This is a genomic window from Lentzea sp. NPDC051838, assembly GCF_040681245.1.
Classification (GTDB): Bacteria; Actinomycetota; Actinomycetes; order Mycobacteriales; family Pseudonocardiaceae; genus Lentzea.
On the sequence record NZ_JBFAYI010000008.1, the window covers coordinates 225366 to 282348 of the forward strand.

General features: G+C 68.0%; 52 protein-coding genes (2 of these 52 only partly in view). 35 read left to right on the forward strand and 17 right to left on the reverse strand.

Annotated elements, in window-relative coordinates; genetic code table 11:
- A protein-coding gene (locus AB0M24_RS20920; protein WP_363769956.1) for a DUF6493 family protein crosses the window boundary here: on the forward strand, window positions 1-1805 show its 3' portion. It extends 646 nt beyond the left edge of the window; only the last 1805 of its 2451 coding nucleotides appear in the window; its start codon lies off the left edge, out of view; its stop codon occupies window positions 1803-1805.
- 4 nt (window positions 1806-1809) lie between these two features.
- On the forward strand, window positions 1810-2121 hold the full coding sequence (locus AB0M24_RS20925) for a hypothetical protein (protein ID WP_363769958.1): 312 nt from the start codon (window positions 1810-1812) through the stop codon (window positions 2119-2121).
- Here AB0M24_RS20925 and sph read toward each other — a convergent pair.
- Entirely contained in the window at window positions 2114-3037 is a 924-nt protein-coding gene (gene sph, locus AB0M24_RS20930) for a sphingomyelin phosphodiesterase (protein ID WP_363769961.1), read from the reverse strand. The genes AB0M24_RS20925 and sph overlap by 8 nt on opposite strands.
- Window positions 3038-3188: 151 nt before the next feature.
- Between sph and AB0M24_RS20935 the strand changes: the two genes are divergently transcribed.
- Entirely contained in the window at window positions 3189-3557 is a 369-nt protein-coding gene (locus tag AB0M24_RS20935) for a hypothetical protein (protein WP_363769964.1), read from the forward strand.
- A gap of 1 nt (window position 3558) precedes the next feature.
- On the forward strand, window positions 3559-6087 hold the full coding sequence (locus AB0M24_RS20940) for an Hsp70 family protein (protein WP_363769966.1): 2529 nt from the start codon (window positions 3559-3561) through the stop codon (window positions 6085-6087).
- Here AB0M24_RS20940 and AB0M24_RS20945 read toward each other — a convergent pair.
- A complete protein-coding gene (locus tag AB0M24_RS20945; RefSeq protein WP_363769969.1) occupies window positions 6070-6756 on the reverse strand; it encodes an FCD domain-containing protein in 687 nt (228 codons plus the stop codon). The two genes, AB0M24_RS20940 and AB0M24_RS20945, sit on opposite strands and share 18 nt — an antisense overlap.
- Before the next feature lie 77 nt (window positions 6757-6833).
- Here AB0M24_RS20945 and AB0M24_RS20950 point away from each other — a divergent pair, with 77 nt between their 5' ends.
- Genes AB0M24_RS20950 through AB0M24_RS20965 form a run of 4 tightly spaced genes read left to right on the forward strand, consistent with a single transcriptional unit; the run spans window position 6834 to window position 11672 of the window.
- Window positions 6834-8096 carry an ABC transporter substrate-binding protein gene (locus AB0M24_RS20950; protein WP_363769972.1) on the forward strand — a complete coding sequence of 421 codons (1263 nt, stop codon included), beginning with the start codon at window positions 6834-6836 and terminating at the stop codon, window positions 8094-8096.
- Window positions 8060-8923: a sugar ABC transporter permease gene (locus tag AB0M24_RS20955; protein WP_363769975.1), complete on the forward strand. Its 864-nt coding sequence runs from the start codon at window positions 8060-8062 to the stop codon at window positions 8921-8923. Before AB0M24_RS20950 ends, AB0M24_RS20955 begins: the two co-directional genes overlap by 37 nt.
- Window positions 8923-9732 carry a carbohydrate ABC transporter permease gene (locus tag AB0M24_RS20960; protein WP_363769978.1) on the forward strand — a complete coding sequence of 270 codons (810 nt, stop codon included), beginning with the start codon at window positions 8923-8925 and terminating at the stop codon, window positions 9730-9732. Before AB0M24_RS20955 ends, AB0M24_RS20960 begins: the two co-directional genes overlap by 1 nt.
- The gene (locus tag AB0M24_RS20965) at window positions 9729-11672 is read left to right on the forward strand and encodes an alpha-galactosidase (RefSeq protein ID WP_363769980.1); all 1944 of its coding nucleotides are present in this window, start codon (window positions 9729-9731) and stop codon (window positions 11670-11672) included. Before AB0M24_RS20960 ends, AB0M24_RS20965 begins: the two co-directional genes overlap by 4 nt.
- Here the strand turns inward: AB0M24_RS20965 and AB0M24_RS20970 are convergent.
- The gene (locus tag AB0M24_RS20970) at window positions 11659-12249 is read right to left on the reverse strand and encodes a bifunctional 4-hydroxy-2-oxoglutarate aldolase/2-dehydro-3-deoxy-phosphogluconate aldolase (RefSeq protein WP_363769983.1); all 591 of its coding nucleotides are present in this window, start codon (window positions 12247-12249) and stop codon (window positions 11659-11661) included. The two genes, AB0M24_RS20965 and AB0M24_RS20970, sit on opposite strands and share 14 nt — an antisense overlap.
- A 49-nt stretch (window positions 12250-12298) precedes the next feature.
- Between AB0M24_RS20970 and AB0M24_RS20975 the strand changes: the two genes are divergently transcribed.
- The 4 genes from AB0M24_RS20975 to AB0M24_RS20990 all read left to right on the forward strand — a co-directional run bounded on the left by AB0M24_RS20975 (window position 12299) and on the right by AB0M24_RS20990 (window position 17299).
- Window positions 12299-14317 carry a hypothetical protein gene (locus AB0M24_RS20975; protein WP_363769985.1) on the forward strand — a complete coding sequence of 673 codons (2019 nt, stop codon included), beginning with the start codon at window positions 12299-12301 and terminating at the stop codon, window positions 14315-14317.
- A gap of 8 nt (window positions 14318-14325) precedes the next feature.
- Window positions 14326-15006, forward strand: coding sequence for an SDR family oxidoreductase (locus AB0M24_RS20980; protein WP_363769988.1), 681 nt, complete (start codon window positions 14326-14328; stop codon window positions 15004-15006).
- Window positions 15003-16145: a galactonate dehydratase gene (dgoD, locus tag AB0M24_RS20985; protein WP_363769991.1), complete on the forward strand. Its 1143-nt coding sequence runs from the start codon at window positions 15003-15005 to the stop codon at window positions 16143-16145. Before AB0M24_RS20980 ends, dgoD begins: the two co-directional genes overlap by 4 nt.
- A 74-nt stretch (window positions 16146-16219) precedes the next feature.
- Window positions 16220-17299 (forward strand): NAD(P)/FAD-dependent oxidoreductase, encoded by a 1080-nt coding sequence (locus AB0M24_RS20990; RefSeq protein WP_363769994.1) that lies wholly within the window; start codon window positions 16220-16222, stop codon window positions 17297-17299.
- Here AB0M24_RS20990 and AB0M24_RS20995 read toward each other — a convergent pair.
- On the reverse strand, window positions 17296-18177 hold the full coding sequence (locus AB0M24_RS20995; protein WP_363769997.1) for an NAD(P)/FAD-dependent oxidoreductase: 882 nt from the start codon (window positions 18175-18177) through the stop codon (window positions 17296-17298). The genes AB0M24_RS20990 and AB0M24_RS20995 overlap by 4 nt on opposite strands.
- A gap of 48 nt (window positions 18178-18225) precedes the next feature.
- Here AB0M24_RS20995 and AB0M24_RS21000 point away from each other — a divergent pair, with 48 nt between their 5' ends.
- The 4 genes from AB0M24_RS21000 to AB0M24_RS21015 all read left to right on the forward strand — a co-directional run bounded on the left by AB0M24_RS21000 (window position 18226) and on the right by AB0M24_RS21015 (window position 20871).
- The gene (locus tag AB0M24_RS21000) at window positions 18226-18795 is read left to right on the forward strand and encodes an XRE family transcriptional regulator (protein ID WP_363770000.1); all 570 of its coding nucleotides are present in this window, start codon (window positions 18226-18228) and stop codon (window positions 18793-18795) included.
- 91 nt (window positions 18796-18886) lie between these two features.
- Window positions 18887-19597, forward strand: a complete 711-nt coding sequence (locus AB0M24_RS21005; RefSeq protein WP_363770003.1) for a class I SAM-dependent methyltransferase — start codon at window positions 18887-18889, stop codon at window positions 19595-19597.
- Window positions 19594-20475 carry a DUF1684 domain-containing protein gene (locus AB0M24_RS21010; RefSeq protein ID WP_363770006.1) on the forward strand — a complete coding sequence of 294 codons (882 nt, stop codon included), beginning with the start codon at window positions 19594-19596 and terminating at the stop codon, window positions 20473-20475. The genes AB0M24_RS21005 and AB0M24_RS21010 overlap by 4 nt, the downstream gene beginning before the upstream one ends.
- A 30-nt stretch (window positions 20476-20505) precedes the next feature.
- Window positions 20506-20871, forward strand: a complete 366-nt coding sequence (locus AB0M24_RS21015; RefSeq protein ID WP_363770009.1) for a hypothetical protein — start codon at window positions 20506-20508, stop codon at window positions 20869-20871.
- Here the strand turns inward: AB0M24_RS21015 and AB0M24_RS21020 are convergent.
- Window positions 20858-21157: a hypothetical protein gene (locus AB0M24_RS21020; protein WP_363770012.1), complete on the reverse strand. Its 300-nt coding sequence runs from the start codon at window positions 21155-21157 to the stop codon at window positions 20858-20860. The two genes, AB0M24_RS21015 and AB0M24_RS21020, sit on opposite strands and share 14 nt — an antisense overlap.
- Window positions 21158-21549: 392 nt before the next feature.
- On the opposite strand from AB0M24_RS21020, the gene AB0M24_RS21025 reads away from it, so the two are divergent.
- Entirely contained in the window at window positions 21550-27384 is a 5835-nt protein-coding gene (locus AB0M24_RS21025; protein ID WP_363770014.1) for a TIR domain-containing protein, read from the forward strand.
- 12 nt (window positions 27385-27396) lie between these two features.
- On the opposite strand, the gene AB0M24_RS21030 is transcribed toward AB0M24_RS21025, so the two are convergent.
- Complete coding sequence (locus tag AB0M24_RS21030) at window positions 27397-28467, reverse strand: ROK family transcriptional regulator (protein WP_363770017.1); 1071 nt, start codon at window positions 28465-28467, stop codon at window positions 27397-27399.
- Window positions 28468-28555: 88 nt separating this feature from the next.
- On the opposite strand from AB0M24_RS21030, the gene AB0M24_RS21035 reads away from it, so the two are divergent.
- Window positions 28556-29731 carry a YbiU family protein gene (locus tag AB0M24_RS21035; RefSeq protein ID WP_363770020.1) on the forward strand — a complete coding sequence of 392 codons (1176 nt, stop codon included), beginning with the start codon at window positions 28556-28558 and terminating at the stop codon, window positions 29729-29731.
- A 169-nt stretch (window positions 29732-29900) separates the two neighbouring features.
- Here the strand turns inward: AB0M24_RS21035 and AB0M24_RS21040 are convergent, their stop codons facing one another.
- The 6 genes from AB0M24_RS21040 to AB0M24_RS21065 are packed head-to-tail and all read right to left on the reverse strand — an operon-like array spanning window position 29901 to window position 35342.
- Window positions 29901-31148: a HAMP domain-containing sensor histidine kinase gene (locus tag AB0M24_RS21040; protein ID WP_363770023.1), complete on the reverse strand. Its 1248-nt coding sequence runs from the start codon at window positions 31146-31148 to the stop codon at window positions 29901-29903.
- On the reverse strand, window positions 31145-31822 hold the full coding sequence (locus tag AB0M24_RS21045; RefSeq protein WP_363770026.1) for a response regulator transcription factor: 678 nt from the start codon (window positions 31820-31822) through the stop codon (window positions 31145-31147). The genes AB0M24_RS21040 and AB0M24_RS21045 overlap by 4 nt, the downstream gene beginning before the upstream one ends.
- A 14-nt stretch (window positions 31823-31836) precedes the next feature.
- The gene (locus tag AB0M24_RS21050) at window positions 31837-32319 is read right to left on the reverse strand and encodes a hypothetical protein (protein ID WP_363770029.1); all 483 of its coding nucleotides are present in this window, start codon (window positions 32317-32319) and stop codon (window positions 31837-31839) included.
- 10 nt (window positions 32320-32329) lie between these two features.
- Window positions 32330-33523: an ABC transporter permease gene (locus AB0M24_RS21055; protein ID WP_363770032.1), complete on the reverse strand. Its 1194-nt coding sequence runs from the start codon at window positions 33521-33523 to the stop codon at window positions 32330-32332.
- Complete coding sequence (locus AB0M24_RS21060; protein ID WP_363770035.1) at window positions 33520-34200, reverse strand: ABC transporter ATP-binding protein; 681 nt, start codon at window positions 34198-34200, stop codon at window positions 33520-33522. Before AB0M24_RS21060 ends, AB0M24_RS21055 begins: the two co-directional genes overlap by 4 nt.
- Window positions 34197-35342, reverse strand: a complete 1146-nt coding sequence (locus tag AB0M24_RS21065; protein WP_363770038.1) for an HlyD family efflux transporter periplasmic adaptor subunit — start codon at window positions 35340-35342, stop codon at window positions 34197-34199. The genes AB0M24_RS21060 and AB0M24_RS21065 overlap by 4 nt, the downstream gene beginning before the upstream one ends.
- Before the next feature lie 116 nt (window positions 35343-35458).
- On the opposite strand from AB0M24_RS21065, the gene AB0M24_RS21070 reads away from it, so the two are divergent.
- From AB0M24_RS21070 to AB0M24_RS21085, 4 genes are all read left to right on the forward strand, one after another.
- A complete protein-coding gene (locus AB0M24_RS21070; RefSeq protein WP_363770041.1) occupies window positions 35459-36307 on the forward strand; it encodes a helix-turn-helix transcriptional regulator in 849 nt (282 codons plus the stop codon).
- Window positions 36282-36455 (forward strand): DUF397 domain-containing protein, encoded by a 174-nt coding sequence (locus AB0M24_RS21075; protein WP_363770044.1) that lies wholly within the window; start codon window positions 36282-36284, stop codon window positions 36453-36455. Before AB0M24_RS21070 ends, AB0M24_RS21075 begins: the two co-directional genes overlap by 26 nt.
- A gap of 61 nt (window positions 36456-36516) precedes the next feature.
- A complete protein-coding gene (locus AB0M24_RS21080) occupies window positions 36517-38091 on the forward strand; it encodes a hypothetical protein (RefSeq protein WP_363770047.1) in 1575 nt (524 codons plus the stop codon).
- Between the two features lie 74 nt (window positions 38092-38165).
- The gene (locus AB0M24_RS21085) at window positions 38166-40049 is read left to right on the forward strand and encodes a hypothetical protein (RefSeq protein WP_363770050.1); all 1884 of its coding nucleotides are present in this window, start codon (window positions 38166-38168) and stop codon (window positions 40047-40049) included.
- On the opposite strand, the gene AB0M24_RS21090 is transcribed toward AB0M24_RS21085, so the two are convergent.
- Window positions 40040-41044 carry a gamma-glutamylcyclotransferase gene (locus AB0M24_RS21090; RefSeq protein WP_363770053.1) on the reverse strand — a complete coding sequence of 335 codons (1005 nt, stop codon included), beginning with the start codon at window positions 41042-41044 and terminating at the stop codon, window positions 40040-40042. The two genes, AB0M24_RS21085 and AB0M24_RS21090, sit on opposite strands and share 10 nt — an antisense overlap.
- Before the next feature lie 109 nt (window positions 41045-41153).
- Between AB0M24_RS21090 and AB0M24_RS21095 the strand changes: the two genes are divergently transcribed.
- The 3 genes from AB0M24_RS21095 to AB0M24_RS21105 all read left to right on the forward strand — a co-directional run bounded on the left by AB0M24_RS21095 (window position 41154) and on the right by AB0M24_RS21105 (window position 42974).
- Window positions 41154-41420: a hypothetical protein gene (locus tag AB0M24_RS21095; protein WP_363770056.1), complete on the forward strand. Its 267-nt coding sequence runs from the start codon at window positions 41154-41156 to the stop codon at window positions 41418-41420.
- Between the two features lie 313 nt (window positions 41421-41733).
- On the forward strand, window positions 41734-42000 hold the full coding sequence (locus AB0M24_RS21100) for a sigma factor-like helix-turn-helix DNA-binding protein (RefSeq protein ID WP_363770059.1): 267 nt from the start codon (window positions 41734-41736) through the stop codon (window positions 41998-42000).
- The gene (locus AB0M24_RS21105) at window positions 41997-42974 is read left to right on the forward strand and encodes a FliA/WhiG family RNA polymerase sigma factor (protein WP_363770062.1); all 978 of its coding nucleotides are present in this window, start codon (window positions 41997-41999) and stop codon (window positions 42972-42974) included. Before AB0M24_RS21100 ends, AB0M24_RS21105 begins: the two co-directional genes overlap by 4 nt.
- Window positions 42975-42987: 13 nt before the next feature.
- Here AB0M24_RS21105 and AB0M24_RS21110 read toward each other — a convergent pair whose 3' ends face one another.
- The 3 genes from AB0M24_RS21110 to AB0M24_RS21120 are packed head-to-tail and all read right to left on the reverse strand — an operon-like array spanning window position 42988 to window position 45275.
- Window positions 42988-44571, reverse strand: a complete 1584-nt coding sequence (locus AB0M24_RS21110; protein WP_363770065.1) for a Na+/H+ antiporter — start codon at window positions 44569-44571, stop codon at window positions 42988-42990.
- Window positions 44572-44589: 18 nt separating this feature from the next.
- Window positions 44590-44898 (reverse strand): thioredoxin, encoded by a 309-nt coding sequence (trxA, locus tag AB0M24_RS21115; RefSeq protein WP_363770068.1) that lies wholly within the window; start codon window positions 44896-44898, stop codon window positions 44590-44592.
- Window positions 44889-45275: a MerR family transcriptional regulator gene (locus tag AB0M24_RS21120; RefSeq protein WP_363770071.1), complete on the reverse strand. Its 387-nt coding sequence runs from the start codon at window positions 45273-45275 to the stop codon at window positions 44889-44891. The genes trxA and AB0M24_RS21120 overlap by 10 nt, the downstream gene beginning before the upstream one ends.
- A gap of 145 nt (window positions 45276-45420) precedes the next feature.
- Between AB0M24_RS21120 and AB0M24_RS21125 the strand changes: the two genes are divergently transcribed.
- From AB0M24_RS21125 to AB0M24_RS21155, 7 genes are all read left to right on the forward strand, one after another.
- Entirely contained in the window at window positions 45421-46263 is an 843-nt protein-coding gene (locus AB0M24_RS21125; protein WP_363770074.1) for an LLM class flavin-dependent oxidoreductase, read from the forward strand.
- 11 nt (window positions 46264-46274) lie between these two features.
- A complete protein-coding gene (locus AB0M24_RS21130) occupies window positions 46275-47546 on the forward strand; it encodes an LLM class flavin-dependent oxidoreductase (RefSeq protein ID WP_363770077.1) in 1272 nt (423 codons plus the stop codon).
- 245 nt (window positions 47547-47791) lie between these two features.
- Window positions 47792-48670 carry an amino acid ABC transporter permease gene (locus AB0M24_RS21135; protein ID WP_363770079.1) on the forward strand — a complete coding sequence of 293 codons (879 nt, stop codon included), beginning with the start codon at window positions 47792-47794 and terminating at the stop codon, window positions 48668-48670.
- The gene (locus tag AB0M24_RS21140; protein ID WP_363770082.1) at window positions 48667-49389 is read left to right on the forward strand and encodes an amino acid ABC transporter ATP-binding protein; all 723 of its coding nucleotides are present in this window, start codon (window positions 48667-48669) and stop codon (window positions 49387-49389) included. Before AB0M24_RS21135 ends, AB0M24_RS21140 begins: the two co-directional genes overlap by 4 nt.
- A 12-nt stretch (window positions 49390-49401) precedes the next feature.
- A complete protein-coding gene (locus tag AB0M24_RS21145; protein WP_363770085.1) occupies window positions 49402-50325 on the forward strand; it encodes an ABC transporter substrate-binding protein in 924 nt (307 codons plus the stop codon).
- A gap of 14 nt (window positions 50326-50339) precedes the next feature.
- Complete coding sequence (locus AB0M24_RS21150; protein WP_363770088.1) at window positions 50340-50792, forward strand: winged helix-turn-helix domain-containing protein; 453 nt, start codon at window positions 50340-50342, stop codon at window positions 50790-50792.
- Between the two features lie 72 nt (window positions 50793-50864).
- On the forward strand, window positions 50865-53828 hold the full coding sequence (locus AB0M24_RS21155) for a BTAD domain-containing putative transcriptional regulator (protein WP_363770260.1): 2964 nt from the start codon (window positions 50865-50867) through the stop codon (window positions 53826-53828).
- Here the strand turns inward: AB0M24_RS21155 and AB0M24_RS21160 are convergent.
- Window positions 53815-54252, reverse strand: coding sequence for a hypothetical protein (locus AB0M24_RS21160; protein WP_363770091.1), 438 nt, complete (start codon window positions 54250-54252; stop codon window positions 53815-53817). The two genes, AB0M24_RS21155 and AB0M24_RS21160, sit on opposite strands and share 14 nt — an antisense overlap.
- Window positions 54253-54405: 153 nt before the next feature.
- On the opposite strand from AB0M24_RS21160, the gene AB0M24_RS21165 reads away from it, so the two are divergent.
- The 3 genes from AB0M24_RS21165 to AB0M24_RS21175 form a co-directional block, all read left to right on the forward strand.
- Window positions 54406-55269, forward strand: a complete 864-nt coding sequence (locus AB0M24_RS21165) for a DUF4394 domain-containing protein (RefSeq protein ID WP_363770094.1) — start codon at window positions 54406-54408, stop codon at window positions 55267-55269.
- Between the two features lie 100 nt (window positions 55270-55369).
- On the forward strand, window positions 55370-56230 hold the full coding sequence (locus tag AB0M24_RS21170) for a DUF4394 domain-containing protein (RefSeq protein ID WP_363770096.1): 861 nt from the start codon (window positions 55370-55372) through the stop codon (window positions 56228-56230).
- Between the two features lies 1 nt (window position 56231).
- On the forward strand, window positions 56232-56983 hold the 5' portion of the coding sequence (locus tag AB0M24_RS21175; RefSeq protein WP_363770099.1) for a methyltransferase. 250 nt of this gene lie beyond the right edge of the window; only the first 752 of its 1002 coding nucleotides appear in the window; its start codon is at window positions 56232-56234; its stop codon lies off the right edge, out of view.

Here is a 56983-nt window from a genome sequence, read left to right on the forward strand (position 1 = left end):
ACGCCGACGTGCAGCCCACCATGGACGAGATGGCCGAGCACGCCCGCGACTACGTGGCGATGCTGCCCGACTCGCGCTCACCCGTCGCCACGCTCGCCCAGGCACAGCTGAAACGGCTGGACGAAGCCGAGAAGCTCGACTTCGAGCTGCTGTGCGAGGCTAGCCGCTGGGTGTTCGGCCGCACCGAGAAGAAGCTCATCCGCGCCCAGCTCACCTGGCTCGCCCACCACGCCAAGGCGCACCCCGGCGAGGTCGCGCTGACCGTCGCGGAACTGTTCGCGCACGAGTCCGACGACCTGCGCGGCCAGGCGGTCAAGCTCATCGCCAAGCACCTGCCGAAGGTCCGTGACACCACCGAACTGCTGGCCCGCGCCGAACAGCTCCCGCCGGACCTCGCGGCACAGCTCGGTGTCACCGCCACGGCCGAGGAAACCGTTGCGCTGGCCGAGTTCGCGCTCACGCCGTTCCCCGAACCGATCGCCACGATCGACGAGCTGACCCGCGAGGTCGTGTCGCTCACCGGCCGCAACGCGGGCCACCTCGACGGGGTCACCGCCGAGCGGATCATCGAGGCCGTGGTCCGGTTCGCCTGGCAGGACAGGGAAGCGCTCTCCAATGCGTTCGGGCCGATCTGCGCCAAGTCTGCGTGGATCCAGGACCAGCGCGCCTACGAGATCTACCCCGACCAGGCCTGCCGCCATCCCCGTTCCGAGCTCGCGTCGATCATCGCCGCCGCGTCCGCACCGCCGGCGGAACCCGGCTCGTTCGCTCCGGACACGAGGTGGCTCAACCAGCTCAGCCGGTCGCGGATGGGCTCGGTGGGGGAGCAGCTCACCCTGCGGCTGCACGAGATCGCGAACGGCCTGCAGAGCTCACCCCGTCCTTGCGTGATCTCGACCCCGACCTCGACGTCCGGTCTGCTGGACCCCGCCACGCTGCGCGAACGGCTCGCCAAGGCCGAGGCGGAAGGCTGGGAGCCGTGGCCACGCGACCTCAAGCAGGCCTACCACCGCCTGCCCCGCGAGGCCGACGCGGACCAGTTCGCGTCGCTGCCCGGCAACCCTGGCCACTTCCTGCGCGAGTGGCTCACCAGCCGTACCGATCCCGAGATCACGGTCGAGACCCGCACCTACTCCTACCCGGGCTACCCGAACGCCGACGACACCGGCCTGTACGCGATCATCACGCCAGGACTCGAGCAACCGCACCGAAACCTGACCGTGTACGACGACTCGGACCCGATCCTCGAGTGGTGGCCGTCGACCATGCCCGCCGACCGGGAGATCGTCGCCGCCCACTTCATGCCGCATCTCCGCTACCGCACGGCGTCCAAGGGCAACGACGGCCCACTGCTGCCGTTGCTCGCTGAAGCAGACGGCCCGGCGGGCCCGGCTCTGCACCTCGCCGTCACCTACGGCCTGGGCGCCGAACTGACCGTGAACCGCGCCTACGCCGTCGACGCCCTGCTGATCCTCGCGGCCCGCGACCAGCTGGACGGTACGACGCTGGGAGACCTGATCGGACGGGCGCTCGCACTCGGCGACCTCGCGCTGAACCGGGTCGTCCCCGGCCTGCGCGACACGGCTCGATCCGGTGCGCCCCACCAGATCTGGGACGCCCTGCGGGCCGCGTTGCCGAAGCTGTGGAAGCACAACCGCGTGGCGGACCTGATCGAGCTCGCCGTCGAACTGGCTCAGCAGCTGAAGCCGGGTGGCGACGTCGACGGTCTCGCCGAGGTCGCCGCCCGCAAGGGTTCCAGCAAGACCGTCACGCAGGCGAAGCGGCTGGTGAGCGCACTAGGCTGACGGCATGGACCTGGGAGAGATCATCGCCGAACGGCGGATCGAGGGCGTGGCGCCGGACGGATCCCACTTCGAGGTGGTGATCAGGTTCGGCGCTCCTCGTCCAGATCCGTTGAGCCACAACGGGGACTGGGAATGTCCACATCAGATCGACGGGCTCGGCGACGGCGCGGTGGGAGCCGCGTACGGCGTGGACTCGCTGCAGGCGTTGCTGCTGAGCGTCCACGCCGTGCGGATCAAGCTGGCCGAGTCGGGCAGCACTCTCGACTGGCTGGGCATGCCCGAGCTCGGCCTCACCGTGGCCCCGGTCCTCAGCTAGCGAACACGGGGTAGTGGTCGGACAGATCGGTGTAGGTGTACTTGCGCCCCCACGAACTGACCGACCACTCAGGACTCTTCACCCGACGAGTCTCGTTGCGCAGCACCGGTCCCTGGATCGTCAGCACGTAGTCGAGGTGCTCGGACGCGTACTCGGGCCCGTACTGGTCGCGGCAGACGGAGTTGTCCGCGCAGTCCCACGAGAACGGATGCCCGACCACCTCAGGCGTCGCCGCCCCCAGCTCGGACACCATCGCGGGGAACTCGGCACTGGCCTTGACGACGTTCATGTCGCCCGCCACGTACACCGGCTCGGACGTGGGAACGTTGCGAGCGGCCAGGAACGCCTTGATCTCCGCCCGCTGCTTGGCCCGGTACCCACCGGGAGCCGACGTGCAGGTCGAGTCCTCCGCCTGCATGTGGGTGCCGATCACGTGGACAGGGCCGGTCGGCGCCTCGATCCGCACGTACGCGAACCCCTTGTTGGAGAACCAGTCCGCGCCGCACCCGTCGCGGTAGACGTACTGGACGCGGGTGGTGATCGGCCACCGGCTCAGCACCGCGACCCCGCCGTCCTCGGGCGTGGACGAGCTGTAGGCGCCCAGCGTCTGGTCCCACCCGGCGGTGCTGCGCCCGAGGACCGGCGTCTGGTGCGGGTAGGTGTCGCGCAGGTTCGCGAGCAGCCGGTCCGAGGCGGCGTTGTCGAACGCCTCGTTCAGCACCACGACGTCCTGCCCGTTCAGCACGCCGGTGCTGTCGATCAGGTCGGCGCGCGTCAGCTGCCCCCAGTTCGGGTACAGGTTCCGCGACAGCATGAACACGTTGTAGGTGGCGATCTTGGGCGCGGCGTCGGCGACTGCGACAGGGGTGGCGGAGATCGTCAGCGCGACGGCGGCGGCGAGCGTGATCAGGCGCATGAGGCCCGATGGTGAAGGACGTGAGAAATCTTCACAACCGGGAACTGGTGTCGTATCGATCAAGCGTTGATGAACTTCGGCCCGTAACACCTCGTGTCGGTGGGGCGACTGACTTCTTGCCTTGACCGTCGATTGCCCCTGGGGGAACGCCGTGCCGCGCGAGATCGAGTTCGTCGTCGTGGATCCGGACGGCGATGCCCTCGCCGCGAGCGAGGCGAGCGACGGCCTGCTGGAGGAGCTGGACCGCCTCGACTTCGACCGCTTGGACCGCGCCACGACCGCACCGGACCCGGACACCCGTTCCGGCACCGCGATGGTCGTGGGCACGCTGGTCGGAATCGTGTCGTCGCCCGCGGTGGTGCGCGGCGCGGTCGAGGTCGTCAAGAGCTGGCTGCAGCGGCGCGAACGAGGCTCGGTGAAGATCACCTGCGGCGACGACACCCTGGAGGTGAACGCGGTGTCGAAGGCTCAGCAGGAAGCGCTCGTCGCGGCGTTCCTGGAACGGCACGCCTCGGAGTGACATGGCTCGCCGCTGCCTGATCATCGCGAACCAGCACTACGAGGACTCCGCCTTCGCGGAACTTCCCGGTGCGGCCCAGGACGCCGTGGCGCTGTCCGAGGTGCTGGCCCGCCCGGACGTCGGCGACTTCGAGGTGACCGTCCTGCAGGACGCGAGCGAGCGCCAGTTCCGGCGCGCGATCGACGCGTTCTTCCGCGAGGCCTCCCGCGACGACCTGCTGTGGCTGCACATCTCCTGTCACGGCATGAAGAACCGCGAGAACAGGCTGTTCCTCGTCGGCTCCGACACCGAGAGCGGCTACCTCGACTCGACCGGTGTCGACTGCACGTTCGTGAGCGACCAGGTGGAGCGCTGCCGGTCGAACCAGATCGTCGTGTTCCTGGACTGCTGCTACAGCGGCGCCTACAGCCGAGGCCTGCGCACCCGCGCCACCACCGAGTCGGTCGACATCGCCGAGGCGTTCGGCGGCCGGGGCAGGGTGGTGATCACCGCCTCCAACGCCCTGCAGTTCAGCCACGAGTCGGTGATCAGCAGCCGCGACACCTCCGAGCCGTCGATCTTCACACAGGCCGTGGTGAACGGCCTGAGCACCGGCGACGCGGATCTCGACCTCGACGGCAGCATCAGCGCCGACGAGCTGTACGAGTACATCTACACCGAGGTCCGGGGCCGCCTGCCCAGCCAGACGCCCACCCGCAGCGTCTCGAGCGCCGAGGGCACGCTGGTGCTCGCGCGCAACGTCCGCAGCGGCTCCGGGCAGCTGCCGGCGGAGCTCGTGCGGGCGAGCCGCAGTCCGTTGAGCTGGCAGCGGATCGGGGTCGTACACGAGCTGGAGAACCGGCTCGGCAGCCGCTACGAGATCGTCCGCGCGGCCGCCACCGACCTGCTCGCCGAACTCACCCAGGACGCCGAACCCGCGGTTGCCGCGCAGGCACGGGCGATGTGGCTGCGACGAGGACTCGGCGAGCTTCCCGCCGGCGCGCAACCCGAACAAGAGGAGTGGACCTTCACCCGCCGTGCGGTCGGCATCGACTTCGGCACCACCAACTCCGCCGTCGCCGCGGTGGTCGCTGGCGAGTGCGAGATCGTGCTCAACGAGTTGGGCAACCGCACCACACCCAGCATTGCCGCTCTCACCGCCGACGGGGAGTGGCTGGTCGGCGAACGCGCGAAGAACCAGGCGGCGGCGAACCCCGGCCGCACCTTCTCGTCGATCAAACTCAAGCTCGGCTCCGGCTGGCACGTCGAGCTGGACGGCCGCCACTACACCGCTGAGGACATCACCGCGATCATCCTGCGCCACCTGAAGAAGAGCGCCGAACGCACGCTCGAGTCGAAGATCCGCGACGTCGTTCTCACCGTCCCCGCCTATTTCACGCTGGCGGAGCGCCGGGCACTGGTCGAAGCCGCGCACCAGGCGAACCTGAACGTGCGGCGCGTGCTGACGGAGCCGAACGCGGCGGCGCTCGCTTACGGCGTGGATGACGACATCGATATGAGCGAAGGCGCGTCCAACTTCATCCTGGTGCTGGACCTGGGTGGCGGGACGTTCGACGTGTCGCTGCTCGACGTCGGCTTCGTCGGACCGAGCTCCCAGGGTTCCGAGGACGAGCTCATCATGATGGACGTCTACGCGATGAGCGGTGACAACCGCCTGGGTGGCGACAACTGGGACCAGCGGATCCGCGACTGGCTGTGCACTCGGTTCCAGGCGAACCACGGCATCGACCTCACCGTGGACGTGTCGGCGATGCGCAGAGTCGGCGAGGCCGCCGAACGCGCGAAGATCGAACTGTCAGGAGCCCGGTCCACCGCCGTCACGGTTCCGTACGTCGCGGCCGGGCTCACGCTCGCCGACGAACTGTCGCGCGACCAGTTCGAGCAGCTCAGCGCTGACTTGCTGGATCGTGTCCGCGGGCCGATCGAGCAAGTGCTGAAGGACGCCCGCGTCAAGATCGATCGGATCAAGCAGGTGCTGCTGGTCGGTGGAGCGACCCGCATGCCCGCGATCGCAGGCCTCGTCGAGGAGCTGACCGGATCAGCGCCCAGGCGAGGGTTGATCCCGGACGGCGTGGCGATCGGCGCGGCCATCCAGGCCGGAGTGATGACCGGCGAGGTCAGGGACTCGCTCCTGCTCGACGCCATCCCGTGGTCGCTGAGTCTCCTGATCGGCGGGGTGGTGCCGATGAAGGTGCTCGAACGCAACACAAACCTCCCGGCCAAGCGCAGCGAGGTGTTCACCACCGCGTACGACAACCAGTCGTCCGTGCAGATCCGGCTCTACCAGGGCGAGCACGAGGACGCCGCGGCCGACGCGTGCGTCGGAGTTCTGACGCTCACAGGGTTGCCCAGGAAGCCGGCGGGTACGCCACGGGTCGAGGTCACGATCGACATCGACGAGAACTGCACGGTGCGGGTGAGCGCACTGGTTCCGGACACGCAAGTGCGGGGGACGATGGTCATCGATGCGGCGAGCACCCGCAACGTGTCCGAAGTGGACCCAGGTGCGATCTTATCGAAGGCGGTCTAGGTCCGCTCCCGACTTGTCGACCAGCGCGCGCATCGCCTCGTAAGCAGCTTCGGGGTCGCGCGCCGCGATCGCGTCCAGCACAGCGCGATGCGACGGCACCGGGTCGTCGTCCACGGTCCCGTGCACGAGCTTGTCCCGCTCAGCCAGCCCGATCGCGATGATCCGCTCGACCTGAGTCAGAAACGCGTTGTGCGTAGCCGCCATCAACAACCGGTGGAACTCGAGATCTGCCCGAACGGTCGCCGCGAGGTCACGCGCAGAGGCCATCCGGTCCAAAGCACCCGACAGCGCTTCGATGTCAGCGTCCGACGCGCGTTCGGCGGCCAACCTGGCGGCGGCGGGCTCGACGATCACCCGCATCTCGGTCAGCTCGTCGAACAGCCCGTGATCGGCGTCTGCCTGGGTCTGCCAGCGCATCACGTCGGTGTCGAGCAGGTTCCACGACGACCGCGGCTGCACGAACGTCCCGCGCTTCTGCCGTGCGTCGATCATGCCCTTGGCGGACAGGACCTTCAGGGCCTCGCGCAACGCCGTCAGCGACACGTCGAGCTCTTCGCGCAACGCCGGGAGATCGAGGGTGTCGCCCTCGCCGATCTCGCCGGCGAGGATCCGGCCCGCCAGCGCCTCGACGGTCTGGCCGTGCACGCCCCGCAGCCGCTTCTCGCTCATGGTCCGGGATCATACGGCACATCATAAATTATGAATTATTCTTGACATGATCATGACCTGCGCGCAATCTGTCCGCCATGGACAGGCGTCACTTCCTCCGCGTCACCGCCGCCGCGGGTGCTGGTTTGCTGGTCAGCGGCACAGCATCCTGCGCCACGTCGGCGTCTTCCGGCCCGGTCACCCAGGCTGCGGGCACGGCCACGATCCAGTCGAACCTCTCGGCGCCCGCGGCGAAAGCGGCGATCGAGGCACTGGTCAAGGCGTTCAACGACAAGAAGGGCTCGCAGGTCTCGGTCAACACCGTGGCGTCCGAGACCTTCCGCACCCAGCTGCCGAGCTACCTCACCTCGGCCAACCCGCCCGACCTCTTCACCTGGTACCCCGGCGCGCTGCTCACCGGGTACGAGAAGAAGGGCCTGCTGCTCGACGTCAGCGACGTCTGGGCGACCATGGGCGACTACCCCCAGGCGTTCAAGACGTTGAGCGGCAAGGTGTTCGTGCCGACGACGTACTACTGGTGGGGCTTCTTCTACCGCAAGTCGAACTTCCAGAAGTGGGGCGTCACCCCGCCGAAGACGTGGTCCGAGTTCGTCGACCTGTGCAAGGTGCTGCAGGGCAAGGGCGTCATCCCGCTGGGCATGGGTGCCGGGTCGGACTCGCCGTGGACCGCGTCGAGCTGGTTCGACTACTTCAACATCCGCATCAACGGCGCGGCCTTCCACCGCGAGCTGCTGGCGGGCAAGCAGAAGTTCGACGACCCCAAGGTCAAGGCGATCTTCACGCCGTGGCGCGAGGTCCTGCCCTACACCGACCCGAACGGCACCGCGATCGGCTTCCAGGAAGCGACGACCGCGATGCTGCAGGGCCGCACGGGCATGCTGCTCACCGGCGCGTTCTTCGCCGACGCGGCACCGAAGGACGCGATCGACGACATCGACTTCTTCCGGTTCCCGATCATCGACCCGAAGGTGCCGCTCGCCGAGGAGGGCCCGACCGACGGGTTCTTCGCGAGCGCCAAGTCCCCGCACGTCAAGGAGCTCAAGGAGTTCCTGACCTACGCGGCGACGGCGGAGGGGCAGGAGGTCTACATCAAGGCCTCGTCCGGCACGGTCCTGCCGACGCACCCGAACGCCAAGGACTCCGGCACGCCCCTGGTCCAAAAAGGACGTGCGCACCTCAAGGAGGCCGCGGAGATCACCCAGTTCTTCAACCGCGACTCCAGCGACGCCCTGCAGCCCACCGCGGACGCCGCGCTGATCAAGTTCCTGCAGCAGCCGGACCAGCTGGACACGATCCTCACGACGTGGCAGAAGGCCGCCGAGCAGGTGTGGTCGAGCTGACGATGCGCCGCGTTCCCCCGATCCTGCTCCTGTTCGTCCTCGTACCGTTGCTGGTGGAGGGGTTCTGGGTCTTCTGGCCCGCGGTGCAGGGCTTCTGGCTCGCGCTGACGAACTGGGACGGTGTCTCGCCGCCCCAGTTCGTCGGGCTCGACAACTACGCCAGGATGATCGACGACCCGGTCTTCCACACCGCCGTCACCAACACCGCGATCTGGCTCGTGCTCTTCGGCGGGCTGTCCGCGGTCGGCGGCCTCGGCATGGCCGTGCTGCTGCAGAAGGAACGCCGCGGCGTCGGCATCTACCGGGCGGCGCTGTTCGTGCCGGTGGTGTTCTCGCTCGTCGCGACCTCGCTGATCTGGCAGGTGCTCTACCAGCCGGGCGGTCTCTTCGACAGCTCTCCTCTGGCCGACCCGGACACGGCGATCTACGCGGTGCTGGTTCCCGCGCTGTGGCGGCAGGTCGGGTACGTGATGGTGCTGTACCTGGCGGGCCTCAAGGGAATCGACCCCGGGCTGTACGAGGCGGCCACTTTGGACGGTGCCACGGCCTGGCAGAAGTTCCGGCACATCACCTGGCCGCAGCTCAGCTCGGTCAACTCGGTGGTGCTGTCGGTGATCGTGATCGACTCGCTGCGGTCGTTCGACGTGGTGTGGTCGATGACGCGCGGCGGGCCCTACCACTCGTCCGAGCTGCTCAGCACGTACATGTACTCGACCGCGTTCCAGTCGCTGAAGCTCGGGTACGCCTCCGCGCTCGCCGTGGTCATCTTCGTGCTGGCGTTCGGCGTGATCGTGACCTACCTCGTCCGCGCGTTCCGGGAGAACTGATGTCCAACCGAGTTTTCCACGCGGTGGCGGGCACGATCTCCGTGCTCTGGCTGCTGCCGATCGCCGCGGTGATCATCACCGCTTTCCGCAGCTTTGACGACATCGCGGCTCATGGGCTGGCCGCTGTGCCGCAGTCGTTCACGTTCGCCGGGTTCGGCGACGCGTGGACCAACGGCGGCGCGGGCGCCATGTGGAACAGCGTGCTGGTGACCGTGCCGACGGTGTTCCTGTCGCTGGCGTTGAGCTCGGCGGCGGCGTACGCGTTGAGCCGCTTCGAGATTCCGGGCCGGCGCACGATCATCCTGCTGATGCTGGCGGGCAATCTGCTGCCACCGCAGATCCTGCTCGTGCCGGTGTCGAAGCTGACCGAGCTGCTCGGCATCTACGACACCCTGTTCGCGCTGATCGTGGTGCAGGTCGGGTTCGGGCTCGGCTTCTACACCTTCGTGCTGCAGGGCTTCATGCGCGCCATGCCGAACGAGGTGCAGGAGGCCGCGACCATCGACGGCGCCGGTCCGGTGCAGATCTTCTGGCGGATCGTGCTGCCGATGACCAGGCCCGCCTTGGCCGCACTCGCCGCTCTGGCGTTCACGTGGATCTTCAACGACCTGCTGTGGGCGATCACCGTGCTGCGGTCGTCGACCGTCATGCCCGTGACGCCCGCACTGCTCGCGTTGCAGGGCCAATATGTCTCCAACTGGAACGTCATCGCGGCGGGCTCGGTGATCGCGGCCATCCCGACCGTGGCGGTGTTCCTGAGGTTCCAACGGCACTTCATCTCCGGACTCGCGGTGGGAGCAGTCAAATGACGTGGACGCTGAGGATGGCCACCACCTCCTACACGGTGGCGGTCGAACCCGGCGGTCGCTGGGCGGAGCTGGTGGCGTGGGGCCCGCACGGAGTCGAGTGCGGGCCGTCGCCGCTGAAGAACCTCGGCGAGATCCACTTCATCACCGAGGCCGACGCGGCACCGGTCGAGTACGTGCCGCGCGGCCAGCGTCCGTTCACCGGCGCTGACCTGGAGCTTCGGGGCGACTCGTGGTTCACCTTCGACGGCTCTAGCGAAGCAGACGGCGTGCTGAGGCTGTCTTTCGTCGACGACGTCGCCGGACTCAGGGCAGTGCTCTGCTACCGCCCTGAGACGTCGGTGGACGTGCTGTCCCGGTGGGTCGAGCTGACCAACAGGTCCGAACAGCCGTTGCGGCTCGAACGGATCGGCTCGGCGGGTGTGTGCCTGCCGGTGCGCGGTCCGCAACTGTCCTTTCTGCACGGTGAGTGGGCCCGAGAGTTCCAGCTGGACCACGTAACCCTTCCTGCGGGTGGGTTCCGAATCGGCAGCTCCTACGGCGTTCCCGGGCACAATTACGCGCCCTGGTTGTCCGTGGACGACACGTGGGGTGTCTCGCTGGCGTGGTCCGGTTCCTGGGAGATCATGGCCGAGGTCGAGCCTTCCGGACTCACGCGCGTGCGTGCCGGGATGCTCGGCCCGGTCGTGGTTGAACCGGGGGAGACCTTCACGACTCCTGAGGTCGCACTGGCCTACTCGACCGATGGTCTCGCGCGCGTCTGGCACGCCTACGACCGGCTGCGATCGCGGCCTGCCCGCAAGCCCGTCCTCTACAACTCCTGGGAGGCAACGGGCTTCGAGGTCTCGCTCCCTCGCCAACGCGAGCTGGCTGCGGTGGCCGCGGAGATCGGGGTCGAGCTGTTCGTGGTCGACGACGGCTGGTTCGTCGGCCGTCACGACGACACCGGCGGCCTCGGCGACTGGTACCCGGAGTCGCCGGACTTCGGCGCGTTCGTCGACGACGTCCGCGGCATGGGCCTGGAGTTCGGCCTGTGGGTCGAACCGGAGTGCGTCAGCCCGAAGTCGCAGCTCTACGCCGAGCACCCGGACTGGGTGTACCGGATGCCCGGCCGCGAACCCACGTTGATCCGCAACCAGATGCTGCTCAACCTCGGCCTGCCCGAGGTCTACGAGTTCGTGGTGTCCACTCTGGACAGGCTGCTGACCGACTACCGGATCAGCTACCTCAAGTGGGACATGAACCGCCCGGCCACCGAACGGTCCGGCGAGCTCGACGACGCCCACGTCCGCAACTACTGGCGCGTGCTCAACCACCTGCGCTCGAAGCACCCGCACGTGCTCGTCGAGGGCTGCGCGGGCGGTGGCGGCAGGACCGACCTGGCCACCACGGGTCGTGTCGACGTGGTGTGGCCCAGCGACAACACCGCGCCGCTGGACCGGTTGAAGATCCAGCACGGCTTCCTGCACATGCACGCCCCGCACCTGATGTCGTCGTGGGTGACCGATGCGCCGGGCATGTTCGACGCACGGCCGCGCTCGCTGAAGTTCCGCTTCGTGCTGGCGATGGCGGGCGCGCTGGGCATCGGCGCCGACGTGCGGCACTGGACGCGGGACGAGCGCGAAGAGGCTGCGGTGCTGATCGCTCGCTACAAGCAGATCCGGGACGTCATCCACACCGGCGAAGTGCACCTGCTGAACGACGCGATCCAGTACTCGGGTGAGGATCGCGTTGTGGTGCTGGCGTGGAACACAGGGGCGTTGACCGGTGTGCCGGTGGTTCCCGGCCAGTCGTCACGGGTGAAGCTGAAGGGGCTGACCGCGCAGTCCTATGTGGATGAGGACGGCGAGGTGTACTCGGCCGCGCACCTGGCTCACGTGGGCTTGCCGCTGAGTTGGTCGGCGACAAACGACGCCGAAGTGGTCGTGCTCAAGCCCGTATAAGTGCCTTGATCTCGTCGATGGGCGTGCGTGCGAGGGCGGACCCGACCCCGCACGCCACAGCCCCGGCGGCAAGCCAGTTCGGCACGTCCGCCGGCGCGACCCCACCCGTCGGAACCAGTGGCGCGTACGGCAGCACAGCCAGCACGTCCTTGACCCACTGAGGCGTCGGCGCGGGAAACACCTTCACCGCGTCCGCGCCCATCTCCAACGCCTGCACCACCTCGGACACCGTTCCGGCACCGGGAAGCACGGCCGCGCCGTACCGATGCCCGGCCCGGATCACCGACGCGTCCAGGTTGGGCGCCACCAGGAACTGCGCCCCAGCACGCACCGCGGCCACCGCGGACGCCTCGTCCAGCACGGACCCCGCGCCGATCACCGCGTCCGGATAGGACTCGCGCAGGTGCTGGATCGCCTGCGGTGCCTGCGGGTTCGTCAGTGGCAGCTCCAGCGACGCGAGTCCCGCGTCCAGCAACGGAATCGCGGCCTTGACGGCGGAGTCGGCGTCCTGCGTGCGGACGATCGCGATGATGCCCTGCCGCACGACTGCCTGGGTGATCTCGTAGCGGTAGCTCACGTCGTCAGACTACTACACATAAATTAGGAATTATTGTAGGCTCCCCGCCATGTCCGTTCGCAGAGTCGCGTTGGCCATCGCCTTGATGTCCCTCACCGTCACACCCGCTGCCTATGCCGGTGATGACCAGGGAGCGCCCACTTACTACGACAGTGGTGTCGCCAAGACCCCGTACATGGGGTGGAACACGTACTTCGGCCTCGGAGCGCCGAACGAGAAGGACATCCGCGGCGTCGCGGACCATCTCGTCACCAGCGGCCTGCGCGACGCGGGCTACAACATCGTCTGGATCGACGGCGGCTGGAACGCACCCACTCCCCGTGACGCGCAAGGAAACCTGGTCGAGGATCCCGCGAAGTTCCCCGGCGGTTTCCCGAAGCTCGTCCGGGACCTGCACGCCAAGGGGCTCAAGGCCGGCATCTACACCGACGCCGGTCCGTCCGACGGCAAGAACTGCGCGGCCGGCAGTGGTGGCGGCTACTACGAGAAGGATGCGAAGCGGTTCGCGGACTGGAAGTTCGACGCCATCAAGATCGACTTCCTGTGCGGCATCTTCGCGAACCTCAAGCCCGCGCAGGCGTTCGCGGACTTCAGCAGGGCCGTGCAGAAAGCGGGCCGGCCGATGGTCCTCAACCTGTGCAACCCGGTCACCGACGAGTGGGGCGTCCCACACGGACCGGACCAGGTCGCGGGCATCTCGTACACCTTCGGCCCGCTCTACGCCGACTCGTGGCGCACGAGCACCGACGTCGCGTTCGGCACGCCGTACGAGGGCATCTGGCGTGACGTGCTGCGGAACATGGACCGCAACGCGTACCACCCCGAGGCACAGGGGCCGGGCCACTACAACGACCCGGACTACCTGATCCCGATGCGCAAGACGCAGCAGGGCACCTACGAGCTCAACGAGGAGGAGTCCACGTCGCAGTTCGTGATGTGGGCCCAGATGTCCTCGCCGCTCATCATCGGCTCCGACCCGCGCACGCTGCCGCCGTCGATGATCAGCACGCTCAAGAACCCCGAGATCCTCGCGGTCAACCAGGACCCGCTCGCGATCCAGGGCGTGCGCGTCGCGTCGACCGGTGACACCGACACGTACAGCAAGGTGTTGTCCCGCAAGGGCGAGCGTTCGGTCGTTCTGCTGAACCGTCGTGACGTCCCCGCCGAGATGACGGTCAACTTCGCCGACGCCGGTCTGAAGGGCAACGTCAGCGTCCGCGACCTGCGGGCTCGTGCCGACCGCGGCACGGTGGTCGACAAGTACACCGTCACGGTTCCGGCGCACGGCACGGCGATGTTCAAGCTGCGCGGCACTGACCTCGTGCCCGGTGAGGCTGTCGGCGAGAACGCCACCGCGTCGCCCGCGATCGCCCGTGTCGGCGACGAGGCCGTCGTCTTCGAGCGCAGCACCGGCGGCGAGCTGAAGATGCTGCGTGGCGGCAAGTGGTCGAGCCTGGGCAAGTCGATCCAGGGCCAGCCCGCTGCGCGGACCGTGGGGTCGGACGTCGAGGTCACCGTGCGTGGCAACGACAACCGGGCCTGGCAGCGCACGCTCCACAACGGACGGTGGAACGACTGGAAGTCGCTGGGCGGCAAGCTCACCGACGCACCGACCGTGAGTGCTGACGGCACGATCGTCGCCCGTGGCGCGGACGGCAAGGTCTGGCAGTACAAGTCCGGCACGTGGTCCTCGCTGGGTGCTCCCGGTGACGCCCCGATCTACGGCCGTCCGAGCGTGGCCGGTGGCTACGTCGCCGTGCGGACCGCTGACGACAGCGTGTGGGTGCGGCCGGTCAACGGTGGCGAATGGACGTCACTCGGTGGCGTGATCTCCGGCAGCCCGACCATGGTCGAGTACCAGGACCGGATCTACCTGTTCGCGCGGGCCAGCGACTACACGCTCTGGCAGGTCAACCGCACGGACGGCGCTTGGGGCGGCTGGTTCAAGCGCGGCGAGTTCCCGAGCAACTCGCTCGTGGGCGCCGTCGGTGCTACTGCTGGACCTGACGGTTCCGCGTGGACTGTGGTGCGCGGGCCGGACAACAAGGTCTACCGGCAGAAGCTCTGAGGAGTCACATGAAGTGCGCGGTGGTGTCGGGTGCGGCAGCGGGAATCGGTGCCGCCACGGCACAGCACCTGACCGACAACGGCTACCGGGTGATCGGCGTCGACATCACGGGTGACGTCGCCGTGAAAGGCGACGTCAGCGACCCCGAGACGTGGCGCCGGGCGGTCGAGCTGAGTGACGGCGGCGTGGACGCGTTGGTGAGCAACGCCTTCACTGCGAACGTCAAGCCGCTCGACCAGACCACCCCCGCCGAGTGGGAACGCCAGCTCGCGGTCAACCTCGGCGGCGCGTTCCACGGCCTCCAGGCCTGTCTTCCTTCGTTGAGGGAACGGCGTGGCTCGGTGGTGCTGGTGTCGTCGGTGCACGCGCACTTCGGCATTCCGGGACACGGCGCGTACGCGGCTTCGAAAGGCGGGCTGGTGGCTCTGACCCGCCAGCTCGCCGTCGAGTACGCGCCGGACGTCCGGGTCAACGCGGTGCTCCCCGGTCCTGTGCTGACAGCGGCATGGGACCGGGTGTCCGCGGAGGATCGCGAACGCAGTGCCCGAGCCACCCCGGCAGGCCGCCTCGGCGACCCGGCCGAGGTGGCCTCGGTGATCGGTTTTCTGTTGTCTCCGGGGGCGTCCTTCGTGACGGGCGCGGAGATTCTGGTCGACGGCGGCTGGTCCGCGGCAAAGGACAGTTCATGAAGGTGACGGCGGTCGAGACGTTCCTGGTCGAGCCCCGCTGGTTGTTCCTGAAGGTGAGCACGGACGAGGGGGTGACCGGCTGGGGTGAGCCGGTCGTGGAAGGCCGCGCGGAGACCGTGCGCGCGGCTGTGCACGAGCTTTCCGAGCTGGTCATCGGCCAGGACCCGCTGCGGGTCGAGGACCTGTGGCAGGTGCTGCGGCGCGGCGGTTTCTACCGCGGCGGCCCCGTCTTGTCCTCCGCGCTCTCCGGCTACGACCACGCGTTGTGGGACATCGCCGGCAAAGCACGAGGTCTGCCCGTGCACGAGCTGTTGGGCGGCCCGGTTCGCGACCGCGTCCGCGCCTACTCGTGGGTGGGCGGCGACCGGCCGTCCGGTGTGTTCGACGCGGTGGCTCAGCAGGTCGCTTCGGGCTTTTCGGCGGTGAAGATGAACGCCACGGCCGAGATGCGCCCGATCGCCTCGCCCGCCGAGGCTGCCGCGGTCTTGGAACGCGCTCGCGAGGCCCGTGAGGCGCTCGGACCTGACGGTGAGCTCGCGATCGACTTCCACGGCCGCGTTTCTCCCGCCATGGCACGACGTCTGGTGCGCATGCTCGAAGAGGTGCAGCCCATGTTCGTCGAGGAACCGGTGCTGCCCGAGCTGCCGGCCGAGGTGCTGGCGTCGGTCGTGCAGGCGTCGACCGTGCCGATCGCGACGGGGGAGCGGCTCTTCTCGCGCTGGGAGTTCAAACCGGTGCTGGACGCCGGTGTGGCGGTGGTGCAACCCGACCCGTCGCACGCGGGCGGCATCTCCGAACTGCGCCGCATCGGGTCGCTGGCCGAGATCTACGGCGCCTCCATCGCGCCGCACTGTCCACTCGGGCCGATCTCGCTGGCGGCGTCGTTGCAGGTCGCGTTCACCACGCCGAACTTCCTGATCCAGGAACAGAGCGTCGGCATGCACTACAACGGCACCGACCCGACGTACCTCGTCGACATGGCGCCGGTGCGGGTCGTGGACGGCTGGATCGCCCGTCCCACCGGGCCCGGCCTGGGGGTCGAGGTCGACGAAGCCGCGGTGCGCCGGGCCGCGGAGGTCGGGCATTCGTGGCGGTCGCCGATCTGGCGGCACGACGACGGCGCGTTCGCCGAATGGTGAGCTGACAGCGGCTGTCAGCCGGGTACCAGCGTCGTGTGCGGTCGGTGCCAGCGGATCACCGCAGTGTGGGCTCCATGAACATCACGATCATCGGCGCCGGCCTCGGCGGTCTCACCCTCGCTCGCGTGCTGCACGTCCACGGCATCTCGTCCGTCGTCTACGAGGCGGAGGAGTCGCCGGACGCGCGGTCGCAGGGCGGTTTGCTGGACATCCACGACTACAACGGTCAGCTGGCGTTGCAGGCCGCCGGGTTGATGGACGAGTTCGACGGCCTGGTGCTGGAGGGGCGCCAGGCCATGCGCGTCCTGGACACCGACGGCACCGTGCTGATGGAGAAGGACGACGACGGCACCGGTGGGCGTCCCGAGATCCCGCGCGCTGACCTGCGGCGGATGCTGCTCGACTCGCTCCCGGCCGGCACGGTGCGGTGGGGCCACAAGGTGACGGCCGTCGAAGGCCGCACGATCACGTTCGCCAGCGGCACCAGTGTGGATGCCGACCTGCTCGTCGGTGCGGACGGTGCGTGGTCGCGCGTCCGGCCGTTGCTCACCGACGCCAAGCCCGAGTACGCCGGCGTGACGTTCATCGAGACGTATCTGTACAACGCCGACACCGCGCATCCGGACGTCGCGCGGACGGTTGGCGGCGGCTCGATGTTCGTGCCCAGCCAGGGCAAGGGGATCTTCGCGCACCGCGAGCGCGGCGACACCCTGCACGCCTACGTCGACTTCACCCGCCCGCTGGAGTGGTTCGAGAACCTCGACGTCACGGACCCGGCCCGGATCGCCGCGGAGTTCGACGGCTGGGCGCCCGAGCTGACCGCGTTGATCACCGAGTCCGACACCGTCCCGTTGATGCGCCCGCATTACACGTTGCCGCGCAACCTCCGCTGGGACCGCGTGCCGGGCGTGACGCTGATCGGCGACGCCGCCCACCTCACCGTGGCCAACGGCGAGGGCGCCAACCTCGCCATGCAGGACGGCGCCGAACTCGCCCGTCTGCTCGCGTCTGGCGTCGATGTCGAGGACGCGCTGCGCGAGTACGAGGAGGAGATGTTCGTGCGGGCGTGGAAGACCATCGAGGACACGGACCAGATCGTCGAGAGCCTGTTCGGCGACGAACCGCCGCAGAAGCTCCTCGACCTGCTCGCCTAGATCAGATCGGCGTTGATGTGAGCGCCGGCCAGCGCTCCCGCCGCGGCGGACGCCCCGACCTGCGCGGCCAGGTCGGTGGCGTTGCCCGCGACCCACACGCCTTGCACCGGTGTCGTGCCCGCCATGCCGCTGACGAACTTCCGTCCCATGCCGTTCGGCAGGTCTTCCATCGGCAGCGCGAGCCCTTCGAGGCCTTCGGTGCGGGCCTGCATCTTGGTGGCGACCGCGATCACCTTGCGCGGCACCACTTCTCCTGTGGTCAGTCGCACGCCGGTGATCTCGTCCTCTTTGGACTCGATGGCTTCGACGGGCGTGTCGATGATCCGGATACCGTGCGCTGTCAGGGCTTCACGGTCGGGCTCGGTGCCGTTGGTGAAGTACACGAGGTCGTCGGTCAGCTGCCGGAACAGCAACGCGTGATGCTCCGACGCAGGTCCCACCGCCAGCACCCCGATCGGTTCGTCGCGGACCTCCCACCCGTGGCAGTACGGGCAGTGCACCACCCCGCGTCCCCACTGCTCGGCCAGCCCGGGCACGTCCGGCAGCACGTCCCGCAGCCCGGTCGCGACCAGCACCCTCCGCGCGTGGATGGTCCTCCCGTCGGCCAACGTGACCGTGAAACCCGGCTCGGTCCGGATCACCTCACCTCGGACGATCTCCCCGCCGTACTTGATCACCTCCTCGCGTCCCTTCCTGAGCAGCTCGGCCGGCGGAATCCCGTCGTGCCCGAGCAGTCCGTGCACCCCTTCGGCGGGTGCGTTGCGAGGAGTTCCGCTGTCGATCACCACGACCGACCGGCGCGACCGCGCCAGCATCAACGCGCCGCTCAGGCCTGCGGCGCCACCACCGATCACCACGGCGTCATATGTCTTGGTCATGTCCTCGACGGTAAGCGCGGTTTGCGCGCGGGGCATACGATCGTGCGCATGACGCAAGATGATGGCGACCTGGACGGCCTCGTGCGCAAGCGGATCCGCGCACTCCGGGTGGCCCAGGGCTGGTCGCTGGACGAACTGGCCACTCGCGCCCGCATCAGCCCGTCGTCTCTGAGTCGCATCGAGAACGGCCAGCGCCGCCTCGCCCTCGACCAGCTGGTGGTGCTGGCCCGCGCCCTCGACACGTCTCTTGACCAGCTCGTCGAGACCGACACCGACGACGTGATCGTCAGCCCGATGATCGACGCCGCCCACGCCCTGATGCGTTGGCCGATCCGAGCCGAGCCCGGCATGACGGTCATGCGCCATCGCATGACCAACCCACCGCCCGACAACCCTGCTTCCCTGCGCGCGCACTCGGGCCGTGAGTGGCTGGTGGTGCTCTCCGGCACGGCGGTGCTGTTGCTGGGCGACCGGAGGATCCGCGTGGAGACCAACCAGGCCGCGGAGTTCCCGACGATGCTGCCGCACGCGATCGGCACCGCGGGCGGTCCGTGCGAGATCCTCGGGATCTTCGACCGCGAGGCCCGTCGTGGCCACAAGGCGGACCAGAAGGGGTGATCTTGCGCGGACGGCACCGCCGGGCCTGACCGCGTTGCCAAACACGCAAGTGGTCGTGCATGTGGCGCATGGCCGACCTAGCTTGGGTGACATGAGCGACCACGGACACGGGCACGGCCACGGACATGGCCACGGATCCACTCACCACAACCACATCGACGAAGCCCTTCAAGCCGAAGTCCTCGACCTCGACGCCGAGCTGATGGCCGAGCACACCGCGTCCATCATCGACTGGCTCCCCATCGACAACCCCCACCACATCGTCGACCTGGGCGCAGGCACCGGCGCCGGAACGCGAGCCCTCCTGGCCGCCTTCCCCAACGCCCACATCACCGCCGTCGACGCCTCACCCGAACACCTGCGCCGCCTCAACGAAAAGACGCCCGTCCACACCGTCCAGGCCGACCTGGAACAGGATTGGCCCGACCTCGGCACCCCGGACCTGATCTGGGCCTCCGCCTCCCTACACCACATGGCGCACCCGGACCGAGTCCTCCGCCAGATCCACGACACTCTCGCCCCAGGCGGCCTGCTCGCCGTGGTCGAGGTGGACGGCATGCCCACCTTCTCCGCGGCACAGGCACCCAACAGCCACGACGAGCGCGTCCCGCACCGGGGCGCCGACTGGGGCCCGATGCTGAAGGCCGCCGGGTTCACCGTCGAAGGCGAGCGGACCGTCACCGTCCACATAGAACGGTCCCCGGCCGTCGAGCGCTACGCCCAGCTCGTCCTGCAGCGCATCCCCGACGACCTGGCGATGCACACCGAACGCAGGGTCTGGGCCGCGAGGAAGCCGGCATGAGCCACGAAGAATGGCGCCTGGCCAGGTTGGCCGAGGTCAGCGAGAAGTCCAAGGTCGTGTCCAAGGACAGCGCCAAAGGCATCGTCGTCACGGATCCGCAGGCCGTTGGCCCGGCCGGCATCGACACCTACCCCTACGACCCGGCCTGGGTCTTCGAGGGCGCGTTCAAAGCCACCCCGGACCGAACCGTCGAGGTCGAACGCCTGACCAGCCCCCGCACCACCGAGAACACCAAAGCCCCGGTCGACCTCGTGGTCACGATCGACGGCGAAGAACACGTCCTCAAAGTCATCGAAACCATGCCAGGCCAACGGCTGGTGGTCTTCACCGACGACACCAGCGGCACCGAAACACCGGAAATCGGCCGCTGGCTGAACTTTCCGGACGAAGAACCGGGCACCAGGCTGACCGTCGACTTCAACCAGGCCACGCTGTCGCACCACCACCTGGTCCCGGCCGTGTTCACGTGCCCGCTGTCCCCGCCCGGCAACCACCTCCCGATGCGCGTAGAAGCAGGAGAACGCGAGTTCATGTACGACCTGAAGGACAAGGCCGCCACCTACCTCCGCCACCTCGAGAACCGCGAGTGGACCGAGGCCAGGAAGATGTGCGCGGACACCGCCACCGTCTGGCACAACGACGGCAAGGGCGACGAGACGATCAGGCAGAACATCGACGGCATGGCCGCGAAGGTCACGCCCATCGAGAGCATGCGCTACGACATCACCAGGCAGTTCGCCGAGAACAACGAGGTCCTGCAGCAGCACAGGGTCAACGTGACCACAAAGGACGGAAAGCTGTTCGAAGTGGACGCTGCCGTGTACTTCCGCTTCGAGAACGGCCTGATCACGCGCATCGAGGAGTACGCGAGCCGGTGAGGCTGCGCCATTTGGGCTAACGTCTCGATCATGGTCAAACGAATCCTGGGTGTCGCCCTGCTCGCCGCCGCAGCCATGACGAGTGCCACCGTCCCCGCGCACGCCGAGGGCAAGTGGTGCAACAACCAGACCTGCGTCCAGGCCTACGACAACGGCACCTACCTCGGCCGCCTGGAGGTGTCGATCTGGACGCAGAACCAGGCCGGCCGGGTGAACGCCAAGGTGTGGAGCTCCACCGGCTGGAGCCAGTGGACGCACACCGAGGACGTCGGCCCGTTCACCACCTACCGCGGCTGGGTCTACCCGCAGCGGCACTTCCCGAGCCAGACGCGCATCTGCGTCGAAGGCTTCAAGGGCGGCGGCAGCTACGGCCTGCCCTGCTTCACCGTGGTCTAGCGGCGCTGACCAGCGCGGCCCGTAGCTGTTCCAACGCATGAGCCTGCGCTCCGACGAACGAAGGCGATGAGACCGACGCCGCCGCCACAACGACGTGGCGCGGCAGCCGGTCGCAAGCAGTGACAACGGCATCGAGCGCCGACGGCCCCCAAGGTCCGCCCAGCACAACGACTTGCGGGTCCGTCAACGTCACCAACGCCGTGACGACGCCACCGATCGCCCGCGCCACCACGTCCAGATCCGGACTCACCGGCAATCGTGCGACGTCGACGTCGGACAAGCACATTTTTCGAAACCATGACAGGCCAACGACTCGTGTTCTTCACCGATGAGACCAACCGCACCGAAACCCTGAGACCTCGGCCGCCAGCTCAGCCTCCTGAACCGGGAACCCGGTACGACGCTCAATGGTCGACTTCAATCAGGCCATGCGGCCGAGATCGAGTCCATCGGGAAGATGCACCACGACATCACCAGGCAGCGCGAGAAGCATGGGGCCTTGCACTTCGGCTCCGAGAATGACGCCTGATCACCCGGATCGAGGACTACTCGGGTCCGCCGTCCGCCGGTGATCGTCCGTTTGGGTGTTCCTGGCGGACAGACCGGAGAATCCCGTCACGTGGTTTGTCCGCATGTCGATAGGCCGAACATGACCTGTCGACGTGGAGGACCAAAGCGGTGACCAAAGGGAACGAGCCGCGCTACCACGTAGCGCTCTCGTATGCGGGTGAAGATCGCGAGTACGTTGCCAAGGTCGCTGTCGCACTGGCCGAGCTGGGTGTTCGGTACTTCTACGACCAAGAAGCACAGGTCGAACTCTGGGGTACACACCTCAACGAGTCGCTCGAAAGGATCTACCTTAACGACTCGGCCAGCGTGCTGATCTTCATTTCCGAGTGGTACGCGGTGAAGACTTGGCCCACGCAGGAACGCCGGATGGCGCTGATCCGCGCGATGGAGGACCCGGAGTCGATTCTCTCCGCTCGCTTCGACGACACGCGGGTGCCGGGAATCCTGCCGGACGTCGTAACGATGTCCGCCAATGACACGCCGCCCGAGATGCTCGCGCAGCGGGTCGCTGAGAAGCTGGCACTGCGTGGTGTGCTCGCACCGGCTTCGGCGAAGCCAGTCACGAAGGTTGCGCTGCCAGAAGAACTCACCTACCTGCTGACGATGTTGAAGCCGGCCATCAGCCAGTTCACCTACCAGCACGACCGCTTCCAGGGGCCATCGCTCGCGGCAATGCATGTCCGGCAGTCCGTGACCGACCATGCTGTCCGCAAGCCGGTGGAGGACCTGTTCGACGACGACAGGTTGTTTCAGGAGAGCCGCATGCTGACCGGTTTGGCGCAGCCCTTCGAGGACGTCCTCGACCGGCACGACCATCTCGTCATCGAAGGTGCGGCAGGCCAGGGCAAGACGACGCTCGGCCGGCACCTCGCCCTCGAACTGACCAGGGCGTTGCTGGAGCCGGAATCGGCTCCCAGAAAGGTTCCGACGGCGATTCCGCTGATGTTGCCCGCACGCGTGCTGGCGAACTACATCAGCAGGATGACCTGGGAGGACGCGCTCCTTGCCGCCACGATGGAGGAGTACGGCAACCACGTGACCGGGAGGATGTCCGCGGATCTGTTCACCCGGCGCCAGGCGGGTCTACCGTGGCTGATCATCGTGGACGCCCTCGACGAGATCCCCGAGGTGCACCTCTGCGACAAGCTGCTGGCGGTGCTGGCGGGTCGGATCGCGCTCCCGGACAACCCGGAGTCGTTCCTCATCACGAGTCGGCCACTCGTGCGCGGGCAGATCGCGCTCCTGGGCGGCGGCCAGGCGACGGGCTTCTACCAGCTGGAGCCTTTCGACGAGGAGGGTCTCCGTAGGCTTGCGTTCAAGTGGTTCGCCCGTGACCGGGGCGGTGTGCAGACCGCGGAGGACTTTCTGTCCCAGGTGCAGGAGGCCGGACTCGGCGAGGTGTTGAGGGTTCCGCTGCTCGCGTCCATCGCTGCGGACGTGTTTGGGGCAAACCAAGACCGGCGCCTGCCCGCAAGCCGCTACGAACTCTACGAACAGTGCATCCCGCAGCTTGCGAATCGCCGCGAGGTCCGGCGGAGCGATGTGCTGACCGCATTCGCCGCCACCACGAATGGTCCTGAGCTGGCCCGGTGGCTGGAGGGCGACGGGGGAGATCTCCTGCTCGAGAAGCTCGCCAGCGCCTACACCACGGGACAGACGACGCTCCGCACGGTCTTGAGGTCGGCCCTGCCGATGCCCGTGTCGCCGGAGGACGAGGGCAACGTCGAGCAGTGGCTCTCCTGCACTGGTCTGCTGAACCTGGCTGGCGGCAGGCTGCGGTTCCAGCACCAGACCTTCGCTGAACATCTGCACGCCAACTCGCGGGCGCGGAGCCTTCCCCCGTTCCAGCCGGACGCGCCGGAGTGGGAGGACCTGATCCGAGGCGTTCTTCTGGGAAAGGATGACGACGAACGGGTTCTGCTGCACTACCTGCACCGTTACAACCGCGATGAGGGCGCGGTGCTGACATGGCTGCAACAAGGCACACGCGCCCAGTGCCAGGCGGCCTGCAGTCTGATCATTGGCGGCGCGCCGTTCCTCGACGCACACCTCAGTACGTTTCTGGAAACCGTTGCGAGAGCAATCAACGGTGACGTCATGGCACACGGCGAGTTGACCGCGATGGCGGCGTTGACGCGTTACCGACCAGTGGCGGCGGAGCTGATGCGGTTGTTGAACGACGACTTGGTCGCCGTCGACTACAAGATCGCGATAGCCGACGTGTTGCGCAATACTCCGGACGGTCGAAGGATGTGTCCGCCTCACCTGGAAGAGCTGATCACGAGGGCGAAACCCACTTACGTGCGACTCCCCGCTGCCGAGGTGCTGGCCAGGTTCGGTTCGGAGTACTCGGAGCGGGCCGCAGCGGTTCTCGTGGATCTGTCGAACGATCCTGCGGCGAACGTGTTCGAGCGCCTGCAGGCCGCTGGTGCACTGCTGAAAATGGGAGATACCCACCGCCTGGTGGCGATCGATGCGTTTCGCTCGGTCATTGTGGCTCCTGGGGAACCGCTGTCGGTGCGGGTGCAACCTGCCGTCGAGCTGGCGAAGATCGCCGAGTACCGCGCCGAGGCGGCTGGAGCGCTGCTGGACATGGCACGCCTCGCAGGCGAGGACGATGACGCCCGGCTGACGGCCTTGAAGGAGCTGGCCAAGCTCGGCGCGGAACATCGTCGCGCAGCTGGAGAACTGCTGCGGCAGCTGGCAGGCGATCCGGATGTCTCGAGGTCTGAACGTGCGTTTGTGTTCGCAGAGCTCGCAGGTGTGGACCGGGCGTATCGTCGCCAAGCTGCGGACAAGCTCGTCGCGCTAGCACTTGACGGCACAGCGAATGGATACGACCGGGTCGCTGCGTGCGAGGAGTTGCTGAGCCTTGGCAGCGAATATCGCGAGCGTGTCGCGGAGGGCTATCTTGCGGTCCTCGAGGACTCGACGGCAGAAGTCTTCGACCGTTGGGCCGCTGCGGAAAGCCTGATCAAACTCGGAGGTGAGTTCGTTGCTGCAGCGGCGCGTGCGTGGCGGAAGCTGGCGACGGATCCGCAGATCGTCGGCTCATCACGCTACTCGATCCACTTCGAGCTGGCCGCGCTTGATGCCGACTACCAGCCGGAGGCCGCGCGAGCCTTGGCGGAGTTCGCCGCCGATCCGGGTGAGCCAGGTGATCGCCGGAGGGCCGCCACGTCTGCTTTGGCCAAATTGGGTGCGGGCTACGTCGTCAAGGCGATCGAGATCTTCGTACGTCAGCTCGACGATCCAGATTCCTCTCCGGTCGAGCGGTTGCTCGCGGGCATGGTGCTCGTGGACCTCAGGCCCGATACCGAGGACGTGGTCGCCGCGTCACTGTTCCAACTTGCCTCGATGCCCACTGCGAGTGCTGAAGTTCGCCTTGGCGTGGCCGGTGCGATGGCGGAGCTGGGTCAGTTGCGGCCCAGTCGTCGTCGGCTTCTTCGTGAGTTGTCCCAGGATCATTCGGTGAATCCGTCGTCTCGCATCAGTATCACGGAGCAGCTCGTGCAGCTGGGCGGCGAGACTCGCGACGAAGCTCTGCAGACATTGGTCGGACTCATCTCGGACCCGGCGGTTCCATTACACAGCCGCGTCGATGTCGCTCGGGTTCTCGGCGTCGAGTCTCAGAACCACCGGAGCCTGGCGGTACGAACGCTCCTGGACCTGACCACCCTCTCGATCACGGCACACGAGACTCGGACAAAGGCTGCGGAAGCGTTGTCGGTGCTCGACGAGAACATGCATCGTGAGGCGTCGCGTGTGTATGTCGCGGTGGCGACCGATGAGAGAGCCGCCCTGACGGCGAGGCTCGACGCGGTTGGCATGCTCACCTGCCTCGGGGCGGAACATCGGACCGAGGCCGTCGAGCTGCTGCGAGGCATGGCGGCGGACCAGGGCTTGTCTCATCCCGGTCGATGTGCAGTGGCGAATTCCTTGGCAGGCATGGGACAAGAGCAGCTCGCCGAGGCGACGAACCTACTTGTGTCATTGGCTGAAGATCGTGAAGCTTCGATCGAAGGCCGACGTGCCGCAGTGTCGGGACTGGTCAGCCTGGGACCGGTCTGCTATCGCCTTGCTGCGGATCTGTTGGAACAACTGGTCGCGCAGCTCGAACCGCTGGACGTCGAGCACGCTCTCGTGTTGCTGGATCTCGCGAGACTTGACCCGAGTCGGCGCCTATCGGCGTTGGAGGCGCTCCACCACATCGCATCGAGTCAGCAGGCTCACGTGGCCGACCGCAGGATGGCATTGCGGAGTTTGCTCGAACTCAACGGAGATGTCGCAGGACGGCTGGGTTCGGTGCTAGGAGAACTGGCTGACGATCCCGCCTGGGACAGCGCCGATCGGGTGAATCTCGGCATTCGGATGGCTGTGCTAGATCCCGCCCATCACAAAAAGGCACTGGTGATTTTTCGCGGGGTCGCGAGCGACCCGACCGCCGTCGTCGGCACGCGCCTGCAAGCCGCGGAGTGGCTCGGAAAATTGGGGAACACCGATGCCGCGGAGGCCTCAGTACGGGCACTCGCCCTCGACTCCGGGTTGCGGATGCCCGACCGGCGCACGGCGGCCAATGCACTTGGCCGGCACTGCGGATCGCCCGCGCCGGTGATCTCCTTGCTGACGGAGATCGCCACAGCCGAGGAGAACGGGACGTACTCACGCCGGATGGCCGCGCAGGACCTGATCGGCAAGGGGCCGCAGGGTCTCGCAGCCGCCGCGGACCTGCTCGGCACGCTGGCTCGCGACACGGGGTGTGGCTGGAACCGCTACTTAGCCTCCCTGGCTCTCATCGATCTCGGTGGATCCGCGCGCTCGACAGCTGCCGAAGTGCTCAAGACGCTCGGTGAAGCGCCCGACACACGGCCGTTGGTAGCTGCATTCGCGACCTGTGAACTTGCGAGACTCGACGGCGCGTACCACCTGAGAGCCGTTGCGGCGCTCACGAGCGTGCGAACGTCGGGGGTCGAACGAATGCAAGCCGCCTCCGCTCTGCGGAGACTGAGCAGGTATCACCATCACCTTGCGTCCGAGGTTATGAGAGAGGTGGCTGAGGATGGCTCTCTGAGGTGCTGGGAACGCCGGCTGGCCGCAACAGAGTTGGCGACCACCGGCCCACGAGGACTTGCAGCCGCCAAACAGACGCTGGCAGATCTCGTCCATGACGAACGAGCGGATCCATGGGAGCGTGCGGAGGCTTGTCATGTGCTCGCCACCCTCGACGAGCATCGACGAGACCGGCTGGTTCCCGTGTTCCGCGAGCTGGGTGGTGAGACGACGCCCATGGAGCAGCGGGTGCGAGCACTCGAGCTGTTCGCCGCGTTCGGGCCGGAAGGCAGGGCGGAGGCCACGGCCGCGTTCCGGAAGATCGCGTCCGATTCGGGCGCTGCACCAGCTGCGAGAGTGCGTGCGTGCGAGGCGTCGTGGTGGTTGCGAGATGTCGATGGGGTCGACGTACGCGCGCTGCTGGAGATTTGTGAGGACGAAGATGCGGTGGCGAGTGATCGCAGAGTTGCGGCCGTGCTGCTCGCGAGGTTCCAGGAGAAGGGGAAAATGACGGCGATCGCGGTGCTGCGGCGGCTGGTGAATGTCGGCACGTCAGTTGATCAGGCACTGAGCCGCCATGAACTGGCCAAGATGAACGCTGGCGATTGGTCGATTGCGGCAGCGGCGTTGCACCACCACAGGGAACTGCTCGACCCGAGTGAACGGTGGCTGCTCGCGCGAGCCTGTGCGGAGTGTGACTTCGACAGCAGGTGGGCCACGGTCGAACCGCTTCATCAGGCCGTGTGCGCCAACTCCAGCGCGGCGGACAGATTGAGGGCGGTAACGGACCTGGAACACGTGCTCAACGCGGACTCGGTCGTGGAGTTGGATCAGCTGAATCCTGACAACTTCGGGTACCAGAGGTCGTCTTGGCTGCCTAATCGCATGTACTGATTCGAGCAGGTGTCACGAGTTACGGGAGGCCTCGACCAGCGCGGTGCGGAGCCGTTCCAGTGCCGCTGCACTCGCTCCGCCCAATGACGGTTCCTCGACCGATGCTGCCAGCAGGTCCAGAGGGCGTGGCGCGGAGCTGATCGCGTGGAGCAAACCAGGGCCCCACGGTCCGCCGACCACAACGACCTCGGGATCGGCCAGCGTCACCAACGCAGTGACGACACCGCTCACCGCTCTGGCGACCGCGTCCAACGTCCGGGAGTCGGCTGCCAGCAGGCGCGCGACGTCGATCGCCGTGCTCCCCGGCTGGCGCAGCCCGAGCATCCCGAACACCTCGATGAACGGCACAGCCTCCCCCGAAGGCCCCACCGTGATCAGGTGCGAGATCTCGCCGGCCAGTCCGGAATGCCCTCGCCGCACCGCATCGTCGCTGACGACCGCGCAACCCAAGCCCTCGCCCAAATACAGGTAGGCGAAGTCCGAGATCCCGGTAGCCGCGTGTTCCGCCTGCGCGGCCCAGTTGACGTCGTTGTCCACGATCACCGGCCCGCTCAGGAACGGCCGCAACACCTCGACGGGATCCAACGCTCCCACGAGAAACGGCGAGTCCGGCAACTGCACCAGCCGTCCGGTGTGCCGGTCGACAGGATCCGCCGCGCTCACCACCGCAAGCCGAACATGTTGCCCCGCAACAGCTTCCACGGCCGCAACGGGCAACACGACGCCAACCTCGGAAGGCGAGCCGATGGGGGAGTGGACGCGGGAAACCGTATCCCCGTATGCATCGACGCAGGCCGCGGTGACCCCGTCGTGCGAGATCGTCACCACCAAAGCGACACCGACATCGGCCAGGCTGTAGAACGACCCGACGCGGCCTTTCCCGCGACCGCCGGGCGTCCGCTCTCCGGTGTCGGCGACCAGGCCGGCCTCTTCCAGGCGCCGCACGCTCTCGCTCACGGTCGGCTTCGACAGCTCTGTGATCTCGGCCAGCTGGGCCCGCGTCAGCGAGCGCCACATCATCAACGCCCGCAGCACGTGCTCGTCGGAGATCGAGCGCAGCAGCTCCTGGGACGGCTTGGTCACGCCGCGCATTCTAGTTAGGGGTCTTGCCTACAACGTGGCGACACGCCTATGGTTCCTAGTAAGGAGGCCTTACTGGAAGGGGTTTCACGTGCTGCCGAACTGGGAAACGATCCCGTCTGACCTGCCCAATGCCATCCGCAAGGTCAAACAGGCGATCAGGAAGAACATCGAGAATTCGGGCCGGACCGTCGAGGAGGTGTTCGCGGTCGTCGAGAAGCAGATCCGAGCCGAGGTCGACGACGTCAAAGCGGGCCAGGCCTGGCCGGTGATCGACTACAGGGACATCGAAGCCGGAACCGCACCCACCGACCTCGCGAAACGCCGCGGCTGCCTGGTCGTCCGGAACCACTTCGACCGCGACCAGGCCCAAGCCTGGGACAGGTCCGTCGTGGACTACGTCGAGAGCAACAACTTCTTCGACAACTACCGAGGCCCCGGCGACGACTTCTTCGGCAGCGTCGGCTCGAAGCCCGAGATCTACCCGATCTACTGGTCCAAAGCCCAGACCGAAGCCCGCGAACACCCGCGCATGGCCACGGTCCAACGTTTCCTGAACAGCCTCTGGAAGTCAGACGGCTGGTTCGACCCCGCCAGAGACGTCCACTACCCGGACCGCATCCGCCGCCGCCCACCGGGAGCCAACTCCACCGGCCTCGGCACCCACCTCGACCCCGGCACGCTGGACCTCTGGATGACCGCCGAGTACCAGCAGGCGTTCCGGCACCTCTTCAACGGCACCGTCGAGCAGTACGACCCGTGGGACGCCGCCCACCGCACCACCGGCCCGCAGTACCCCGGCACCACGATGTGCTCGGTGTTCCGCACGTTCCAGGGCTGGACAGCGCTCTCCGACATGGACCACGACCAAGGCGTTCTGCACACGGTCCCGATCCCCGGCGCCATGGCCTACCTGATGCTGCGCCCGCTGCTCGACGACGTCCCGGACGACGACATGTGCGGCGTGACGGTCAACCAGGTCTTCCCGGTCAACGAGAAGTACCACTCGTTGCTCATCGAGGCGTTGAGCGGCATCCCGGACGTCAAGGCCGGCGACTCCGTCTGGTGGCACTGCGACATGATCCACAGCGTCGCGCCGGTCGAGAACCAGCAGGGCTGGGGCAACGTCATGTACATCCCGGCAGCGCCCTGGTGCGCCCGCAACGAGAGGTACGCCGAGGAGATCGAGCGGGCCCGCGCGACCGGTGCCAGTCCGAGTGACTTCCCCGAGGAGCACTACGAACGCGACTGGCCGAACCGCTCGTGAGCGAGCAGGGGTAGCGACCAGGCCTCCTCAAGGCCTCAACCTCGACTCCGACCCCTCACGACCTCAACCGCACCTCGAACTCCGCGCCCGCTCCGCTCGCTCCCTCGATCGCACCTCGAACACCGCGCTCACCCCGTCTACCGCGCCCCGAACACCGCGCCCACCCTGATCACTCCCTCAACCGCACCCGGAACACCGCGCCCTCCCCAGGCGCGGTGTCCACCTCGACCCGCCACCCGTGCGCGGCCACCAGCGCCGCCACGATCGCGAGCCCCAGCCCCGTCCCGCCCGGCCCACGAGCGGAATCCGCCCGGAAGAACCGTTCAAACACCCGAGAAACCTGCTCGGCCGACATCCCAGGCCCGTGATCAGCCACTTCGATCACGGAATCAGTCAGGCGAACTTCGATCGGCGACCCGGCAGGCGTGTGCGTCAACGCGTTGTCGAGCAGATTCGTCAGCACCTGCCGAACCCGAGCCTCGTCACCCTGCACCACCACCGGCCCGGACAGCGTCAACGAAACAGTCCGCGAAGAGTCCCGCACGCGCGCCTCGTGCACCGCGTCGGTCACCAGCACCACCAGGTCCACATCGGACAAAGCCAGCGGCTGCGCGGAGTCCAGCCGCGCGAGCTGCAGCAGGTCGTCGACCAGCACGCCCATCCGTGACGCCTGGTCCTCGATGCGCCGCAACACGTCGGCGGCATCGGTCGCCGCGCCCTGCCGGTAAAGCTCGGCATAGCCCCGAATCGACGTCAACGGCGTCCGCAGTTCGTGCGACGCGTCGGCGACGAACTGCCGCATCCGGTTCTCCGACGACACCCGCACCGCGAACGCCGCCTCGATCTGTCCCAGCATCGTGTTCAACGCCGAAGCCAGCCGCCCGACCTCCGAACCGGGCTGCCGGACAGGAACCCGTCGCGAAAGATCACCGGCCGCGATCTCCCCGGCAACCTCCTCGACCTCCTCCAACGCCCGCGTCGACGAGCGGACCAGCACGTACCCGGCCATCCCGACCAGCAGAAGCGCACCGCCACTGATCAGCAGGAACGCCAGGCGCAGATCGCCGACCGCGTTGTCGACCTCGGACTGGTCAGTCGCCACGACGAGCTCGGCGCCGTCGAGCTGGCGCATCACCAGCCGGTGCGATCCCACCGTGACGTGCTCACCGGGCGTCAGCTCTCCGTACGCAGGAAGTCCTGAGAACGGCGTTCCGGACAGCACCTGGTCGGGAGAGCGCAGGATCATGGTTTCCCGGCCGGGAAACGGCCGGGCGGCGGCGGCCGCGCGATCCAGCCTGGCGTCGAGCTGGTGCAGGAGGTAGTTCTCCATCACCTGTGAGCCGATCAGCCACGTGCCGAACAGACCCGCGGCCACCAGGGCGACGAGCACGACCACCAGCCGCACGCGCAACGTCATGGTCGGATCATGTATCCCAACCCTCGCACGGTGTGAATCAGCCGAGGTTCCGAAGAGTCCACTTTGCGCCGCAGGTACGAGATGTACGACTCGACCACTCCGACGTCACCGTCGAAGTCGTGCGACCACACCTGATCCAGGATCTGGGCCTTCGACAGCACCCGCCCCGAGTTCCGCATCAGGTAGTGCAGCAACCGGAACTCCGTCGGCGACAGCTCCACCACCCGCGACCCGCGCCGCACGATGTGGCTCTCCACGTCCAGCGAGAGATCACCGCAGGTCAGCTGCTCGCTCTCGTGGCCGGGCCGAGTGCGGCGCAACACCGCCGTCACCCGCGCGATGACCTCCTCCAGGCTGAACGGCTTGGTGATGTACCCGTCGCCGCCGACCGTCAGCCCGGTGATCCGGTCGTCCGAACCGTCGCGCGCGGTCAGGTAGATCACCGGCACCTGGACCCCGCCGGAACGCAGCCGCCGCACCACCTCGAACCCGTCCCGATCAGGCAGCATCACGTCGAGCAGGACCAGATCCGGAGCCTCGGAACGAGCGGCGGAGAGCGCTTCCCCGCCGGTCGCCGCGCTGGACACGGTGAACCCGGCGAACCGCAGCGACGCGCACAGCAGTTCGCGGATGCTGGGTTCGTCCTCGACGACGAGCAACCGGCCACGTTCCACGCGTTGATCCTGCATCACCCGGTCGTCGGCCGCTGCGTGATGGTCTGCCCGGACACCGTGCCGTCCGATCCCGCCTGACCCTGCACGACGACCTGCTGGCCCGCCTTGAGGTCGGAGATCTTGCCCTCGGCCGTGACCTCGACCTTCGTGGAGTCCGAAGTGGACACCTTGACGATCTGGCCGTTCTGCGTCTTCACGTAGACGGTCGTGCCCTCGATGTGGTCGATCGTGCCGATGGTGCCACGCCCGAACCCGCCACCTGGGCGCTGCTGCGTGCCGGAGGGCGGCGTGCCGTTGAACTGGCGTCCGGCCGCGTTCTGGCGTGAAGGGGTCTGCGTGGCACCGAAGGACTTCTGCACGAGCACACCGCCGACGAACGCGACGATCGCGAGCACCGCGACGCCGAGGATCATCGTCGTCTTGCCGACGCCGGACTTGCGTTCCTTCAGCTCGGTCGTGATGTCGTTCTCGAGCGGCTGGTCGAGTGGGTTGGACACGGAAATCTCCTTATTCGTGCCGGAGGGCTTCGATGGGGCGGAGCTTCGCCGCACGCGAAGCCGGGTAGCTGCCGAAGAACAGGCCGATCAACGCCGACACGGCGAACGCCAGCAGCACGGACGACGGCACGAGCACGGGTTTGATGCCCGCGATGGTGAACTGGCTGCCGATCATGCCCGCGGCGACGCCCAGGAACCCGCCGAACAGGCTCAGCAGCGTCGCCTCGATCAGGAACTGCCCGAGGATCGACGACCGGGGCGCGCCGACGGCCTTGCGGATACCGATCTCCCGGATCCGCTCGGTGACGGTCACCAGCATGATGTTCGTGATGCCGATTCCGCCGACCAGCAACGAGATCGCGGCCACCGACGCCAGCAGCACGGTGAACGTCTCCGTCGTCGCGGTGCGCGCGGTCAGCAGCTGGTCCTGCGACAGGATCCGGTAGTCGGCGGTCGTCCCGGTGATCTTGTGCCGGCCGTTGAGGATCGTGGTCACCTGAGCCTGCGCGTTCGGCAACGCGTCGGCGGACTGAGCCTGCACCACGATCTGGGTGAGGCTGCCGTAGCCGGTCAACGCGTTCTGCGTGGTCGTCAGGGGAGCGACGGCCATGTCGTCGGCGTCCTGCAACCCGCTGGAACCCTTGGCGGCCAGCACTCCCACGACGGTGAACGGGATGTTGTTGACCAGCATGGACTTCCCGACCGGATCGGTGCCCGGGAACAGCTGCGTCGCCACGGTCGCACCGATCACCACGACCTTGCGCGCCTGCTGAACGTCGTTGTCGGAGAACAGGTTCCCCTGCGCCACCGCACTGTTCGTGGTGTCGAAGTAGCGCGGGTCCGAGCCGATGAACTGCCCGATGTCGTGCGTCGTGTCGCCATAGCCCGCGGTCGCTTGGGCCGAGACCACCGGCGACGCGTACTTGACGTCGGGGGAGTCCGAACCCACCAACGCCGCCGCGTCGGCCGTGGTCAGCGGCTTGGCGGTACTGCCGGGCTGGGCGCGCTGCGGGCTGATCGTCAAAATGTTCGTGCCGAGCCCCGCGATGCTCTGCTCCACCGCGCTCGACGCGCCGTTGCCGACCGCGATCAGCAGGATCACCGACGCGACACCGATCAGGATGCCCAACGTCGTGAGCCCCGACCGCATCTTGTTCGCGTTCAGGCCGCGCACGGCGAACGCGGCGATTTCGAAGACTCTCACACCAGCACCCCCGCGACCTTGCCGTCCACCACGCGAACCGTGCGCATGGCGTGGGCCGCGACGTCGTCCTCGTGCGTGATCAACACGACCGTGCGCCCGCTCGCGTGGAGCCGGTCCAAGATTCCCAGGACCTCGCGGCTGGAGTCGGTGTCGAGGTTTCCGGTCGGTTCGTCGGCGAGCACGATCGCGGGCGACGTCACCAAAGCTCTCGCGATCGCGACGCGTTGTTGTTGCCCGCCGGACAGTTCGTTGGGCCGGTGGTGCGTTCGGTCTTTGAGACCAACGAGATCGAGCGCGGCCAGCGCCCGTTCCCGGCGTTGGGCACGCCGAACTCCCGCGTACACCAGCGGGAGCTCGACGTTGGCGAGTGCCGTGGTGCGCGGCACCAAGTTGAAGGACTGGAAGACGAAACCGATCTTCCTGTTGCGCAGCAACGAAAGCTGCTCCTCGTCGAAGTCACCCGTGTCGATGCCGTCGAGCAGGTACTTGCCGGACGTCGGCACGTCGAGACACCCGAGGATGTTGAGCAGCGTCGACTTGCCGGAGCCCGACGCGCCCATGATCGCGATGTACTCGCCCTTCTGGACCGTGAGATCGAGGCCCCGCAACGCGTGCACGGCCGTGTCACCCGCGCCGTACGTCTTGCGGAGGTCTCTGACCTCGATCACGGGGCTCATCGACCGGTCCCGGTGAAGCCCGTGCCGTTGCGGTTGCCCGTGCCGCCGGTGCCGGGGAACTGGCCGGTGCCGGGCTGCTGGCGGTTCGTGTTGTTGTTCGCCGTGGACACCTGCGGCAGCACGACTTCCTCGCCCGCGGTCAACCCGGACTTGATCTCCACGTACTGATCACCGCGCACGCCGATCTCGACGGTCTTGCGGGTCTCGGCACCGTTCTCCATGACCGCGACCGAGCTGGCGCCGTTGACCGTCTGCACAGCTGCCGCGGGCACGGCGAGGACGTTGGTGGCTCCCGCGACGGTGATCTCCACGCTGGCCGACTGGCCCGGCTTGAGCCCGTCCGGCGGCTGCGTCAACGAGAGGCTCACGCCGTACTGCACGACGTTGTTGGACGTCGTTGGAGTGAGATCAACTGTGGCCACCTTGGCCTGGATCGGCGTGCCGGACATGGCGTTCACCGTGACGGTCGCCGTCTGGTCGGCCTTCAGCTTGCTGATGTCGGACTCCGACACGTTCGCCTTCACCACGAGGTTCTTCAGGTCCGTGACGACCACGAACCCGGAGCTCGTCGTGCTGGTGGTGGAGCTGGACGTGCTGGAGCTGCTGCCCGTGTTGCCGGTCGACGTGCTGCCGCTGCCGACCTTCTGCCCGATGGAGCCCGTGACCGACGTGATCGTGCCGTCGCCGGGCGCGGTCAGCACCGTCGCGGCGAGGTTGTCCTTGGCCTGCTGCAACGCGACCTGCGTCTGCCGGTACGCGGTGAGCAGCGCGTTCGTGCCGGTGCCCTTCTCCAGGGCGGCGTTCAGGTTGCCCTGCGCGATGTCGACCTGCCACTGCGCCTGCGTGGGGTCGAGCCGGGCGAGCTGCTGGCCCTTGGTGACCACGTCGCCGACCTTGACGTTGATCTCGGTGACCGTGCCTGAAGCGCCGAACGACGCGGCGGCGCTGAACGAGCTCTGCACCGTCCCCGACGCCGTGACCACCTCGCTGACGTCGCGGTTCGCGGCGGCGGCCGTGCGGGTCGTGGTGGTTTGCGCGTTGCCGGAGGAACCGAAGAACACCAGGTAGCCGGCCACACCGGCACCGAGGAGCACCACCACCAGCAGTCCGTTGATCAACAAGGATCTGCGACGTCGAGTCATGGGCCGGAATGGTCGTCCGCCAAGCTGTAGGCGGGCTGCGAGCTTCCTGGCAGTCTGCTGAAGATCACCCCAACGTGCGTCTTGTTGCTTTTGGAGCAAGCCCTAGCGTCGATGGCATGGCCACGACTACTCCGTCTACTGCTTACAGCAGGGATCTGGGCGACGAACTCCGCCATCTGCGTGAGACCTGCACGGGCTTGAACGGCGCCGCGCTCGCCCTCCGCCTCGGGTGGGATCCGAGCAAGCTGTCGACGATCGAGACCGGCAAGTACCGCGCCACCGAGATCGACCTCGTCCAGTACTTGTCCATGTGCGGCAAGGACATCCACTTCCTCGAGGACTTCAAGCGCAAGTGGCGCCACGCTTTCGACGAGTACATCGTTCAGGTGTCCGGCAACCTGCGCACACTCGCCATGGCGGAGTCCACCGCGAAGACGATCACGCGATACGACACCCAGTCGGTGACAGGCCTTCTGCAGACACCGGAGTACGCGGATGCGCTCTACCGGATGGGCGGGTTCGTGGCCGAGGACCGAATCCCGGACCTCGTGCAGTTCCGGACCGACCGCCAGTCGATCCTCCGTCGACACAGTCGGCCGACATGCTTGTTCTACATCCATGAGCACGCGTTGCAGACGCAGGTCGGAAGCGACGAGATCATGGATGACCAGTACGCACGGTTGCTGTTCAGCGCCCAGTTCGTCCGGATCATTCCCGCCGATGCGCCTGTGGTCGCGACGAGTTGCACGCTGTGGGAGTACGACAAGCTGATGCCGGTGGCGTTCATCGAGGGCGATCTGGTGAACGTGTTCGTCCAGGACCCCGGCGCGATTGTGCGTGCTCGACTGCTCTTCGGCCGTTTGGCTGAGGTCGCATTGGATGAGGAACAATCGCGGAGCAAGCTGGCGGAGTACGTCGGCCGACCGCGAGAGGGATTCGATGACGCAGGAACGCGCATGGCGTAAAAGCAGCTATAGCGGCGCGACGGAGGACGGGGACTGCGTCGAGGTGTCGCTGTCCTCCGACGCGCTGGTTCGTGACTCGAAGAACCCGTCCGGCGGCGTCCTGACCTTCGGCTTCAGCGCGTGGAAAAAGTTCCTGGAACTTAGTTGAACCGTCTCCCGTCTCACGACGTGTTCCCGCCGACGAACGGGATCATGAGGGGGACGGGGTCATGGCTGACGAGAAGACGGTGTTGATCGGCCGGTGCGGTCCGACCGTGCTGCTGCCCAAGCAGGGCGCGTCGATCACGCAGCTGCGTCGGACCAAGCCTCTGCGCGTGGACGTGGCGGGCGGCGGCCCGGTCGGTCTCGCCTTCGCCTGCACGCTGAAGTCGTTGCTGGGCGACCAGGTCAGCCTCCGCGTGTACGACCGCCGCTGGATGCGCCAGGGCAACCGCGTCGTGTGGCGCGGCGCCGCCGAGGGCAACAACCGTCGCGAGCAGGTCGTGACCCTCCAGAGCAACGTCTGGGCCGCCCTGCCTTCCGCTGTCCAGCAACAGCTCTTCGGCGCGGGCAAGTTCTCCGAGATGTGGCCGCTCGGCCCGGACTCGCCGGAGTCCAAGGGCCGTCCGCGCAACATCAAGATCCGCTGGATCGAGGACGCCCTCCTGGACATGGCCCAGGACACCGCCGGCATCGAGCTGATCCCGGACGCCTACGTGCGTCCGGACAGCTGGGACGGCCTGCACGTCCTGGCCATCGCCGACGGCGCCCGGTCCGCCACCCGCGACTCGTTGAAGGACTTCTTCGGCACCCCGAGCCGTGAACTGTTCTCCGTGGACGGTTCGCCGCTCGACGAGCGCGTCCTCGGCATCCGCGTCACCGCAAAGGTTCCGGACGAGCACACCGTTCCTCTCACCGTCGGCCAGAACCGCTTCCTCTTCAACTCGCTCGGCGGCGGCTTCATCAACATGCGCCTGACCGCCGAGGAAGCCTCCGAGATCGTCGCCCTGGGCGCGTCCGGCCCGGTCGCGTGCATCGGCAAGTTCGGCTGCACCATGCGTCCTGACGGCGGCCGCTTCGTCTGCGACCGCCACCGCGCGGTCTTCAAGCCCTCGGTGGACAAGCTTTCCTATCTGTGGCCCCGAATCCTAGACGGCCTGCGCTTCTTCGGCGTGGGCGCGGCGGACGTCGTCGGCATCAACTCGTTCACGCTCGGCATGCAGCAGATGTCGAAGTTCACCGCGCAGCTGGCCCCGTCGACGTTCGGGTTCCTGCTCGGTGACGCCGCCAACTCGCTGCACTTCTGGCCCGGCCGCGGCCTGAACACGGGCCTCAAGAGCGCGCTGTCGCTGGCCGTGAACCTGCAGAAGCGTTGGCGCGGCTCAGCTTTCCGCGCCGCCGACTTCGCTGCGCACGAAGGGATCATGCAGCAGCTCCAGTACCGCGAGAAGTCGCGTGCCTGGACCACGATGCTCATGCCCGACTCCGAAGGCATCCCGCGCGGCATCGAAGACCGCATCCGCGAGGGACTCCAGGGCCCCTACGACCGCGCCGCCCTGGTCCAGACGTTGTTCGAGCGCGTGATCGAGATCAAGAAGCGCCTGTCCGACCGCATGGGCTCGCTGGCCACCGACGAGTGGTACTACGGCCGCATCAACGCTCTCGACACCCGCACGTTGAAGGTCATGGTCGAGTCCGGCGCCTGGATCACCCGTGAGATCGGCGGCGAGGAAGTCGTCATCCCCTCGGCCGAGCCCGCTCCCGTCGCCGAACCGGTGCGCCGAGGACTTTCCCTCGTCTCGTAGGGCAGACAGCGGTGCCCCTGCGGCCGCCCTCGGGGACGTGAAGCCGGCGGAGGCGGCCCGCCAGACTGAGCCGGATGAGGGCACAAGCACCACGCACCCCGGAGACTGTCGCTGCGCCGCACCGACGGCCTGCTGCCGGCGTGCCGGGGTTGCTGGGTCTGCAGCGGCGCGCGGGCAACGCGGCCGTGACCGCGTTGGTGCGCGCCGAAACCAGGCCTGCCGCAGTGCAGCGGTGCGGCGCGATGAGCGGTCCGGACTGCCCGTGCCACGACGAGGAGACGCCGGTTCAGCGCACCGGCGAGACTGCGGCTCCGGTGGTGCAGCGGGTCGACGTCACGCTGACCGGCATCACCCCTGACGTCGCCCGGCGGATGCCCGACGAGGAGCTCACCGCCCAGCTCGATCGCGGAAACCGGCACCTGCCGACGGTGAGGGACGAGGCGGAGCGCACCGCACTGCGCGCCAACCTGCGCATCCTCACCGAGGAGCAGACCCGCCGACGTGGCGGGGGAGCCGGCGTGCCACGGCCACCGGGGCTGCCGCTGGACGGTTCCTACTCGCTGTCGGCGTTGCCCGCGGTTCCCGCCGAAGTCGCCGACCTCGTGCCTGAGGGACGGCTCGTGACGATCACGCCCGAGATGCTCGCCCCCGCTCTCGGGCCGCAATCGGCACCGCCCGCCGCACCGGTGGCGTCCAGCCCCGCGTCGACGGTCAGCCGTGCGAGCACCGTTGCCGCGACGCCGTACATCGGCCTGGAGGCCAACAACCTGATGTACGGCCTCGCTCCGGCCGGTGAGCACTCGATCGGCGTGGTGTCGTTCCCGCGCTGGACGCCGAGCCGCATCCCGTCCGGACTCTCGGGGCCGATTCCGGAGCACCCGGTCATGTGGGGGCACACCGCCGAGATCGTGCGCGTCAACGGGCGGATCGTGGCAGTCCGCAGCTACGCGCCCGCAAGCCTGCTCAACGCGGGTCTGGACATCGGCACCGCACCCGCCCCGAACCTGCCGGCCGGTGTGCGACCGTCGGTGCGCGCGGGCACGGGATCGACCCCGGCCGCGATCTACAACGACCGGCTGATCCTGCTCAACACCAAGCTGCGCAGCGTCGAGGTCGCCGTGACCCGTGAGATGGCCGAGGCGGCGGCCGCCGGGCTGCCGCCGGGAGAGATGTACGGCTTGGCCCGCGGCGGTGCCGGCCAGTACACGGCGCAGCCGTCGGTGTTCTACGGCCAAGGCGGCGCTCCCGGCTCGTGCCCGAACTGCGTCGACTGGGCCGTTCCCAACGTGGAGGGGCAGGTCGGAGGTCGCGTCGCCACCGGGGGAGGCGTCCCGATCACCGACATCCCACCGCGGGCGGGCGGCGCGCCCGTGCCGCACGCCGCGAACCAGGGCCGGGTGCACGGAGCCCTGGGCGGTGAGCTCCAGGTCGTCGACGCGCAGGGACGCCCGATGAACGTCCGCGTCGCCACCGGAGGCCTGTCACCGGGGATGCAGGTGCTCAAGTGGGGCGGCCGGATCATGCTCGTGGTCGGCGTGGTGTCGACCGGCGTCGAGATCTACACCGCCCCGCCGGGAGAACAGGGCCGCACCGCCGCCGGAGCGCTGTCGGGCTTCGCCGGCGGCTTCGCGGCCGGCGCGGCGGCCGGGCTGATCTGCGGTCCAGGCGCGCTGGTCTGCTCGGTGGTGGCCGGCGGAGTGCTGGGCACCCTCGGCTACCTCGCCGCCCGCCACGCCGCCGAGTACGCCTACGACACCGCGACCGGCAGACCACGGCCACCCGGCGCACTGGACCAGCCGGCGCCCCAGACCACCTGCCCCGGCGTGGCCAACTGCCACCTGCCCAACGACGCACGACGGGGATCCGGGATGCCCACCATCGGACTACCGGCCGACCGCGAACTGTCCGAGGCGGACCGCCGTCGCCTGCTGGAGTACCTCCGCTCGGTTCAGCGTTGAGCGAGGTACACCCAGGCCTCCACCCCGGAACCGAGCCGGACCAGCGCACGCCGGTAGTCGTCGACCTCGTAGATGTCGGCCGCGGCCAGTTCGACGGTCGTCACCTCGAGAACCGTGCCTTCCGTGGTGTCGGCGGGGTCGCAGGTGTGCCGGACGATCGGGTGCCGGTCCGTTCCGCTGACCTCGATCACGGCCGGATCGGTGATCGTCACCCAGTCCTGCCGGTAGCCGGGCAGCAGATCTTTCGTTCCTTGGAGTTCTCGCCCGAAGTGCTCGACCTGCACCGACGGCGTCTGCAACGTCCCGTAGGAGAAGAGGTTCACGACCGCGTCGGCCGGCCCGCCGATCCTGTGCAGCACCGGGTTCGCGACGTCCTCGTTTCCCACCACGACAGAAGCCCTGGCAGCCGGCCCGACCTCGTCCAGGTACCGTCGGCTCGCGGCGTGATAGCGCTGGTCGAACGCTCGCTCGGCTCGGTCGAGCCCACCCAGGAGAGCGGTATCCCGGCGCGTGCCGCGGTTCCGCGCCACCTCGAACGGCGTGTCGACGAAGACCACCTCGTCCCACTCCAGGTCGCGCTGCAGGAAGCTGCCGTCGACCACGAGGATCAGATCGTCGGGGGCGACGACCGGCGGCTCGTCGACCGGGGTGTCCGAGCGCAGGTCGATGATCCGTTCCCGGTATTTCCGATCCCCACCAGGCCCGAGCGGCTCCAGCACCAGCCGCTGGAACGCCGCGAAGTCATAGGCGTCGGTGTAGTACCCGTCCGCCGAGTCCCGCCCCTGCCGATGCCTGACAGCGCGCGGGTTGTGGAACCCGTCCATCGACAGGTGCATCGCAGCGCGACCACGGGAAACCAGGACCGCCGTCAGCTCACGGGCCAGCGTCGTCTTGCCCGACGCCGTGATCCCGTCCACCGCCACGCGCAACGGCCGGCCCCGAGCGACGAGGTGGTCGGCGATCCTGCCCAGCACGCGGTCCCGTGGAGTGATCATGAGACCAAGCCTAGTTCCGCAGGTTGGCGGAGTGCGGATGCGCGCGTGTGTGACAAAGCTGTCGTCCGCGGCCATGGGAGGGAAAGAACCTCGAGCAGAAGGACGACCAATGACACATGTCGTGGGCGCCGCGGGTCCTGACTGGCAGGTGTGGCTTGGTCTCGCCGCACTGATGGCGCTTTCGGGCGGCCTGGCGGTGTGGTTCGAGTACGCGCGCAGGAAGACCTATTCGGTGGTGCTGGACGCAGCGCGCGACGGCACCCTGTTGCTCGACGTGCGTCCCAACGGTCGGCTGCTGCTGGTGGTTCGTCCCCTCGGCGCAGCATCGCCCGCGGTCGGCGAGTTGCCCCTCGGGGGCGTGCGTGAGCGCCGATGACCGTGGAGCGCTCGAAGCCTCGTTCGAACTGTTCGTCCAGAAGCACGCTGACGCGCAGTTGCGGTCTGCTGCGCGACGGTATGCCGTCTACCGAGGTTTGTCGGGTCCGTGTGTCGAGGAGATCGTCTTTGAGGCGCTCTCACGGGTCTGGAAGAAGTGCTGGCGGGAGTTGCATTCCGCGACTGATGATGACCGTCTGCGCCGCGTCAACGTCTACATGTTGCGTGTTGCGCAGGAGAAAGCCCGAGCACAGTCACGTTGGCCGGTACCTGTGTGTTCGGACAGGATTCCCGACCTGATCGCGGAGAATCGCATGGACGAGCGACTTCTGGCGCAGACCGCGCTGGCCAAGATCGGCGAGGCGTTGGCGGAGCTCTCACCGCTCGATCAAGCGATCGTCGAACTGACGGTGGTGGCCGGGATGTCGGGCAGCATGATCGGCACCGACCTGGGGTTGACCCGGACGGCGGTCACCACGCGGTTGTCGCGGGCGAGAGCTCGGCTGAAGGACGTGCTCGGGCCAGAGTTGCTGGCAGAACTGGGAATCGTGGGACGACGTGGTCCGGGAGGTGGACGATGAACTTGACCAACCGCAGGGACGTTGCCGCTGACGCGGAAACCGATCCGACGACTGCCGACGACCACGCGCTCGACATGGCTTTCGAACTCGCTGGACGCGAGGCCGACCGCATGTTCCGGTCGTCGCCGACCACGGATGCGGCGTTCCTCGTCAACAAGATCCTCGGGCCTGGTCGGGTTCGCCGGGCCGCTGTCCGCTCCGGTGACGACGTCGAGGCCGGCATCGTCGCGTTGTGGCGCAGCTACGGCGAGGCCCGCCATCAGAGCGAGCGCGATCGCCTGGTGCTGCACTACGCGCCGCTGGTCAAGTACGTCGCGGGCCGCGTCGGCACCGGCCTGCCCGCCCACGTGGACGTGGCCGACCTGATCCAGTCCGGCATCTTCGGCCTGGTCGACGCGATCGAGAAGTTCGAGCCGGAACGCGGCCTCAAGTTCGAGACCTACGCCATGCAGCGCATCCGCGGCGCGATCCTCGACGACCTCCGCTCCCAGGACTGGGTGCCGCGCTCGGTCCGCAGCCGCGCCCGCGACGTCGAACGAGCCCTGGAACGCCTCGGCGCCAAGCTGCAGCGCACGCCCACCGACCGCGAGCTCGCCGCAGAGCTCAAGATCGGCCTGGCGGAGCTCCGTGAGCTGTACGCGGAACTCCAGCTCACCAGCGCTGTCGCTCTGGACGAGGTGATCGCCCCGAACAAGGGCGGCTCCTCCCTGGCCGAGTCGCTGCCCGACGACGCCGCCGAAGACCCGGTGGCGAGCCTCGTCGACCAGGACAGCCGCCGTCAGCTGGCGGACGCGATCGCCCAGCTGGCAGAACGCGACCGCGTGGTCGTGACCCTGTACTACTTCGAGAACCTGACGCTCGCCGAGATCGGCAAGGTCCTCGGCGTGACCGAGTCCAGGGTCTGCCAGCTGCACACCCGCGCCGTCCTTCGCCTGCGCACCAAACTCAACGAGCCCGGAGAGGGTGAGGGATGAGACCGACCCTATGTCAGTCCTCCTCGATCTCCCGCCGCGACAGCCGAACCTCCTCGATGTCGAGCTTCCGCTGCACCGCCCGCAGCACGGTGTCGTCGATCGCGGCCTCGTCCCGCAACCGCACCACCGTGGCCCGCTTGTGTGCGATCAGCTGCAACCGCAGCGCCGTGTACTCGACCTCGGACTGCGCCACCTCCTCGTCGCCGGCTTCCTTGGCGCGCGTGACTTCGAGGTGGTGTTCGTACTCGGCGAGCACCCGCTTGTACACGACGTCGCTGACGCCCACCCTGTCCGCGAGCGAGGGGAGTGCTTCGTAGGCCTCCTCGGACGCGGTCGACTGGGCGAGCTGCAGTTCCTGCTCCAAAGCCGTGTCCTCGGGCAGCTGCGAGAAGCGGATGATCGACGGCAGCATCAGCGACTGCACGACCAGCGTCAGCACCACGACGCCGGACGTGATGAGGATGATCTCCTCGCGGAACGGGAAAGGCGCGTCGCCCTGCACCGTCTCGGGCACGGCCAGAGCGGCCGCCAACGACACGGCGCCGCGGAACCCGGCCGCCGACGACACCAGCCGTTGCCGCGCACCCACGCGACGAAGCCGTTGCTGCGGACGACGGTCGATAGCCCGAATCACATAGGGAGTCGTGTAACCCCACAACAGACGCGTTCCGGCCACGGTCAACGCCACGAGTCCGATCGCGCCGAACGACTTCCAGATCTGCGAACCGTCCAACGAACGCACCGCGGCATGGGCCTGGAGTCCGATCAGGACGAACAGCGCACCGTTGAGCAGGAACGTCGCAATGCCCCAGAACGCATAGCTGACCTGCCGAGTGTCAGCGGGCACGATGCGAGGCCCAACGCGCGCCAACGTGAGCCCGCACGTCACGACAGCGATCACGCCGGACCCGTGCGCCACCTCGGCCAGCAAGAACGCGGAGAACGGCGTCAGGATGCTGACGACGGTCTCGTGAATCGGGTTGTCGAGCCGCTTGCGCACCTGCACCGCGAGCCACGCGATCGCCAGCCCGGCCACCGCGCCACCCGCGTACGAGAGCAGCAGCCGCAGTCCGACCAGTCCGGTGCTGAACTCCTGCTCGCCGATGGTGATCGACACGGCGATCGCGTAGATCACGAGAGCCGTGCCGTCGTTGATCAACGACTCCGCGCGCAGGATCGTCGTCGTGCGGCGCGGCATGCCGCGGGCGATGGCCGAGACCGCGGTGGCGTCGGTGGGGGCGAGAGCGGCGCCGAGCACCCACGCCGGGCCCCAGTCGAGGCCCAGCGCGTGGGCGACCGCCGCGACCGCACCCGCCGTCGCCACCACGAGCACGGTGCTGAGCAGCACGATCGGGCGGAGGTTGCTGCGAATCTCCCGCAGCGAGGTGTTGAGGCTCTCCCAGTACAGCAGCGCCGGGAGGAAGATCAGCAGCATCGCCTCCGGCGGGAGACTGACCGACTCCAGGGCCGGCACGAAGCCGAGCAGAGCGCCGCACACCACGAGCAACACCGGGGCCGCGAGGCGCAACCGTCCTGACGCGACGCTGCTCGCCAGGATGCACACGCCCAGCACGACCACGAGTTCAAGACCGAGCATGCGGTAAAGATAGGCCGCTCAGGCGCTCAACGCGTCATCCAGTTCGGCCAGCAGACGCGACTTGGGGCGCGCTCCCACGATCTGCCGGATCGGCACGCCGTCGCGGAACAGCAACATCGTCGGCAACGACATCACCTGGTAGTCCCGGGCGGTGGCGGTGTTCTCGTCCGCGTTGATCTTCAGTACCGTGAGGTCGGAACGCTCGCGGTCGATCTCGTCGAGCACGGGCGAGAGCATGTGGCACGGCCCGCACCACTGCGCCCAGAACTCGACGAGCACGGTGCCGGTCCGCGTCTGGTCCGCGAACGTGGCGTCGGTCAGCTGCACAGGAACTCCTTGGGTTCGGGCACGAGGCACGGATCTTGGAAGGCGAGTCTGGCCACCAGGAACTCCCGGACTGCTTGGAGCCGCTCCAAGCACGCGTCCACCTCGGCGAGCTTGCGCCGGTAGACCTCCCGCGAGTCCGGGCACGAGTCGCCGGACTCGTGGCCCGCGCGCAGGCACGCCACGAACGGCCGCGCGTCCTCCAGCGACAGCCCGACCGCTTGCAACGACTGGATCTCGCGCACCAGCCGCAGGTCGTGCTCGGAGTACTCGCGGTAGCCGTTGGACATGCGCTGTGCCTCCAGCAGCCCCTGCGACTCGTAGAAGCGCAACGCACGCGTGGTGGTCCCGGCGCGCTTGGCCAGTTCGCCGATCCTCATGCCACGAACGCTAAACCTTGACGTGCGCGTCAAGGCAACAACCGCGAAATATTCCCGGATCGGCGAGGTTTCCCACCCTGTGACCGCCCCAGCAGCGGACCCCGTCGCGCGCACAGAATGCGAAGACCCGACGAGAGGGGGACCGGTGGGGTCACCACTGCACCTAGCCGTCGCGCTCACCGCGACCGGCGACGAGGCGTTCACCGCGAAGCACTGGGTGGAGCTCACGAGAGAGGCAGAGGCGGCGACGCTCGACTTCGTCACGTTCGACGACTCGCTGTGCGGCGATCCCGGCCTCGACGCGGTGCTCACCGCCGCGCGCGTCGCGCCGCTCACCAGGCACATCGGGCTCATTCCGACGGCCGTTGTCACGCACACCGAGCCGTTCCACCTGTCGAAGGCGATCGCGACACTCGACTTCGTGAGCGGGGGGCGAGCGGGCGTGCAGCTCACGACAGACCCGTTTCCGTTGCACGCCAGGCACTTCGGCCGTCGGGAGGTGCTCGACGACCTGTGGGAGGAGGCCGCCGACTACGCCGAGGTGCTGCGCCGGTTGTGGGACAGCTGGGAGGACGACGCCGAGATCCGCGACGTCGCCACCGGGCGGTTCATCGACCGCGAGAAGCTGCACTACATCGACTTCGAGGGCCGGTGGTTCAAGGTGCGAGGGCCGTCGATCACGCCACGGCCGCCGCAGGGGCATCCGCTGATCGCCGCCACCGAAGGACGTTTCGCGGACATCGTGTTCGGAGACGATCCGTCCGCGGGCCGAGTGTTCCGCGACGTCAACGGGATCCCGGACCCGGACCAGCTGCTGGCCTGGCAGGAACAGGGATTCGCCGGTTTCCGGATCCACGCGGACCTGCACGAGGTGACCCGCGGGCTCGTCCCGGAGCTGCGCCGACGTGGTCTGTTCCGCACGGAGTACGAGCACTCGACGCTGCGAGGCCACCTCGGTCTCCCGAAGCCCGCGAACCAGTACGCCTAGGAGACGGCGAGATGACCAAGCAGATCCACCTCGCCGCGCACTTCCCCGGCGTGAACAACACCACGGTGTGGAGCGATCCCCAGGCGGGCAGCCACATCGAGTTCGACTCGTTCGTCCACTTGGCACAGACGGCCGAACGGGCGAAGTTCGACTTCTTCTTCCTCGCCGAAGGTCTGCGGCTGCGCGAACAGGGCGGCCAGATCTACGACCTCGACGTCGTCGGCCGACCGGACACGTTCACGGTGCTCGCCGCGCTGGCCGCCGTGACCTCGAAACTGGGTCTGGCCGGCACGATCAACTCCACCTTCAACGAACCGTACGAGGTCGCCAGGCAGTTCGCCTCGCTCGACCACCTCTCCGAAGGCCGCGCGGCCTGGAACGTCGTCACCTCGTGGGACGCGTTCACCGGCGAGAATTTCCGGCGCGGCGGCTTCCTCAAGCAGGAGGACCGCTACAGCCGCGCGGAGTCGTTCCTGCGCACGGCGTGGAAGCTCTTCGACACCGGCGTGGGGGAGTTCCGGCACCAGGACGACCACTTCGACATCAGCGGCACGTTCGGCGTCCCGCGCTCGCCGCAGGGGCGCCCGGTGATCCTGCAGGCCGGCGACTCCGACGAGGGCAGGGAGTTCGCCGCCGCCACCGCCGACGCGATCTTCTCGCGGCACAGCACACGCGAAGCGGGTCAGCAGTTCTACCGCGATGTGAAGGGCCGCCTGGCTCGTTACGGGCGCACCGCCGACCAGCTCAAGGTTCTGCCCGCCGCCACGTTCATCCTGGGCGACACCGATGCGGACGCCCAGGAGAAGGCGGCTGTGGTGCGCAGGCAGCAGGTGAGCGGCGCGACCGCGATCAAGTTCCTGGAACAGGTGTGGAACCGCGATCTCAGCGCCTACGACCCGGACGGACCGCTGCCATCCGAGGATCCTCTGATCGGCGAGAACACCATCGCCAAGGGCCGCGCGAGCGTGCGGATGTTCAAGGATCCCGCAGCCACCGTCCGGGAGTGGCGGGAGAGGGCCGCGGCCAAGAACCTGTCCATCCGAGATCTGGTGATCGACGTGAGCGCGCGGCAGTCGTTCATCGGCAGCGCGGACAGCGTCGCCACGCAGATCAACGAACTGGTGCAGCAGGACGCGGCGGACGGGTTCATCCTCGTGCCGCACGTGACGCCGGGTGGGCTGGACGAGTTCGCGGACACCGTGGTGCCGCTGTTGCAGGAACGCGGCGTGTTCCGCGAGGACTACACCGGTCCAACCCTGCGGGATCACCTCGGTATCCGATAGTTGTTCAGCACGTGGACGTCCTTGCTCGGGTGGCAGAACGCTCCTTAACGTGAGCCGTGTTCTGCAAGTGCTCTCATCGGAGCGCAGGGAAGGGAGGGCAGGAATGGCCTACTTCGCTCTGTTCCTGTCCTCCCGCAGGCACATCGACCACGGGCGCGTGTCGAGCACGGGCTGTACGGGCTGAGTCCTCGGCCTGACTCTCCCGCCTGACTTCCTCTGCCCGCCTGGCCCGACAAGGACCCGCGATGTCTTCTGGAACCCTCAGCCCTCCCTCCACAAAGGACAGATCCGGCGACCTGGCCGCGTTGCCCGTCGTCGCCGCCCGCCACCCGTGGCGCTGGGTCGGCGTCGTCGCCGGGCTGGTGCTCGTGGCCCAGTTCGTCCACGGCCTGGTCACGAACCCCGCGTGGGACTGGCCGACGTTCGCCCGCTACTTCACCGCGCAGTCGATCCTGACCGCGGTCGGCACCACGATCGTGCTGACCGTCGCGGGAACGGTTCTCGGATTCGCGCTGGGGATCGTCGTGGCCGCTCTCAGGCTGTCGAAAAGCCCGTTCCTGCAGGCAGTCGGCTGGACCTACGTCTGGGCGTTCCGGTCGATCCCGCTGATCGTGCAGCTGCTGTTCTGGTTCAACATCTCCTACCTCTACCAGCGGCTGAGCCTCGGCATCCCGTTCGGGCCGGAGTTCGTCAGCTTCGAGACGGTCGAGCTGATCAGCCCGATGGGTGCCGCGATCCTCGGTCTCGCGCTGCACCAGGCCGCCTACGCCGCCGAGATCGTCCGTTCCGGCGTGATCTCCGTCGACCGCGGCCAGCTGGAAGCCGCCGCCGCGCTGGGTATCCCGAGGTTCCGCCAGTTCTCGAGAATCGTGCTGCCCCAGGCGATGCGCGCCATCCTGCCGAACGCCGCGAACGAGGTGATCAGCCTCTTCAAGGGCACGTCGGTGGTGTCGGTGATGGCGATCGGCGAGCTGTTCTACCAGGTCCAGGTGATCTACGGCCGCAACGCGCGGGTCGTCGCGCTGCTGATGGTCGCCACCGTCTGGTACATCGTCCTGACCACGCTGCTCTCGATCGGCCAGCACTACGTCGAGCGCTACTTCGCCCGAGGAGACCGGCGATGATCGAGGTTCTGGGCGTGCACAAGAGCTTCGGCTCCAACGAGGTGCTGCGTGGCGTGTCGCTCGACGTGGCGGCCGGCGAGGTCGTCGTGGTGCTCGGCCCGTCCGGCTCGGGCAAGTCGACGTTGCTGCGGACCATCAACCACCTGGAGAAGCTCGACCGCGGGTTCATCACGATCGACGGTGACCTGATCGGGTACCGCCGCCGTGGCGGCAAGCTGCACGAGCTGAAGGAACGCGAGATCCTCAAGCAGCGCAGGCACATCGGGTTCGTGTTCCAGAACTTCAACCTGTTCCCGCACCTCACCGCGCTGCAGAACATCGCTGAGGTCGCGCCGATCGCCGACGCCCGGCGGTTCCTCGCGCGAGTCGGCCTGGCGGACAAGGAAGACGCCTACCCGCGTCAGCTCTCCGGCGGTCAGCAGCAACGCGTCGCGATCGCGCGAGCTCTTGCCACGCAACCGAAAGTGGTGTTGTTCGACGAGCCGACCTCCGCGCTCGACCCGGAGCTGGTGGGGGAGGTGCTGGACGTGCTGCGCGACCTGGCCCGCTCCGGCACCACGATGATCGTGGTCACGCACGAGATCGGCTTCGCCCGCGAGGTGGCCGACCGGATCGTGTTCATCGACCAGGGCGTGATCGTGGAGCAGGGCACTCCGTCCGAGGTGCTCGACAACCCGGTCCACGACCGCACCAGAGCGTTCCTGTCCAAGGTTCTTTAGAAGGAGTTCGTTGTGCGCAAGCCACTTCTCGCTGTCCTCGCGCTGCTTCTCTCCGCCTGTGCGGCGACCGCGGAGAGCGAGCCCAGCAACCTCAACGTGAACCTGGGCCCCGACCAGAACCGCGTGACGGCTCAGAAGGACGACAAGATCGCGTCCAAGGTGCCGGAGAAGTTCCGAACAAAGGGCGAGCTCGTGATCGGAGGATCCGCGGGCACAGCGCCACCGCTGCGCTTCTACGCCACCGACGACAAGACGGTGATCGGCGTGGAGACCGACATCGCCTCGCTGGTCGCGGACACGCTCGGTCTCAAGCCGCGACTGGAAGTCTCGTCGTGGGAGAACCTGTTCGTGGGCCTCGACAGCGGCAGCTTCGACGTCGGCCTCTCGAACATCACGGTCACCGAGGCGCGCAAGGAGAAGTACGACTTCGCCACGTACCGGCTGGACACGCTGGCGTTCGAGGCGAAGAAGGGCGGCACCTGGAAGGTGAACGAGCCGAAGGACGTGGCGGGCAAGGTCATCGCGGTGGGCTCCGGCACCAACCAGGAGAAGATCCTCGTCGACTGGAGCGCGAAGAACGTCGCGGCGGGCCTGAAAGCCACCGACATCAAGTACTTCCAGAACTCGTCGGACTACTACCTGGCCCTGCAGTCCGGCCGCATCGACGCCTACCTCGGACCGAACCCGACGTCGGCCTACCACGCGGCGACCTCCGGGCAGACCGAGGTGATCGGAAACTTCTCCGGCGGCGCGTCCGTCCAGGGCAAGATCGCCGTGACCACCAAGAAGGACAACGGTCTCATCACCCCGGTCCAGGAAGCGTTGAACCAGCTGATCGCCAACGGCAAGTACGCCGAGGTGCTCAAGCGCTGGGGCCTGTCCGACGAGGCCGTGCCCACCTCCGAGATCAACCCCGTCGGCCTGCCGAAGACGTGAGGGACGAACCAGTCATGCGACTCAGCATCACCATCGACACCTCCGACGAGGAAACCGCTCTCCGCCTGCTCACCGCCCTGAAGTCCGCCGGTCTGGTGCAGGCCGCCGAGACCGTGGTCGACGACGCCGAGGTCAGGATCCTGCCCGACACCCGGCAGGTCCTGCTCCACGACGAGCCCGTCGAGCTCACCAGGCTGGAGTTCGAGCTGCTGCTGCACCTGTGCGAGCACCCGGATCGCGTGCACCGACGCCGTGACCTGCTTTCCGCGGTGTGGGGCGTCAACGACAACTACAGCGGCGCCCGAACGGTCGACGTGCACGTGCGGAGGGTTCGCCAGAAGCTCGGCGACGTGGCCGACGTGATCCAGACCGTGCGCGGCGTCGGTTACCTGGTCGCGTCGAGCGGACGGGTGCGGGTGGAGCGCTCTCCGAACGTCGTGCGGCTGGCGGATCGCCGGGCTGGATGATCACCGCCGGGTTGGGCGGAACAGTCCTTGTGGGGCTTTTGCCGGTTGGTTAGGTTCCAACCAGTGGCAACGATGTCTGTGCGGATCCAGGTGCTGGGTTCGACGCGGGCCTGGCACGGCGGGGTGGAGCTCGAGCTCGGCCCACCGGGTCGGCGGGCCGTGCTGGGGTTGCTGGTGCTCGCGGAAGGCGAGTCGGTGTCCACCCCCGACCTGATGGACGCGCTGTGGGGCGACAGACCACCGCGCAGCGCGGCGAACGTCCTGCAGACACACGTGAAGCACCTGCGCCGACTGCTGGAACCCGGCCGCACGTCGCGTTCCAGCAGCGAGGTCCTGCCCTACGCGAACAGCGGCTACGCGCTGAACCTGAACGCGGTGGACATCGACCTGATGGCGTTCCACCGCCTCGTTTCCCAGGTGACCGACGACCTCGGCGACGTCGCGAAGACGCTCGGTGAGGCGCTGGGGTTGTGGCACGGCAGACCGCTCGCCGACCTGCCGGCCCTCGCCACGCACCCGAAGGTCGTGGCGCTCGTCGCGAAACATCGGGAGGTGCTCGCTCGGCACGCGGACGCGATGATCACGATCGGTGCTGCGGCGGAGGTGCTTCCCGTGATCGCTGAGGTTGCCGCGGACCAGCCGCTGGACGAGGCCTCTCAGGCCCGGCTGATCCGCGCCTACCACGCCGTCGGACGCCGGTCGATGGCGTTCCAGACCTACCACGAGGTGCGCGACCGGCTCGTGGAGGAGCTCGGCATCGACCCCGGTCCCGAGCTCCGGGCGGCGCACACGGCACTGCTCCACGACGACGATTCCGCTGCGACCACGCGGTCCAAGCCGGCCCTGCGGGTGCCGAGGCAGCTGCCGCCGAAGCCTCCCGGCTTCACCGGCCGCGCCGCCACCCTGTCCACATTGGACGGATTGGTGCCGTCCGGTGTGGATGGTGTGACGATCATCGCCGTCTCCGGAACGGCAGGGGTCGGCAAGACCGCGCTGGCCGTGCACTGGGCGCACCGGGTCCGGGACGCGTTTCCCGACGGACAGCTCTACGTGAACCTTCGCGGCCACTCGAAGGGCGGGGCGATGCCGCCGATCGAGGTGCTGGCCCAGTTCCTGACCGCGTTGGAGGTGCCGGCGGAACGCGTTCCCGTCGATCTGGAAACGGCGGCGGCGATGTACCGGACGTTGACGACCGACCGCAGGGTGCTGGTGCTGCTGGACAACGCGGCCGGTCCGGACCAGGTGCGGCCGTTGCTGCCCGCCGGTCCTGCGTGCGTGGTCGTGACCGGCCGGGATCGGATGACCGGCCTGGTCGCCCTGCACGGCGCGCGTCAGGTCACGCTCGACGTGCTCAGCCCCGAGGACTCGCTGGAGTTGCTGGCGCACGTGCTCGGACCGGAACGGATCCGCGCCGAGCCGGTGGCGGCCGCGGAGCTCGCGAAGCTGTGCGCCCATCTGCCGCTCGCGCTGCGGATCGCAGCCGCGAACCTCGCCGACCACCCGGTTCGCGGGATCTCCGACCATGTCGCGGACCTGAGGGACAGCAACGTGTTGTCGGCCCTCGCGGTGCAGGGCGACGAGCAGACCGCGGTCAGCACCGCTTTCGACCTCTCGTACGCCGCGCTTCCCGCCGCGGCACGGCGGTTGTTCCGGCTGCTGAGCCTCGCACCGGGACCCGACGTGCGGACCGAGGCGGTCGCGGCACTCGCAGGAACGGATCTCGAGACGGCCGCGCGGCTGCTGGACCGGCTCGCCGCGGCCCACCTCGTCGAGCCGCACCCGCCAGGCCGGTACGGGTTTCACGACCTCCTGCGCCGCTACGCCGCGGAACGGGCCCAGGTCGAGGAGAACGACCTGGACGCGGCCCGGCGCCGGTTGTACGACTGGTACCTGGGCGGTGTGGACGGCGCCGCCCGGCTGCTCTACCCGCACATGCTGCGACTGTCCGTTCCGGAGAGCGTTTCCCGGCTGCCTCCGGGCGTGACGGAGGCATCGGCGTGGCTGGACGCCGAGCTCGGCAACCTGGTCGCGGCGGTCAGGGACGGCCCGCGGCCCGCGGTCTGGCTGCTCGCCGACAGCCTGCGCGGCTACTTCTGGATGTGCACGCGCCAGGTGGAGTGGCTGGCTGTTGCGGTAGCCGCGCTGGTCGCGGCCGAGCAGGAGGGCGGGCCGCGGGAACGGGCCGCCGCCCGGCTGAGCCTCGCCGACCTCTACTTCCGCCAGGGCCGGTACGGCGACGCCGTCCACCACTACACGCACGCGCAACTGCAGGCGCGGCAGGCCGGCTGGGTCGAGGCGCAGGCGGCGGTGCTCGGCAACCTCGGCCTCGTCTACTGGCAGTCCGGCCGTCTTGACGCCGCCGCGGTCCGGTTCCGCCGCTGCCTCGCGCTGAGCCGCGCGGTCGGGCAACCCGCGGGAGAGGCCGTCGCGCTCGCGAACCTCGGCCTCGTGCACTGGGAGATGGGCCTGCTCGCGGAGGCCGCGGAGCACTACACGCTGGCGTTGCGGCGATATCGGCAGATCGGGTCCCACTACGGCGAAGCGCTCAACCTCGGCAACCTCGGTCAGACGCAACGCGCCCGCGGACTGCACACCGAAGCGGTCGACCTGCTCACCCGCGCGATCGCGCTGCACCACGAGACCGGCAACCGCAGCGGCGAGGCCCTGGCCCACAGCTGGCTGGCCGCGACGTTGCTCGACCTCGACCGCAGTGGTGAAGCGCTCTCCCACGCGCGCACCGGCCTGTCGCTGGCGCAGGAGACCGGGGATCCGCGCCCGGAGGTGGAGGCACTCGCCGCGCTGGCCGCCGTCGACGTCCGGCTCGGGCACCGGGCGGACGCGGTGCGCCGGTACCGCCAGGCGCTCGGCCTGGTCCGCAGCACCGGAGACCGGTATCCGGAGATCGACATCCTGCTTGGCCTGGCGACGGTCACCGCGGACGAGAGCCTGGCGAGGCAGGCGCTGACCCTCGCCGAACGAGCGGGGTTCCGCGCGCTGCGGGACCAGGCGTCGGCTCTGCTCGCTACTCCACGATGACATCACCGATGCCCTTGCGCAGGACGCTGCTGGCGCCGTCCGGCCAGACGGTGATGTAGGCCCACGGATTCGCGATCCCGTCGGTGCACGAGAACTCGCCCATGTTGAACGCGCGCCAGGCACCGCTGCCGTCCTGCACCGGGATGTGCGCTTCCTCCGCGCTGGTCACCCAGGTGCAGGGGTCGCCGTCCGCCTCGTGCGTGACGTGGGGCGTGATCGTGGTGATCTGGCCGTCCTGGACGCACCACGAAACCTTGTAGGTGTAAGCCCATCGACCGGGCTCCGCGAGCTGCACCGACGTGGACGTGTACATCGGCGTCGCGCACTTGGTCTCTTCCACGGCGCTCGCGGGCCCGATGGCGAACCAGCTCGCGAGCAGTGCCGAACATCCCACGGCTGCCGCCATCTTGTGGATGAACCTCATCGTTTCCCCCTCGAACTTCCCTGCCTCCAATGGGATACCCGTTCCCGGCTCTCGCGCAAGGTGCGTGCGCAGCAAGTTCATTCGACGTCCATTCGACATCCAGTCGGGCTGAATAGCTTGTGCCGCAACGTTTCCTACAGGGGAGTGGGACAGATGAAAGCGCAGCTGAAGAGGGTTGTGGCCGCCGCGGCCGTGGGGGTGTCGGTGCTGGCCGCCGTGGTCGGTGGCGGTGGGAGCAGCGCCGCCCAGCCGACGGGTTTGCGGGCGTTCGGCATTTCGGCGGACGGCACGTTGATGGCGACGTTCACGACCGATCGGCCGCAGGTGCTGGACTGGGTGCGGACGATCCAGGGTTTCTCCGGTGACACGGCGGCGATCGGATTGGACTTCCGGGTCCAGGACGGCCTGATGTACCTGGTGGGCAACAAGGGCGGCATCTACACCGTGAAGCTCCCGACGCCACCCGCCGTCGACCCGGTCGTCACCAAGGTCTCGCAGCTGACCATCGCGTTGTACGGGAACAACTTCGGCGTGGACTTCAACCCGGCTGCCGACCGTCTCCGCGTGATCAGCGACAACGGCCAGAACCTCCGCCACGACCTCAACGCCCACACCACCGTCGCGGACACGACGTTGTCCACTCCGCCGACGCCCGGCGCGACCAAGGGCGTCACCGCGGCCGCGTACACGAACAACGACCTCGATCCGACCACCGCGACCACGTTGTTCGACATCGGGACGATGAGTGACCAGGTGCTGATCCAGTCGCCGGCGAACAACGGAACCCTGGCGCCGACAGGCAGCCTCACCGTGGACGCCGCGCCCAACGCCGGGTTCGACATCTTCAGCTCGCTGAGCAACGGCAAGGCGGTCTCCGTCGCGGGCTTCGCGACGCTGGTCGGGCCGGACGGCTCCGCTTCGCTCTACAGCGTGAACCTGTTGAACGGCACCGCCACGAGCGTCGGCAGGTTCCCGCTGCCGATCACCGACCTCGCCATCTCGCTCAGCGGCTACTGAACCGGTCGCTGAAGCGCTCCCACCACGGCCGTCCAGTCGACGTCCAGTCAGGCCCAATAGCTTGTGCCGCAACGTGTTTCCTTACAGGGGAGTGGGGCGCATGAAGGCACGGGCCAAAAGGGGTGTCGCCGCGGCGGCCGTGGTGGTTTCGGTGCTGGCCGCCGTGGCCAGTGGTGGTGGGAGCAGTGCCGCTCAGCCGGCGGGGTTACGCGCGTACGGCATTTCGGCGGACGGCACGTTGATGGCGACGTTCACGACCGATCGGCCGCAGGTGCTGGACTGGGTGCGGGCGATCCAGGGTTTCTCCGGTGACACGTTCGCGCTCGGCCTGGACTACCGGGTCCAGGACGGCCTGATGTACCTGGTGGGGGACAAGGGCGGCGTCTACACGGTCAAGCTTCCGCCGACGCCCAGCCAGGACCCGGTGATCACCAAGGTCTCGCAGCTGACCGTTCCGTTGTACGGCACGAAGTTCGGCGTCGACTTCAACCCGGCGGTCGACCGCCTCCGGGTCGTCAGCGACACCGGCCAGAACCTGCGGCACAACCTCGGGGACAACACGACGACCGAGGACGCCGTCCTGTCCACCCCACCCGCGCTGGGCCCGACCAGGGGCGTCACCGCGGCCGCGTACACGAACAACGACCTGAACCCGGACACCGCGACCACGCTGTTCGACATCGGCACGGGAACGGACGAGGTGCTGATCCAGTCGCCGGCGAACAACGGCCTGCTGACCGCCACCGGCAAACTGGGCGTGGACGCCGCCGACGCCGGGTTCGACATCTTCAGCACGCTCAGCAACGGGAAAGCGGTCTCCTCGTCGGGCTTCGCCACGCTCGTCGCGTCGAACGGCAGCGCCTCGCTCTACAGCGTGAACCTGCTGGGCGGCTCGGCGACCCTCGTCGGCAAGTTCCCGCTGCCGATCGCGGACCTGACGATCTCGCTGTCGGGCAGCTGACGTGACGGACCGCCCGACCATCGTGTTCGAGACGATGGATCCCCTGTTCAGGCACGCGCTCTCCGGTTACCTGCTTCGCACCGCACTGGTGCTCGGGCTGCCCGACCTGATGGGATCGGAACCCGTGGCGGTCGCGGAGCTCGCGCGCACAGCCGGTGCGGACCCCGATCTCACCGCCCGGCTGCTGCGTGCCCTGCACGGGCTCGGCTACTTCCACCGGATCGGCCCGGACACCTACACGCACAACCACCTCTCCTTGTTGTTGCGGACTAGGAGCGGAGACGCGTCCGCGGAGGTCGTCAGCGGGTTCCTGAAGCCGGAGTGGATGTGGCCGTTGTGGGAGAGGTTCACGGACGCGGTGCGCACGGGCGCCAGTCCGTTTTCGTCGGTGCACGGCAAGGATTTCTACAGTTTCCTCGGTGATCACCCTCAGGTGGCGGAGAACTTCAACCGTGCGATGACGTTGTCGTTGGGACCCACCAACGCGACAGTGGCCGACGCACTCGAGGTCAGCGGCCACCTGGTAGACGTCGGCGGTGGTCAGGGAGCCCTGCTGCGCGCAGTGTTGGAGCGCTCTCCCACCGTGCGCGGGACGCTCTTCGACATCGAGGTGGCGCTCGGCAACGTGGATCCAGAACTGCTCACCGGTGCGTTGGCTGGCCGGTGCGCGGTCGTCGCCGGGGACGCGCGGGAGTCGGTTCCCGCCGCGGACGCCTACGTGATGCGGCTGGTCATGCACAACTGGGACGACGA

Coding starts and splice junctions, on each gene's coding strand:
- AB0M24_RS20925 (WP_363769958.1), top strand. CDS start 1,810: ATGGACCTGGGAGAGATCATCGCCGAACGGCGGATCGAGGGCGTGGCG.
- sph (WP_363769961.1), bottom strand. CDS start 3,037: ATGCGCCTGATCACGCTCGCCGCCGCCGTCGCGCTGACGATCTCCGCC.
- AB0M24_RS20940 (WP_363769966.1), top strand. CDS start 3,559: ATGGCTCGCCGCTGCCTGATCATCGCGAACCAGCACTACGAGGACTCC.
- AB0M24_RS20945 (WP_363769969.1), bottom strand. CDS start 6,756: ATGAGCGAGAAGCGGCTGCGGGGCGTGCACGGCCAGACCGTCGAGGCG.
- AB0M24_RS20950 (WP_363769972.1), top strand. CDS start 6,834: ATGGACAGGCGTCACTTCCTCCGCGTCACCGCCGCCGCGGGTGCTGGT.
- AB0M24_RS20960 (WP_363769978.1), top strand. CDS start 8,923: ATGTCCAACCGAGTTTTCCACGCGGTGGCGGGCACGATCTCCGTGCTC.
- AB0M24_RS20965 (WP_363769980.1), top strand. CDS start 9,729: ATGACGTGGACGCTGAGGATGGCCACCACCTCCTACACGGTGGCGGTC.
- AB0M24_RS20975 (WP_363769985.1), top strand. CDS start 12,299: ATGTCCGTTCGCAGAGTCGCGTTGGCCATCGCCTTGATGTCCCTCACC.
- AB0M24_RS20980 (WP_363769988.1), top strand. CDS start 14,326: ATGAAGTGCGCGGTGGTGTCGGGTGCGGCAGCGGGAATCGGTGCCGCC.
- dgoD (WP_363769991.1), top strand. CDS start 15,003: ATGAAGGTGACGGCGGTCGAGACGTTCCTGGTCGAGCCCCGCTGGTTG.
- AB0M24_RS20990 (WP_363769994.1), top strand. CDS start 16,220: ATGAACATCACGATCATCGGCGCCGGCCTCGGCGGTCTCACCCTCGCT.
- AB0M24_RS20995 (WP_363769997.1), bottom strand. CDS start 18,177: ATGACCAAGACATATGACGCCGTGGTGATCGGTGGTGGCGCCGCAGGC.
- AB0M24_RS21000 (WP_363770000.1), top strand. CDS start 18,226: ATGACGCAAGATGATGGCGACCTGGACGGCCTCGTGCGCAAGCGGATC.
- AB0M24_RS21005 (WP_363770003.1), top strand. CDS start 18,887: ATGAGCGACCACGGACACGGGCACGGCCACGGACATGGCCACGGATCC.
- AB0M24_RS21010 (WP_363770006.1), top strand. CDS start 19,594: ATGAGCCACGAAGAATGGCGCCTGGCCAGGTTGGCCGAGGTCAGCGAG.
- AB0M24_RS21015 (WP_363770009.1), top strand. CDS start 20,506: ATGGTCAAACGAATCCTGGGTGTCGCCCTGCTCGCCGCCGCAGCCATG.
- AB0M24_RS21020 (WP_363770012.1), bottom strand. CDS start 21,157: ATGTGCTTGTCCGACGTCGACGTCGCACGATTGCCGGTGAGTCCGGAT.
- AB0M24_RS21040 (WP_363770023.1), bottom strand. CDS start 31,148: ATGACGTTGCGCGTGCGGCTGGTGGTCGTGCTCGTCGCCCTGGTGGCC.
- AB0M24_RS21060 (WP_363770035.1), bottom strand. CDS start 34,200: ATGAGCCCCGTGATCGAGGTCAGAGACCTCCGCAAGACGTACGGCGCG.
- AB0M24_RS21065 (WP_363770038.1), bottom strand. CDS start 35,342: ATGACTCGACGTCGCAGATCCTTGTTGATCAACGGACTGCTGGTGGTG.
- AB0M24_RS21070 (WP_363770041.1), top strand. CDS start 35,459: ATGGCCACGACTACTCCGTCTACTGCTTACAGCAGGGATCTGGGCGAC.
- AB0M24_RS21075 (WP_363770044.1), top strand. CDS start 36,282: ATGACGCAGGAACGCGCATGGCGTAAAAGCAGCTATAGCGGCGCGACG.
- AB0M24_RS21080 (WP_363770047.1), top strand. CDS start 36,517: ATGGCTGACGAGAAGACGGTGTTGATCGGCCGGTGCGGTCCGACCGTG.
- AB0M24_RS21085 (WP_363770050.1), top strand. CDS start 38,166: ATGAGGGCACAAGCACCACGCACCCCGGAGACTGTCGCTGCGCCGCAC.
- AB0M24_RS21090 (WP_363770053.1), bottom strand. CDS start 41,044: ATGATCACTCCACGGGACCGCGTGCTGGGCAGGATCGCCGACCACCTC.
- AB0M24_RS21095 (WP_363770056.1), top strand. CDS start 41,154: ATGACACATGTCGTGGGCGCCGCGGGTCCTGACTGGCAGGTGTGGCTT.
- AB0M24_RS21100 (WP_363770059.1), top strand. CDS start 41,734: ATGGACGAGCGACTTCTGGCGCAGACCGCGCTGGCCAAGATCGGCGAG.
- AB0M24_RS21105 (WP_363770062.1), top strand. CDS start 41,997: ATGAACTTGACCAACCGCAGGGACGTTGCCGCTGACGCGGAAACCGAT.
- AB0M24_RS21110 (WP_363770065.1), bottom strand. CDS start 44,571: ATGCTCGGTCTTGAACTCGTGGTCGTGCTGGGCGTGTGCATCCTGGCG.
- AB0M24_RS21120 (WP_363770071.1), bottom strand. CDS start 45,275: ATGAGGATCGGCGAACTGGCCAAGCGCGCCGGGACCACCACGCGTGCG.
- AB0M24_RS21130 (WP_363770077.1), top strand. CDS start 46,275: ATGACCAAGCAGATCCACCTCGCCGCGCACTTCCCCGGCGTGAACAAC.
- AB0M24_RS21135 (WP_363770079.1), top strand. CDS start 47,792: ATGTCTTCTGGAACCCTCAGCCCTCCCTCCACAAAGGACAGATCCGGC.
- AB0M24_RS21140 (WP_363770082.1), top strand. CDS start 48,667: ATGATCGAGGTTCTGGGCGTGCACAAGAGCTTCGGCTCCAACGAGGTG.
- AB0M24_RS21150 (WP_363770088.1), top strand. CDS start 50,340: ATGCGACTCAGCATCACCATCGACACCTCCGACGAGGAAACCGCTCTC.
- AB0M24_RS21155 (WP_363770260.1), top strand. CDS start 50,865: ATGTCTGTGCGGATCCAGGTGCTGGGTTCGACGCGGGCCTGGCACGGC.
- AB0M24_RS21160 (WP_363770091.1), bottom strand. CDS start 54,252: ATGAGGTTCATCCACAAGATGGCGGCAGCCGTGGGATGTTCGGCACTG.
- AB0M24_RS21165 (WP_363770094.1), top strand. CDS start 54,406: ATGAAAGCGCAGCTGAAGAGGGTTGTGGCCGCCGCGGCCGTGGGGGTG.
- AB0M24_RS21170 (WP_363770096.1), top strand. CDS start 55,370: ATGAAGGCACGGGCCAAAAGGGGTGTCGCCGCGGCGGCCGTGGTGGTT.